Annotated in this window: 56 protein-coding genes (2 of these 56 cut by a window edge); 6 read left to right on the top strand and 50 right to left on the bottom strand. The window is 51.8% G+C overall.

Features of this window, described 5'->3' with window-relative positions:
* The 5 genes from ppc to cysM form a co-directional block, all read right to left on the bottom strand.
* Positions 1–826, bottom strand: partial view of a phosphoenolpyruvate carboxylase gene (ppc, locus tag CR46_RS0110175; RefSeq protein WP_030072512.1) — the 5' portion only. It extends 1,823 nt beyond the left edge of the window; 826 of the gene's 2,649 nt are visible here — the first part of the coding sequence; it begins with the start codon at positions 824–826; its stop codon lies off the left edge, out of view.
* Positions 827–866: 40 nt separating this feature from the next.
* A complete protein-coding gene (gene mazG / locus CR46_RS0110170; protein WP_030072510.1) occupies positions 867–1,712 on the bottom strand; it encodes a nucleoside triphosphate pyrophosphohydrolase in 846 nt (281 codons plus the stop codon).
* Positions 1,712–3,988, bottom strand: a complete 2,277-nt coding sequence (gene relA, locus CR46_RS0110165; protein WP_030072508.1) for a GTP diphosphokinase — start codon at positions 3,986–3,988, stop codon at positions 1,712–1,714. Before relA ends, mazG begins: the two co-directional genes overlap by 1 nt.
* Before the next feature lie 70 nt (positions 3,989–4,058).
* Positions 4,059–5,525: a 23S rRNA (uracil(1939)-C(5))-methyltransferase RlmD gene (gene rlmD, locus CR46_RS0110160; protein WP_030072506.1), complete on the bottom strand. Its 1,467-nt coding sequence runs from the start codon at positions 5,523–5,525 to the stop codon at positions 4,059–4,061.
* On the bottom strand, positions 5,526–6,422 hold the full coding sequence (gene cysM, locus CR46_RS0110155) for a cysteine synthase CysM (protein ID WP_030072505.1): 897 nt from the start codon (positions 6,420–6,422) through the stop codon (positions 5,526–5,528). It lies immediately after the preceding gene.
* 91 nt (positions 6,423–6,513) lie between these two features.
* Here cysM and CR46_RS0110150 point away from each other — a divergent pair, with 91 nt between their 5' ends.
* Positions 6,514–9,216, top strand: coding sequence for an ATP-binding protein (locus tag CR46_RS0110150; protein ID WP_030072504.1), 2,703 nt, complete (start codon positions 6,514–6,516; stop codon positions 9,214–9,216).
* Positions 9,217–9,223: 7 nt separating this feature from the next.
* On the opposite strand, the gene acpS is transcribed toward CR46_RS0110150, so the two are convergent.
* The 12 genes from acpS to rpoE form a co-directional block, all read right to left on the bottom strand.
* On the bottom strand, positions 9,224–9,601 hold the full coding sequence (gene acpS / locus CR46_RS0110145; protein ID WP_030072502.1) for a holo-ACP synthase: 378 nt from the start codon (positions 9,599–9,601) through the stop codon (positions 9,224–9,226).
* 1 nt (position 9,602) lies between these two features.
* Entirely contained in the window at positions 9,603–10,409 is an 807-nt protein-coding gene (pdxJ, locus tag CR46_RS0110140; RefSeq protein ID WP_030072500.1) for a pyridoxine 5'-phosphate synthase, read from the bottom strand.
* A gap of 35 nt (positions 10,410–10,444) precedes the next feature.
* Positions 10,445–11,137 (bottom strand): DNA repair protein RecO, encoded by a 693-nt coding sequence (gene recO / locus CR46_RS0110135; RefSeq protein ID WP_030072498.1) that lies wholly within the window; start codon positions 11,135–11,137, stop codon positions 10,445–10,447.
* A gap of 8 nt (positions 11,138–11,145) precedes the next feature.
* A complete protein-coding gene (gene era, locus CR46_RS0110130; protein WP_030072495.1) occupies positions 11,146–12,045 on the bottom strand; it encodes a GTPase Era in 900 nt (299 codons plus the stop codon).
* Positions 12,042–12,734, bottom strand: a complete 693-nt coding sequence (rnc, locus tag CR46_RS0110125; protein ID WP_030072493.1) for a ribonuclease III — start codon at positions 12,732–12,734, stop codon at positions 12,042–12,044. The genes era and rnc overlap by 4 nt, the downstream gene beginning before the upstream one ends.
* 61 nt (positions 12,735–12,795) lie before the next feature.
* On the bottom strand, positions 12,796–13,599 hold the full coding sequence (gene lepB / locus CR46_RS0110120; RefSeq protein ID WP_030072491.1) for a signal peptidase I: 804 nt from the start codon (positions 13,597–13,599) through the stop codon (positions 12,796–12,798).
* A gap of 15 nt (positions 13,600–13,614) precedes the next feature.
* Complete coding sequence (gene lepA / locus CR46_RS0110115) at positions 13,615–15,432, bottom strand: translation elongation factor 4 (protein WP_030072489.1); 1,818 nt, start codon at positions 15,430–15,432, stop codon at positions 13,615–13,617.
* A gap of 191 nt (positions 15,433–15,623) precedes the next feature.
* Positions 15,624–17,042 (bottom strand): DegQ family serine endoprotease, encoded by a 1,419-nt coding sequence (locus CR46_RS0110110; protein WP_030072486.1) that lies wholly within the window; start codon positions 17,040–17,042, stop codon positions 15,624–15,626.
* A gap of 78 nt (positions 17,043–17,120) precedes the next feature.
* Positions 17,121–17,567, bottom strand: a complete 447-nt coding sequence (locus CR46_RS0110105; protein ID WP_030072485.1) for a SoxR reducing system RseC family protein — start codon at positions 17,565–17,567, stop codon at positions 17,121–17,123.
* Positions 17,568–17,581: 14 nt separating this feature from the next.
* Entirely contained in the window at positions 17,582–18,484 is a 903-nt protein-coding gene (locus tag CR46_RS0110100) for a MucB/RseB C-terminal domain-containing protein (RefSeq protein WP_232222369.1), read from the bottom strand.
* A gap of 124 nt (positions 18,485–18,608) precedes the next feature.
* A complete protein-coding gene (locus tag CR46_RS0110095; protein WP_030072481.1) occupies positions 18,609–19,349 on the bottom strand; it encodes a sigma-E factor negative regulatory protein in 741 nt (246 codons plus the stop codon).
* Between the two features lie 447 nt (positions 19,350–19,796).
* Positions 19,797–20,396 carry an RNA polymerase sigma factor RpoE gene (gene rpoE / locus CR46_RS0110090; protein WP_030072479.1) on the bottom strand — a complete coding sequence of 200 codons (600 nt, stop codon included), beginning with the start codon at positions 20,394–20,396 and terminating at the stop codon, positions 19,797–19,799.
* A 390-nt stretch (positions 20,397–20,786) separates the two neighbouring features.
* Between rpoE and CR46_RS0110085 the strand changes: the two genes are divergently transcribed.
* On the top strand, positions 20,787–21,863 hold the full coding sequence (locus tag CR46_RS0110085; RefSeq protein ID WP_030072478.1) for a 3-deoxy-7-phosphoheptulonate synthase: 1,077 nt from the start codon (positions 20,787–20,789) through the stop codon (positions 21,861–21,863).
* Between the two features lie 123 nt (positions 21,864–21,986).
* Here CR46_RS0110085 and dinG read toward each other — a convergent pair whose 3' ends face one another.
* Together dinG and rhlB are read right to left on the bottom strand one after the other, a co-directional pair.
* Positions 21,987–24,113, bottom strand: coding sequence for an ATP-dependent DNA helicase DinG (gene dinG / locus CR46_RS0110080; RefSeq protein WP_030072477.1), 2,127 nt, complete (start codon positions 24,111–24,113; stop codon positions 21,987–21,989).
* A 5-nt stretch (positions 24,114–24,118) separates the two neighbouring features.
* Positions 24,119–25,393, bottom strand: coding sequence for an ATP-dependent RNA helicase RhlB (gene rhlB / locus CR46_RS0110075; RefSeq protein ID WP_030072476.1), 1,275 nt, complete (start codon positions 25,391–25,393; stop codon positions 24,119–24,121).
* 145 nt (positions 25,394–25,538) lie between these two features.
* Between rhlB and CR46_RS0110070 the strand changes: the two genes are divergently transcribed.
* On the top strand, positions 25,539–25,787 hold the full coding sequence (locus CR46_RS0110070) for a hypothetical protein (protein WP_030072474.1): 249 nt from the start codon (positions 25,539–25,541) through the stop codon (positions 25,785–25,787).
* Positions 25,787–26,620 carry an exodeoxyribonuclease III gene (xthA, locus tag CR46_RS0110065; RefSeq protein ID WP_030072472.1) on the top strand — a complete coding sequence of 278 codons (834 nt, stop codon included), beginning with the start codon at positions 25,787–25,789 and terminating at the stop codon, positions 26,618–26,620. Before CR46_RS0110070 ends, xthA begins: the two co-directional genes overlap by 1 nt.
* 64 nt (positions 26,621–26,684) lie before the next feature.
* Here the strand turns inward: xthA and CR46_RS0110060 are convergent, their stop codons facing one another.
* The 13 genes from CR46_RS0110060 to CR46_RS0110000 all read right to left on the bottom strand — a co-directional run bounded on the left by CR46_RS0110060 (position 26,685) and on the right by CR46_RS0110000 (position 38,722).
* Positions 26,685–27,785 carry a tetratricopeptide repeat protein gene (locus CR46_RS0110060; protein ID WP_030072470.1) on the bottom strand — a complete coding sequence of 367 codons (1,101 nt, stop codon included), beginning with the start codon at positions 27,783–27,785 and terminating at the stop codon, positions 26,685–26,687.
* Between the two features lie 82 nt (positions 27,786–27,867).
* Entirely contained in the window at positions 27,868–28,635 is a 768-nt protein-coding gene (locus tag CR46_RS0110055; protein WP_030072468.1) for a TonB family protein, read from the bottom strand.
* Complete coding sequence (locus CR46_RS0110050) at positions 28,632–29,039, bottom strand: ExbD/TolR family protein (RefSeq protein WP_030072466.1); 408 nt, start codon at positions 29,037–29,039, stop codon at positions 28,632–28,634. The genes CR46_RS0110055 and CR46_RS0110050 overlap by 4 nt, the downstream gene beginning before the upstream one ends.
* Positions 29,032–29,574, bottom strand: a complete 543-nt coding sequence (locus tag CR46_RS0110045; RefSeq protein WP_030072464.1) for a MotA/TolQ/ExbB proton channel family protein — start codon at positions 29,572–29,574, stop codon at positions 29,032–29,034. Before CR46_RS0110045 ends, CR46_RS0110050 begins: the two co-directional genes overlap by 8 nt.
* A 1-nt stretch (position 29,575) precedes the next feature.
* Complete coding sequence (locus tag CR46_RS0110040) at positions 29,576–30,946, bottom strand: MotA/TolQ/ExbB proton channel family protein (protein WP_030072462.1); 1,371 nt, start codon at positions 30,944–30,946, stop codon at positions 29,576–29,578.
* A complete protein-coding gene (locus tag CR46_RS0110035) occupies positions 30,943–31,725 on the bottom strand; it encodes a DUF3450 domain-containing protein (RefSeq protein ID WP_030072460.1) in 783 nt (260 codons plus the stop codon). Before CR46_RS0110035 ends, CR46_RS0110040 begins: the two co-directional genes overlap by 4 nt.
* Positions 31,726–31,971: 246 nt before the next feature.
* Positions 31,972–32,943 (bottom strand): class 1b ribonucleoside-diphosphate reductase subunit beta, encoded by a 972-nt coding sequence (gene nrdF, locus CR46_RS0110030; RefSeq protein ID WP_030072458.1) that lies wholly within the window; start codon positions 32,941–32,943, stop codon positions 31,972–31,974.
* A gap of 42 nt (positions 32,944–32,985) precedes the next feature.
* The gene (gene nrdE / locus CR46_RS0110025; protein WP_232222380.1) at positions 32,986–35,091 is read right to left on the bottom strand and encodes a class 1b ribonucleoside-diphosphate reductase subunit alpha; all 2,106 of its coding nucleotides are present in this window, start codon (positions 35,089–35,091) and stop codon (positions 32,986–32,988) included.
* A gap of 104 nt (positions 35,092–35,195) precedes the next feature.
* Positions 35,196–35,645 carry a class Ib ribonucleoside-diphosphate reductase assembly flavoprotein NrdI gene (gene nrdI, locus CR46_RS0110020; RefSeq protein ID WP_051690158.1) on the bottom strand — a complete coding sequence of 150 codons (450 nt, stop codon included), beginning with the start codon at positions 35,643–35,645 and terminating at the stop codon, positions 35,196–35,198.
* 9 nt (positions 35,646–35,654) lie between these two features.
* Positions 35,655–35,876: a glutaredoxin-like protein NrdH gene (gene nrdH, locus CR46_RS0110015; RefSeq protein ID WP_030072446.1), complete on the bottom strand. Its 222-nt coding sequence runs from the start codon at positions 35,874–35,876 to the stop codon at positions 35,655–35,657.
* Positions 35,877–36,187: 311 nt separating this feature from the next.
* A complete protein-coding gene (locus tag CR46_RS0110010) occupies positions 36,188–36,799 on the bottom strand; it encodes a superoxide dismutase (protein ID WP_030072444.1) in 612 nt (203 codons plus the stop codon).
* 232 nt (positions 36,800–37,031) lie between these two features.
* Positions 37,032–37,958 carry an electron transfer flavoprotein subunit alpha/FixB family protein gene (locus CR46_RS0110005; RefSeq protein ID WP_030072443.1) on the bottom strand — a complete coding sequence of 309 codons (927 nt, stop codon included), beginning with the start codon at positions 37,956–37,958 and terminating at the stop codon, positions 37,032–37,034.
* Between the two features lie 14 nt (positions 37,959–37,972).
* Positions 37,973–38,722 carry an electron transfer flavoprotein subunit beta/FixA family protein gene (locus CR46_RS0110000; RefSeq protein ID WP_030072442.1) on the bottom strand — a complete coding sequence of 250 codons (750 nt, stop codon included), beginning with the start codon at positions 38,720–38,722 and terminating at the stop codon, positions 37,973–37,975.
* 413 nt (positions 38,723–39,135) lie between these two features.
* Here CR46_RS0110000 and CR46_RS0109995 point away from each other — a divergent pair, with 413 nt between their 5' ends.
* Complete coding sequence (locus CR46_RS0109995) at positions 39,136–40,800, top strand: electron transfer flavoprotein-ubiquinone oxidoreductase (RefSeq protein ID WP_030072441.1); 1,665 nt, start codon at positions 39,136–39,138, stop codon at positions 40,798–40,800.
* Between the two features lie 34 nt (positions 40,801–40,834).
* Here the strand turns inward: CR46_RS0109995 and CR46_RS0109990 are convergent, their stop codons facing one another.
* The 15 genes from CR46_RS0109990 to CR46_RS0109920 all read right to left on the bottom strand — a co-directional run bounded on the left by CR46_RS0109990 (position 40,835) and on the right by CR46_RS0109920 (position 54,081).
* On the bottom strand, positions 40,835–43,042 hold the full coding sequence (locus tag CR46_RS0109990) for an ATP-dependent helicase (protein ID WP_030072440.1): 2,208 nt from the start codon (positions 43,040–43,042) through the stop codon (positions 40,835–40,837).
* The gene (locus CR46_RS0109985; RefSeq protein WP_030072439.1) at positions 43,039–43,605 is read right to left on the bottom strand and encodes a DUF1285 domain-containing protein; all 567 of its coding nucleotides are present in this window, start codon (positions 43,603–43,605) and stop codon (positions 43,039–43,041) included. Before CR46_RS0109985 ends, CR46_RS0109990 begins: the two co-directional genes overlap by 4 nt.
* A 33-nt stretch (positions 43,606–43,638) precedes the next feature.
* A complete protein-coding gene (locus CR46_RS0109980; protein WP_030072437.1) occupies positions 43,639–44,472 on the bottom strand; it encodes a TatD family hydrolase in 834 nt (277 codons plus the stop codon).
* Positions 44,473–44,607: 135 nt separating this feature from the next.
* Positions 44,608–44,943 carry a PilZ domain-containing protein gene (locus tag CR46_RS0109975; protein WP_030072435.1) on the bottom strand — a complete coding sequence of 112 codons (336 nt, stop codon included), beginning with the start codon at positions 44,941–44,943 and terminating at the stop codon, positions 44,608–44,610.
* Between the two features lie 67 nt (positions 44,944–45,010).
* Positions 45,011–45,994, bottom strand: coding sequence for a DNA polymerase III subunit delta' (locus CR46_RS0109970; protein WP_030072433.1), 984 nt, complete (start codon positions 45,992–45,994; stop codon positions 45,011–45,013).
* The gene (gene tmk, locus CR46_RS0109965; protein ID WP_030072431.1) at positions 45,985–46,638 is read right to left on the bottom strand and encodes a dTMP kinase; all 654 of its coding nucleotides are present in this window, start codon (positions 46,636–46,638) and stop codon (positions 45,985–45,987) included. The genes CR46_RS0109970 and tmk overlap by 10 nt, the downstream gene beginning before the upstream one ends.
* Positions 46,639–46,701: 63 nt before the next feature.
* Complete coding sequence (gene mltG / locus CR46_RS0109960; protein ID WP_030072429.1) at positions 46,702–47,709, bottom strand: endolytic transglycosylase MltG; 1,008 nt, start codon at positions 47,707–47,709, stop codon at positions 46,702–46,704.
* Positions 47,710–47,739: 30 nt separating this feature from the next.
* Positions 47,740–48,546, bottom strand: a complete 807-nt coding sequence (gene pabC / locus CR46_RS0109955) for an aminodeoxychorismate lyase (protein ID WP_030072427.1) — start codon at positions 48,544–48,546, stop codon at positions 47,740–47,742.
* 6 nt (positions 48,547–48,552) lie between these two features.
* The gene (gene fabF, locus CR46_RS0109950) at positions 48,553–49,791 is read right to left on the bottom strand and encodes a beta-ketoacyl-ACP synthase II (RefSeq protein WP_030072425.1); all 1,239 of its coding nucleotides are present in this window, start codon (positions 49,789–49,791) and stop codon (positions 48,553–48,555) included.
* A 193-nt stretch (positions 49,792–49,984) separates the two neighbouring features.
* Positions 49,985–50,218 carry an acyl carrier protein gene (gene acpP, locus CR46_RS0109945; protein ID WP_008956801.1) on the bottom strand — a complete coding sequence of 78 codons (234 nt, stop codon included), beginning with the start codon at positions 50,216–50,218 and terminating at the stop codon, positions 49,985–49,987.
* A gap of 124 nt (positions 50,219–50,342) precedes the next feature.
* Positions 50,343–51,086, bottom strand: coding sequence for a 3-oxoacyl-ACP reductase FabG (gene fabG / locus CR46_RS0109940; protein WP_030072417.1), 744 nt, complete (start codon positions 51,084–51,086; stop codon positions 50,343–50,345).
* 66 nt (positions 51,087–51,152) lie between these two features.
* Complete coding sequence (gene fabD, locus CR46_RS0109935) at positions 51,153–52,112, bottom strand: ACP S-malonyltransferase (protein WP_030072415.1); 960 nt, start codon at positions 52,110–52,112, stop codon at positions 51,153–51,155.
* A 151-nt stretch (positions 52,113–52,263) separates the two neighbouring features.
* Positions 52,264–53,283, bottom strand: coding sequence for a phosphate acyltransferase PlsX (gene plsX, locus CR46_RS0109930; protein WP_030072413.1), 1,020 nt, complete (start codon positions 53,281–53,283; stop codon positions 52,264–52,266).
* Between the two features lie 42 nt (positions 53,284–53,325).
* Positions 53,326–53,496, bottom strand: coding sequence for a 50S ribosomal protein L32 (rpmF, locus tag CR46_RS0109925; protein WP_009099300.1), 171 nt, complete (start codon positions 53,494–53,496; stop codon positions 53,326–53,328).
* Positions 53,497–53,532: 36 nt separating this feature from the next.
* Positions 53,533–54,081, bottom strand: coding sequence for a YceD family protein (locus CR46_RS0109920; RefSeq protein ID WP_030072409.1), 549 nt, complete (start codon positions 54,079–54,081; stop codon positions 53,533–53,535).
* 162 nt (positions 54,082–54,243) lie between these two features.
* On the opposite strand from CR46_RS0109920, the gene CR46_RS0109915 reads away from it, so the two are divergent.
* Entirely contained in the window at positions 54,244–54,846 is a 603-nt protein-coding gene (locus CR46_RS0109915) for a Maf family protein (protein ID WP_030072407.1), read from the top strand.
* A gap of 26 nt (positions 54,847–54,872) precedes the next feature.
* Here the strand turns inward: CR46_RS0109915 and sppA are convergent, their stop codons facing one another.
* The 3 genes from sppA to CR46_RS0109900 form a co-directional block, all read right to left on the bottom strand.
* Positions 54,873–56,024, bottom strand: coding sequence for a signal peptide peptidase SppA (gene sppA / locus CR46_RS0109910; protein ID WP_030072405.1), 1,152 nt, complete (start codon positions 56,022–56,024; stop codon positions 54,873–54,875).
* Between the two features lie 102 nt (positions 56,025–56,126).
* On the bottom strand, positions 56,127–56,777 hold the full coding sequence (locus tag CR46_RS0109905) for an HAD family hydrolase (RefSeq protein ID WP_030072403.1): 651 nt from the start codon (positions 56,775–56,777) through the stop codon (positions 56,127–56,129).
* A 10-nt stretch (positions 56,778–56,787) separates the two neighbouring features.
* Positions 56,788–57,671: the 3' portion of an RluA family pseudouridine synthase gene (locus CR46_RS0109900; RefSeq protein ID WP_009722038.1), read on the bottom strand. 58 nt of this gene lie beyond the right edge of the window; only the last 884 of its 942 coding nucleotides appear in the window; its start codon lies off the right edge, out of view; its stop codon occupies positions 56,788–56,790.

Raw genomic sequence — 57,671 nt, 5'->3', positions numbered from 1 at the left:
ATCGGCCCAACAACAGCACCTCTCGCGTTACCCGCGCGGTGACATTTGGATTGCCATCTCGGTCACCGCCCATCCAGGAGGCGTAGCGAATGGGCGCGGCATCCAACGGCAAACGTTCGCCGGCAGTATCGAGTAATAAATTATCCAAATCGCGATGGAAGTCTGGCACTGCCTGCCATAAGGAGTTTTCGATAACCGCAAAGCCCCATTTGGCCTCATCCACGGGGGTTGGCCGTTCATGACGAATCTCATCGGTATGCCACGCCTGACTGATCAACTCTTCCAAGCGGCCCTGGGCACGAGTGCCACGCTCTGGGTAGTCTTCAGAGCTTTCAATGGCGGTTAGGCATTCGTCGATAGCGTCGTATTTTTGAATCAACGTGCGGCGAATAACTTCTGTAGGGTGGGCAGTCAGCACTAGCTCAACGCGCATACTGGCCAGGGTTTCTACTAATTTACGGGGTGAATTACCCGCCTGCTGTGCACGGCTTAGCAGCTCACCAAGTACGGGCTGGGAGCCAGGCTTGTAGTCTTCCACCCGGCGAAAGCGCGCCCGGTAGTGCTGCTCAGCAATATTGGCAAGGTTCAAAAACTGGTTAAACGCACGCGTCACTGGCAGCAGATCGCGTTCAGGCAACTGACGTAGATACTCTATAAGCTCACGCTGCTGCAGTGAATCGCCCTGGCGTCCCCGCTTGGCATGGGCACGAATCGTTTCAATTTTATCAACAAATGACTGGCCTAAATCATCGGCAATCGTACGGCCCAGGCTATCACCGAGAATACGCACGTTATCACGTAGCGATTCGTGTAGGTCGTGACTCATTGGCATGGCCTCCTTACGGGGTCGCATTAGTTGTTAAAAGTCAGTTGTTAAGGGGTAAGCGTTTTTCTTGTGCTTTAGCGGCTTGCCAATGGGTTTCCATTTCATCAAGCGAGGCGTCGGCTAGCGGACGCGCAGCGGCGGCAAGCTCGCGCTCTACGTAGCGAAAGCGGCGCTCAAATTTTGTATTTGTGGTACGCAAGCATTGCTCAGGATCAGCGCCCAAGGTGCGAGCTAAATTGGTCACTGCAAACAACAGGTCGCCAACTTCTTCTTGAGCGTGCTGTTGGTTGCCCTCGGCTAGGGCTTCTTCAACTTCAGCCAGCTCTTCACGTATTTTGTCCAACACACCGCTGGCATCCGGCCAGTCGAACCCGACCCTAGCGGCGCGCTTTGAAAGCTTAGCAGCACGACTAAGCGCAGGCAGCGTCCGTGGAACATCGTCAAGTACAGAGGGTGCGCTCTGCGGTGCACGCTCGGCACGCTCATCGGCTTTAAGCGCTTCCCAGCGTGAATTGACCTGCTGGGTTTGTACGTACTCGGCACTCACTCCAGGTGGGCGCCGTGACGCTAGCGTGCCATCAGGAAATACATGCGGATGACGTCGCAACATCTTTGCGGTCAATGTATCGACGATGTCGTGAAAGTCGAAGCGCTGCTCTTCGGCACCAAACTGGGCGTAGTAAACCACTTGAAACAGCAGGTCACCCAGTTCGCCGGGCAATTCATCAAAAGCGCGCCGCTCGATAGCGTCAGCAACTTCGTAAGCCTCTTCAAGCGTATGGGGCACGATGCTGTCCCAATCTTGCTTAATATCCCAAGGACACCCCTGGTCCGCATTACGAAGTACCGACATCAATGTCAGCAGATCCTCTACGCTATAACGCATCAGGCGCCTCCTTTACGGACATTTTTCTCTGGGTCTGCATTGCGCAAACGACGCACTTCGGTGACATTGGGCAACTGCTGGATACGGGAAAACAAACGGCCTAACGCTTCTAGACCATCGACTTCCAGAGTGATGCGTAAACGAGCGATCCCCTCGTCGGTATCGGTCAGTGTGTTCACTGCTAATACATTAACCTTCTCGTTGCCTAGTAGCCCGGTCACGTCACGCAGCAGGCCAGAGCGATCCCAGGCTTGAATTTCAATAGTGACGGGGTAACGGGTCTGGGCGCGCTCGCCCCACTCAACTTCGATAATGCGTTGGGGCTCTTCCATACGCAATTGAAGGATGTTGCTGCAATCCTGGCGATGTACAGTGACGCCGCGACCTTGGGTAATAAAGCCAACAATCGGTTCGCCTGGCACTGGCCGACAGCAATTCGCCATGCTGGTTTTTAAGTTACCAACACCTAGCACAGTGATATCACTTTGGGTCGCTTTACTTGTCTGGCGGCGCGGCTTCGCCAGCAACCGATCTAATTGCTCTTGATCGTCCGTTTCACCAAACAACTGCTGGGCTTGATGAAGTACTTGGCCGATGCGCAGGTCGCCTGCCCCAAGCGCCGCATACATATCGTCGGCGTTTTGGTAGTTAACTGCACCGGCAAGCTTAGTAAGGTCAAGCCCTTCAACATCTAAACGGCGCATTTCACGCTCGAACAGCGACCGCCCTTCCTCTAAATTTTGGTCTCGCGCTTGGTACTTAAACCATGCCTGAATTTTGGCCCGCGCGCGCGAGGTGCGCACATAGCCCAAACTGGGGTTTAACCAGTCGCGGCTGGGGCCGCCTTTGGTGGCCGTTAAAATCTCGACTTGCTGGCCAGTTTTTAGCTTATATGTCAGCGGTACTATCCGGCCATTGATCTTTGCGCCACGGCAGCGGTGACCAATTTCAGTGTGCACGCGGTAAGCGAAATCAATAGGCGTGGCAATACGCGGCAGGTCTATGACATGACCATCAGGGGTGAAGACATAGATGCGGTCTGGCGCTACATCGCTAGAGAGCCCTTCTCGCAGATCGCCAAAACCACCCACTTCATCTTGCCACTCAAGCACTTGGCGTAACCAGGCAATTTTCTCTTCATAACTGCGGCTTTTAGCATTGGTATCGTGGCCTTTATATCGCCAGTGCGCGCATACGCCTAACTCTGCTTCGTCGTGCATAGCAAAGGTGCGAATCTGGATTTCCAGCACCTTATTTTCTGGTCCCATCACTGCAGTATGCAGCGACTGATAACCATTTTTCTTCGGGTTGGCGATATAGTCATCAAATTCATTGGGAACATGGTGCCAACGGGAGTGAACGATCCCTAACACCGTGTAGCAATCGGCCACATCAGGAACCAGAATGCGCACCGCACGCACGTCGTGCACCTGGGAAAAATCAATCCGTTTACGCTTCATTTTGCGCCAGATTGAGTAAATATGCTTGGCTCGCCCATCTACATCGTAATGATGAATATTTTGGGCTTCCATCAAGCTCTTGATGGTTTCTACCACGTCATGAATATAGCGATCACGGTCTAAGCGCTTTTCAGCCAGCAGCTTAGCAATCGCTTTGTACTCTTCTTCATGCAAATAGCGGAACGACAGGTCTTCAAGTTCCCACTTGATTTGGCCTATCCCTAGTCGATGAGCAAGCGGCGCATAAATATCGGCAACTTCACGTGCTACCTGCAGACACTTTTCACGGGGGGCGTCTTTCACTTGGCGCAAAGCACAGGTGCGTTCTGCAATTTTAATCAGCGCAACACGCACATCCCCCACCATATTAACCAGCATTTTGCGTAGATTTTCCTGCTGGTTATGCTGTCCCATACTATGGTTAGGCGCTAGCGGGTAGCTAATAGCTGCCATTTGCAAAACGCCGTCAATCAGCTTCGCAACTTCTTCACCAAAACGTTTGGTAACGGCATCTAGACTTAGCAGCCCCTCGCGAACAGCACGGTACAATACGGCAGCTTCAAGGGTTGTTTGATCAAGTTTAAGCTCGGCCAGTATGTCGGCCATTTCCAGTCCCATGCGAAAACTTGATCCTGGTGAGAGCCACACGCGATGGGTCTGCGGTGCCTCTCGCTCTAACTGTTCGGCAAGTTCACACGCCTGCAATAATCGCTCAGGCTCGCGTAAGCGCACATCCTCTTGAAGGCGCGCTAACCACTGCTGTATGTCCACTTTTCCGCTTTCAGTAAGCGGCTGGTCTTCACGCACTTTCACCATGACAATGATTCATCCTTTCAGGGTGACGGCTATCCATGTTCCGTCACCGAGGCTTGATGCAATAGGCAGGCTAGCCCTCGTATTCGAATAGCATCAGCGTTTCCAGATGCGCAGTGTGTAGAAACATATCTGCCACTGCGACTTGCTTGACGCGATAACCTGCATGCACAAGATGTGCCGCATCACGAGCAAGCGTTGCCGGGTCACAAGAAATATAGGCCACCCGCGGTATGTTGTAACGGCCAATTACTTGGCAAACTGCTTCTGCACCACTGCGGGGAGGGTCAAGCACAATCGCATCAACGTGTTGATGCTCGCTTAACAGCATTTGCACTGTGCTAGCGTCACTTAAGTCTGCTTGCCGCGCATGTACTTCCAGTTGATTAGCGTCAGCATTGGCAGTTATCCGTTCCACCATCGCTGGGTTGCCTTCTATGGCCGCCACTTGTGCGCCAGCGGCTGCTAAAGGGAGGCTAAAATTTCCAACCCCAGCAAAAAGATCCACTAGCTGTTGTCCTGGCGCTGGTTTCAACCATGCTAACACCTGAGCGACCATTTTTTGGTTAACCTCTGCATTAACCTGTAAAAAATCACCAGGGAAAAAACGTAACGTTAATTGTTTTGATGCCTCTTCATTTGAAGAAGGAGGATCGTTTATTAACGATTTCACGCGTTGAATACCGAGCTCTTCAAGGTTAAGCACATCTTGCAGAGCGGGCCCTGTGTTATTACGCGCACCATTCCAGTGCAAAACAGGCGTTTCCCGCCCTAACCAGGTGCCTAGCGAGATCTGTTGCTGCTCCGCAAAACGCTGCCAGCGAGCCATATCCTGGTCATGGGCTTTTAACTGACGCACCAGTACTACCGTCGCTTCATTGGTTGCCAGCAATTCAACATGGCCAACGAGACGAGGAGCCTCTAGTGTTGCCAATAGCTGCCGTAGAGGAAGCATTAATTCATTCAGTGCGGGTACCAGCACGTAGCATTGTTCAATATCAACCAATCGGTGGCTATTGGGTGCTCGAAACCCAAGGAGAACATTCCCCTGACCATCAACTCTAACCCCAAGACGGGCACGACGTCGGTAGTGCTCGCTACTACCATCTAACGCGGCAATGGAACCTAGCGTAAGGCCCTGGCGTGCCATTAACTCAGTCACCACATCGCGCTTATGCTGGCGTTGTGCAGCAAGATTTAAATGCTGTAAGTCACAGCCTCCACAGTGGCCAAAGTAAACACAAGGAGGCTCGACCCGCTGCTCTGACGTCGTAAGGCGCGCCTTAATATGCGCTTCGTCATACCGCTTGCGGGTCACGTGTACCGCCACATCAACGTGCTCACCGGGTAACGCTTGATCAATAAAGACTGTTTTACCGGCAGTAGTATGCGCTACACCACGGCCATCATGGGCTAGACGCTCCACCACTAGCGTGGTCGAGTCGCCCTCTTTTTGCTCAGCTTTACTGCTTGGCTTGCGTACTAGCCCCGAGTGTCCTGACGCGGGCCGAGATGGCCGCCGCTTACCCAACATGGCCATTTATAACTCCGGGGCAAATAAGCCTGTAGAAAGGTAGCGATCACCTCGGTCACAAACAATAAAGACAATGACCGCATTTTCGGTTTGTTCCGCGATCCTCAGCGCTCCAGCTAAGCCACCACCTGAGGAGACACCTGCAAAAATACCTTCTTCACGAGCCAAGCGGCGCATGTGGGCTTCTGCTTCTTGCTGGCCAATATCAAGAGTAATATCAACCCTCGGTGCTTCAAAAATCGATGGTAGGTACTCTTTCGGCCAACGACGAATCCCAGGTATGCTTGCGCCGTCCGCAGGCTGTAGACCAACAATTTGGATCGCTGGGTTTTGCTCTTTCAGATACCGGGAAACACCCATAATCGTGCCGGTTGTGCCCATTGAGCTAACAAAATGCGTCACTTCACCGCCTGTTTGCTGCCATACTTCGGGGCCTGTTGTACGATAGTGCGCTAGCGGGTTATCTGGGTTGGCAAATTGGTTTAGCGGCTTACCCTCGCCTCTTGCAATCATTGCTTCGGCAATATCTCGCGCCTCTTCCATTCCACCCTCTTTGCTAGCTGAAATCAGGGTAGCACCGTAAGCGGCCATCGCCTGTTTACGCTCTTCCGAAGCGTTTTCAGGCATGATTAACGTCATTTTATAGCCTTTAATAGCCGCAGCCATGGCTAACGCTATACCCGTATTACCTGAAGTTGCCTCCACCAGCGTATCGCCCGGAACGATATCACCCCGTGCTTCTGCTTCACTTAACATAGACAGTGCCGGACGGTCTTTAACTGAACCCGCGGGATTATTACCCTCTAGCTTGGCAAGCAAGGTATTGTTGCGACCGGCAGTTATGCGCTTTAAGCGAACCAGCGGTGTATTGCCAACCACATCTTCGAGCGTGGGATAATTCATCGTACATTCCTTATCAGCACTATTATGCTGCATTATATCGGTGCTGCCGTAAGCTTGACAGGCAACCTCATTGAATCAACGAGCTTCTTTCATGTCTCTAAACACGCGTTTGCTATTTGCGTTACTCGGATTTCCGCTACTTGTTTATGCCATTATGGCGTTGTTATTAGTGGTGCAAAACGAGACAACCAGCCGCGATATGCTTAAAGAACGGTTAGTTAGCGCTGGCGAATTATTGGCACCAAGCCTTGGAAACGCGATGGCAGATGGCGATTTATCTCGTTTGGAAGTTATTGCTAGGCAGCTCCTAGAACACAAAGAGTTACGCGCAGTGACACTTTTTGATGAGCAGGGTAGCCGTTTATTAGTGCTTGGTCGTTCGATGCCTTTTCCTCCCCGCCTAAATGCTCCCAATACCACTACGCTGACTATCGATGACGCCATTTGGCGATTACAGGTCCCCTTGCGCACCTTCCCCGACCAGCAATTTGAACTCGCTAATACCGGCTGGCTTGAAGCTGAATTAGATATTCGCACCCTTACGCTAGAAAGATACAAGCTTATTGCCAGCCTTAGCTTAGGTGGCATGCTACTTGGCCTACTACTTTTTTTAGCTGCATTCGCCATTAGCCGATACGCCACACGTCCCATTGAAGAAGCAAATCAAGCACTTTATCGCCTATCGAGGGGAGATTATCGGCTTTTTATTGCTGCTGCACGGCCCGCAGAGTTTCGGCAACTCGCAGAACATATCAATAGCTTAGCAAAGCATTTCCAACAGGCTCAGCATGATTTGCAGAGCCAAATCGAGCAAGCAACATCTGAATTACAGGAGTCCATGGAGACAATCGAGGAGCAAAATATCAAACTCGACCTTGCTCACCGAAGTGCTCTTCGCGCGAACGCAGTAAAGTCCGAATTTCTGGCCAATATGAGTCATGAAATTCGCACCCCTTTAAACGGCATTATCGGATTTTGTCGCTTATTAGGTCGCTCCCCTCTCGACGCTCGACAAAAAGAGTGGTTGGAGCATGTGCATCGTGCCTGCAATAACCTACTAATGCTTGTTAATGATGTGCTGGACTTCTCTAAACTTGAAGCAGATAGGCTCACACTGGAAGAGGTCGACATCGATATTATATCGCTAGTGGACGAAGTGATCGGCCTTCATGCGCCAGAAGCACAACGCAAGCGGCTACATTTAGTAGCGATGGTATATGAGGATGTACCACCCATATTATGCGGGGACCCGCTACGCATTCACCAAGTCCTTAGCAATTTAATCAGCAATGCCTTGAAGTTTACCTCTAAGGGAGACGTCATCATTCGCGTCATGCTGGATAGCCAAGAAGGCCAGCATCTGGTGTTACGTATTAGCGTAAGCGATACAGGGATTGGTTTGAGTGAAGAGCAACAAAAGCAGCTATTTAGTGCCTTCACTCAGGCAGAACCTAGCCATTCTAGACATTTCGGTGGTAGCGGCCTGGGACTCACTATTTGTAGGCAACTTATTCAACGCATGGGTGGGGAAATTTCGGTTAACAGTGCGCTGAAAGAAGGCACGACTTTTTCATTCACTTTGCCATTACTGGCAAGTTTAGCAAGTGAACGGCCGCCAGAACTTTCCCTCGATGGCGCGATTATTCGCATGCATGAACCCCATCTACCTACTCGCAATGTAGTAGAACACCTATTGAAACGCTGGGAAGCAACTGTCATTCCGTTTAATAAACCAGGTAATGAAAAGTTGCTTATTTTAGGCCTTGAGCAAGATGATTTTATTAGTGAAAAAAAAGCCTATTGGCAAAAAATAATTTCTCAAGCGCCCTGCCCTACTCTGATACTTGCAAATACTACTAGCTTCGAACTACCTCTCTGGGAGCTTCCCAATGGGGGTGATATGTTATGTAAACCATTTACTCGAGCACAGCTTGCTGCCACGTTTAAACAGCTAATAGAACCCATTAAAACTGCGTCTTCTTCCGTCAATACTCAATCGGAAAAAGCACTTCCTTCTCCAACATTCACGATTTTAATTGTTGACGATAACGCGCCTAACCGTGAACTATTAAAAGCCATGCTCGAAAATGAGCACATCAACATTGTGTTAGCCGCTAGCGGTCAGGAAGCACTGGACTATGCACGCCAGTATGAAGCCGACATGGTACTGATGGATATTCGCATGCCTGATATGGACGGTGTTCAAACCACTCAGGCATTACGGCGCATTAATAATAGCTGGGCACGCTGCCCCATTATTGCAGTGACTGCCCATGTACTCAGCGCTGAACGCCAACAGTGGCTCTCAGAGGGTTTAGACGATGTACTCGTAAAACCTATCAATGAAGCTCAATTACAGCAGCAATTACTGCGCTTTTTAGGGATTGCACTGCCTACTGACGCGCTTGATGAAACACCTAATGCAGTCTCCACTACTCCTTATTCACCGCTTTCATTACCTGCGATTGACCTTGAACTAGGCGCCAGACTAGCCGGTGGAAAAACTGAGTTTGCGAAAGAGCAGTTGAAGCGGCTAATCGATAGCTTAGATGAATACGAGCAAGCAATACGCGGCGCATTTGCAAAAAACAACCTTACAGCACTGCTTGACCATGTGCATTCGCTCAATGGCATCTGTCGTTACTGTGGCGCACCTGAACTAGCCTTAACGGTTGAGACACTGGAAACACGTTTGCGTACCGGGGGATTGGATCAAGCTGAGAATTTACTTGATGAGTTATATACCGCCATCAAGCGCCTACAGGAGCAGCGGAGCACGTTATATGAGCGCTAAACGAACGTTAGCGCTCAAGCACTACAAATGCCACCGCGTACTCGGCTTCATCACTGAGCGTTATATGGGCAGCAGAGGCACCGCTGGCTTGAAAAAGACGAAGCGCCTCGCCGTTTAATTGTAGGCTTGGTTTACCCAGAGGATCATTGAGAATCTGAATATCACTCCATTGCATACCACTTCTTAAACCAAGCCCAAGCGCTTTAACATACGCTTCTTTTGCTGCAAATCGCTTTGCCAAATAGCTAATAGGCTGACCTTTCATCTGCCAAACAGCCTGCTCTTCAGGTCCTAAGATTCGCTGGGCAAAGCGTGGACCATGACGCTTTACTGCCTTAGTAAAGCGTTCGACACGGGCGATATCCGACCCAATTCCAACAATCATCTTAGTGGCTGCAACAGCCATTGTGTTCGTGCTCGTGCTCGTGAGCATCTAAGGCCGCCATTAACCCGGCTTCCTGACCAGCAATGATCAAACGCTTCATCTCTTGAACAGCTTCCTTCAACCCAACAAAAAGCGAACGAGCAATAATGGCGTGACCAATATTGAGCTCATTAACACCTGGCAGCGCTGCAATCGCTTCAACATTGTGGTAGTGCAAGCCATGACCGGCATTAACCACTAATCCTGCAGAAACAGCATGAATGGCTGCCGTACTCAAGCGTTCATATTCAGCAGTTGCTGCCTCGCTACCAGGCTTTGCTTCTGCATAAGCTCCTGTATGCAGTTCAATCGTTGGTGCCCCAGCACGAATGGCCGCATCAATTTGCGCTTCTTCAGGATCGATAAATAGCGATACATCACAGCCGATTGCACTTAAACGTCGGCAAGCATCAGCAATAAGATCAAAACCACCGACAACGTCTAAGCCTCCTTCCGTAGTTAGCTCTTCACGCTTTTCTGGCACTAAACACACGTGCGCCGGGCGTACTTCCTCAGCCAACGCTAGCATCTCTTCAGTAACGGCCATCTCTAAATTCATGCGCGTGTTGAGCACTTCTGCTAGCAGCCGAACGTCTCTGGGCTGAATATGACGGCGATCTTCACGCAGGTGAACAGTAATACCATCAGCGCCCGCTTCTTCTGCTAACAGTGCCGCTTGAACGGGATCGGGATAGCGAGTACCACGCGCTTGGCGTAGCGTCGCAATATGATCGATATTAACGCCTAATAAAATCCGAGGAGGATGCATCGCGTGTCTCCAATAAGTGATATTGAGATGCCCGCTTAACGCTGTCGGCGGCGGGCCAAGTCGAGCATTAATTCTCGAGAGCGTAAAACAGTCGTTCCTAAATGGGGTGCAAGCGCTGCCCGCATTACCGCTTTCAATGCACTTGCTAAACCAGCGGGCTGCCAATCACCTTGATCTATATAACTTAATGAGCGGCCTTCTATGCCCTGCTCTGAAGGCACAAAAGCACGGCTTGCTGCATCAAACCGATAACGCATCTGAGGATCAAGTGCACCGCCATCGCAGGTGCAGAAGCGTGGCGTTGCTTCTAGCGTTTCGAGCAGCGCCCACTCGAAACGTCGCAGTGCCAAGGCCCGGCTCGCTGGCGTGGGCAGCGCTTCTAGCAGCGCGCCATAAAATGCAAAAACCTCTGGCGCAGCTAGCTCCAAAGGCAGTAAACGTGTCGCTATTTCATTGGCATATAAGCCGCAGAGCAACCCTTCTCCAGCAAGCAAAGCAGTATGTCCACGCGATTCCATCAGCATTAATCGCTTGAGCTCACGCTCCCCCCGCCACGACACAAACAAAGGAGTGAACGGTTGCAGCCGCTGGCGGGATTTAGAGCCTGGCCGTTGCCCACCGTGGGCAACGGCGCGTACACGACCATGATTAAGGGTTAATAAATCCACCAGCGCACTGGTTTCACGGTATGGCCTGCGGTGCAGTAAAAACGCTGGCTCTGCCGACATCGAAGCACTCAATCGAGATCGTAACCCAAACTTTTCAAAGCCCGCTCGTCATCTGACCAGCCGCGTTTCACTTTCACCCATAAATTTAGCATGACTTTGGTACCCAAGGCGCGCTCCATGTCTAGGCGTGCTTCACGACCAATGCTTTTAATACGATCCCCATTCTCACCAATTAAGATAACCTTTTGGCCCTGGCGTTCAACAAGAATCAAGGCACTGATATGGGTTACACGCTCAGTTTCGCGAAACTCTTCGATTTCTACGGTCATTTGATACGGCAGCTCATCACCCAGCTGGCGCATGACTTTTTCTCGCACTAGCTCGGCCGCCATAAAGCGCAAACTCTTGTCAGTCACTTGATCTTCTGGAAAAAAGTGAACGCTCTCTGGCAAGTATTTGGCAACTTCCTGTTCTAACGTTTCTACCTGAGTGCCATGCTTTGCAGAAATGGGCACTACTGCAGCAAATTCACGACGCGCGCCTACTTCCGCTAGCCAAGGTAACAAATCACCTTTTTCGTTTAAGCGATCTACTTTATTGACTGCTAAAATTACCGGCGCTTTAACATGCTCAAGCCGTTTTAAAACGGCTTGGTCTTCATCCGTCCAGCGGGTACGGTCGATGATGAACACCACACAGTCAACATCACGCAATGCCTGGGTTGCTGCTTGGTTCATAAAGCGATTAATTGCTTTATTACGATCTTTTGACATGATATGCATGCCAGGCGTATCAACGTAGATGAACTGCGTTTCTTCGACCGTTTTAATACCCATCACCTGATGCCGCGTGGTTTGGGGCCGACGCGAAGTGATGGATATCTTTTGCCCCAGAATCCGATTCATGAGGGTTGATTTGCCTACGTTGGGCCGTCCAACGATGGCCACGAAGCCGCAGGTTTGACTCATGACTTGTCTCCAGGTGTTTTTTCAAGATGGGATAGCGCTTCTTCAGCCGCTTGCTGCTCAGCATGGCGGCGGCTGGGACCTTTACCCGTAGTATGCTCGGTTAGCAAATCAATGTAGCACTCCACGGTAAAGGTCTGGGCATGTGCTTCCCCCTTTACAGAGACTACTTCATAGCGTGGCAATGCCGCCTGGCGCGATTGCAAAAATTCTTGTAGGCGTGTTTTGGGATCTTTCTGAGTATCTTGTAGCGAAATATTCTCAAGTCGTTCGGCGTACCATGCCAACACGCGTTGACGAACAACATCCATCCCCGCGTCTAAATAGATAGCACCAATCACAGCCTCTACTGCGTCCGCTAGAATAGATTCACGGCGATGACCACCGCTCTTCATTTCTCCCGAGCCCAGCCGCAAGCATTCACCAAATTCCATTTCCCGCGCTAGCTCAGCCAGCGTTTGGCCTTTTACCAAACGCGCCCTCAGTCGCGACAACTGACCTTCTCTAGCTTGCGGAAAGCGTTGGAAAAGCGCCTCAGCAATTACAAAATTGACGATAGAGTCACCCAGAAATTCCAGGCGCTCATTGTTACGACCACCGTAGCTACGGTGGGTCATAGCCAGCTCCATCAGCATAGGATCACCGAAGGTGTGGCCGATTCGTCGGCAAAAAGCGGTTAGGGAATTACTCACAGTGCTCCTACGTCGTTGACGTTAACTAATATGACAGCATTAACAATTTGCAAACTATATTTCATTCAATACGCCGCACGCTTGTAAAACTGGGCAAACCACCGTCCCAATGCATCCAAACAGCAAACGCTCTTCCAACAATATTATCTTCAGGAACAAACCCCCAATAACGGCTATCGTTAGAGTGGTCACGGTTATCGCCCATAGTGAAATAGTGCCCATCTGGAACAACCACTTCACGCATCTGGGGGCCGGGATCTCGGGGGTTATTGTAGATATAGTGACTAACGCTACCTAGTTGCTCTTCTAATAATAACTGCTGCGGTGAAAGCTCGGGGCCTTCTTCTACCAATGTTTTTGTAATTGGCTCACCGTTAACATACAGCTGTTTCCCTTCATAACGAATCCTGTCCCCAGGTAGGCCCACCACCCGCTTAATAAAGTTAACTGCTGGCTCTTCTGGAAAACGGAAGACCATTACATCGCCTCGTTCTGGATCATCTACTTCCAGGAAGCGATGATGCACCACAGGCAGACGCAACCCGTAGGCAAATTTATTCACTAGGATAAAATCGCCCACTTCAAGCGTTGGTTTCATTGATCCTGATGGAATCTGAAACGGTTCAACAATAAAGCTACGTACAACCAACACTACTAGCAAAACTGGGAAAAATGAGCGCGAATAATCAATTGGCCACGGCTCTTTTAACAGTTTCTCGCGGGTGGGTGCATCTAAGCCTTCCGTGGTCGCTGCTTCAGCAGTCGCTAATCGCTCACGGCGCTTAGGCCTCAGCCAAAGCACATCCAGTAAATAAATAGCCCCAGACAGCGCAACGGCAATTACCAGTAATAGTGAAAAATCCATGTGGGGTAAGTATCCCTAGTCGTTTACCTTGAGCACAGCAAGGAAGGCATCCTGGGGAATTTCAACACGCCCCACCTGTTTCATCCGTTTCTTACCGGCCTTCTGTTTTTCCAGTAGTTTCTTTTTACGGCTGACATCGCCGCCGTAACATTTTGCCGTCACGTTTTTACGCAGTGCTTTGACCGTTGAGCGCGCAACCACTTGGCCCCCAATAGCCGCTTGAATAGCCACGTCAAACATTTGCCGAGGAATCAGTTCTTTCATTTTTTCCACTAGCAAACGGCCACGGTTATGCGCATGATCGCGGTGGATAATGACGGCCAACGCATCAACTTTATCGCCGTTAATCAACACGTCCAGACGAACCAACTTAGCGGCTTCAAAACGCTCGAAGTTATACTCCAGTGATGCATAACCACGCGAAATTGACTTCAAGCGATCAAAGAAGTCCATGACAACTTCTGACATAGGCAATTCATAGGTTAACTGGATCTGATTACCAAGAAATTGCATGTCTAGTTGGGTACCACGTCGCTGTTCACACTCAGCAATCACGTTACCAACATACTCTTGCGGGACCAGGATGCTGGCACGCACGATGGGTTCTCGCATCTCGTCAACATCGGCCATATCAGGCAGTTTTGATGGATTCGATACGTACTGAATATCGCCATTCTTCATGGCAAGTTCATACACAACCGTTGGCGCTGTGGTGAGTAGATCAAGATCATATTCACGCTCTAAGCGCTCTTGGATGATCTCCATGTGCAGCGTGCCTAGGAAACCAACGCGGAAACCAAATCCAAGCGCATCGGAGTTTTCCGGCTCATACTCAAGGGAAGCATCATTGAGCGCGAGCTTTTCAAGTGCATCACGGAAGTCTTCGTAATCATCGGCACTTACAGGGAACATGCCCGCATACACCTGAGGCTTCACCTTTTGGAAGCCAGGTAAGCGAGGCACATCGGGCGTTTTAGTGTGGGTGATGGTATCGCCCACCGGTGCACCGTGGATTTCTTTGATGCCAGCGACAATAAAACCTACTTCACCCGCACGCAGAATATTGGTCTCTTTACGCAGCGGGGTAAAAATCCCTACCTCGGTGGCTCCCCAATCACGCCCTGTGGACTTGATGCGGATTTTGTCGCCTTTGCGCAATGTTCCGTCAAACAATCGCACTAGCGAGACAACACCTAGATAATTATCAAACCAGGAATCGATAATCAACGCCTGAAGCGGTGCATCAGGATCACCCTTGGGAGGCGGAATATCCCGCACGAGTCTCTCTAATAAAGCGTCGATACCAATGCCGCTTTTTGCTGACACTTGGCAAGCATCGGTAGCGTCTAGCCCGATAATTTCCTCGACTTCTTGCGCAACCCGGTCAGGGTCAGCCTGGGGCAAATCAATTTTATTAAGAACTGGCAATACTTCCAGGCCCTGCTCAATCGCGGTATAGCAATTAGCAACCGACTGGGCCTCTACCCCTTGAGCCGCATCGACAACCAAAAGCGCCCCTTCACAAGCGTATAGAGAGCGTGACACCTCGTAAGAGAAATCCACGTGCCCAGGCGTATCGATGAAATTGAGTTGATAAACTTCACCGTCTGCCGCCGTGTAATCCAACGTAACGGACTGCGCTTTGATAGTGATACCACGCTCGCGCTCAATATCCATGGAATCGAGCACTTGCTCCTTAAGCTCTCGCTCGGTCAGACCGCCACAGGTCTGAATCAAACGATCTGATAGGGTCGATTTACCATGATCGATGTGGGCGATTATCGAGAAATTACGTATATGCTTGAGCTTTCCGCTGGAAACGTCTTGAGACATCGAGTGTGTTCTGCCTTATGGGTATGCAAGGTGCTGTTGGCGGTATTAAACCAGCATGTACGGGCAATAAAGGTTGCCGCACCACCACTTTGCCAATGTTCGTCAAAAAGATAAGCGCTATTGTAGCGATATGCGAGAGATAGGAACAGCAGTCCGGCGAGAACCGCCGGACTGGAGAGACAATCAGCGGGTTACTTTAGACGTAATGCCACAAATAGCGAGCGACCATCTCGGTACAAACGCAAGGGTATAGCGCGATCATCTGGCAAATCTTCAACAATTCTCACCAGCTCATCTGCTGAAGAAACGCTGCGGTGATCAATGCTGACCAATATATCGCCTACACGTAGACCCGCTTGTGCAGCAACACTGTCGGGGTCTACTTGGCGTACCTCGACACCACCACTAATGTTCAGGCGCTCGCGCAGTGCTTCGTCAATTTCTACCACGGCCACGCCTAGGCGAACCTGATTATTACTGCTCGAACTATCGCTATGATCAGCTTCTGAATCAGGCCAGCTGCCCAGTTCAACCGTTTCGGTTACCTCTTCTCCATCACGCATCAGCGTTAATTCAACATCACTGCCTGGAGCAACGCGACCAATCAAGCGCGGTAACGTACTGGAACGATCAACCTCTTCTCCGTTCACTTCGATAATCACATCACCTGCCTGAAGACCACCTTGCGCCGCGGGGCCCTCCGGGTCTAGATCAGCGATCAGCGCGCCAATCGCCTCCTCCATGCCAAACGACTCGGCTAGATCACGAGACACCGGCTGAATCATTACGCCCAACCATCCACGATTAACATGCCCGTCTTCACGTAGCTGGTCAGCTACATCCATTGCTACATTAATGGGAATAGCAAAAGAGAGCCCCATAAAGCCGCCGCTACGCGTCAGTATTTGTGAGTTAATGCCGACAACTTCCCCCTCTAGGTTAAATAAGGGACCACCAGAATTACCTGGATTAATGGCAACGTCGGTTTGAATAAATGGCACATAGACATCACGAGGCAATGTGCGGTTAATAGCACTCACAATTCCTGCTGATACAGAGTGATCGAAACCAAAAGGCGATCCTATGGCAGCCACCCACTCACCGACTTTTAATTCATCAGAGTCGCCGAGATTAAGCACTGGCAAATTATTGGCATCAACTTTCAGTAGCGCTACATCTGTCTGCGTATCGCTACCCACTAGTTCTGCAGTTAGTTCTCGGCGATCATTTAACCGCACAAGAATTTCATCAGCATCTTGAACCACATGAGCATTTGTTAGCACATAGCCATCGGCACTAATAACAAAGCCAGAGCCAAGTGACTGACGTTCTTCGCTACGCCCTGGCCCCCGGCTAGGGGGTGGAGAGGGAAAGCTGTCACCAAAAAAGTGCCGGAAAATTTCGGGGATATCTTGGCCACCAAAACCTTGGATAGATGGCCCAGAGCCACGTTGAATCGTCCTACTGGTAGAGATATTGACCACACCAGGGGCTGCATCTTCAACCAACTTGGTAAAGTCAGGAAGGGTTTGCGCGTGGGCATTTTGCCCCACAGCCAAAAGTGCCATAAAGCACAGCCAAAGTACGGAAGGAAGAACCAAGCGCTTCATGCAACAGCTCCTAATCAAGCAAGTACTGACCACGTACTAAACGTAAGGAAGTGCAACTCTCAGCGAGTTACAGGAGTATCAACTGACCAAGCGTGGACGGAAGCGTTCCACTCGCCCACGCAGAAGGTATTTTAGGATGACCATAGAAACGATTAACGTACTAAAAAATAGCAGCGCGCAAAACCAATCACTCACTCCCCTACCCGCCGCAGCCCCAGAGATGATAATAGAAAACAAAAGGGGCAACGCATAAACAAGCAGAGCCAGCACGCTGACGTCACTTTTCTCGACAGTGAACGAAACTAAGCTACCTAGTGGATAACGGTTTGCATAGTGTGAGGGCAAACCACCTGGATCAATAACAGTGTGCGGCTGACGACGAGCTAACAGCCCCGCGCCACAACCACGCCCTTCAGCACATCTCTGACAAGCAACATTGCTCGACACATCAACCACGAGCCCTGTTGTCGAGTGAGCAATGACAGTGCCTGAACGTACAATAGCTTTGCAATTTGTAGTGTTCACAACGAGATACCCAATTACTCAAATTGCACTGACTGAACAATTCGTTGCAGCAACTCAGCAGGTAGCTCACCGATGCCGATTAATTGCCAGGTCTGGTCTCCAGCATCTATCAATGACACAGCAGCGGTAGACACACCTATGCGGTGAACACCCTCTTGCAACATTGATTGACTAACGGGCGATACAAACACACTCACGGCCGCTAAGCCATCGCTGTACACACGCTGATTACTTTGCAGCCCCGGCTCTACAGGTTGCTCAACAAACCCTTCTGGCAGCCAAGTTGCCTGCCAAGACTGGTCAAGCATGCGTGAATCTTTAACGCGAAGCACTTCACGACCAATATCCCCCCTAACATCCCCTTTATACGCTGAGGGAGAGTGAAGCTGGGTGATCTGGAAAGTTTCGAGTACCCGACCTTGAGCATCACTAAGTACGTGCTTAAGCAATAACCCTGTCGCTTGATCGACCCACCAAGCGTGATGGTACCGCTGGCTATCACTTGGTGAAAAGCGAAGTTCTACGGCGTCTCTCTCGGCTACCCGTGTTTGATCTTTAAGCTCAATGTCATAGTGCTCAGCAACATGATCTGCCCATGCTTCTGGAGAGAGCGGATCGGCATCGCTGGAGGGAAACCACGCCAAATGACCCGCGATAGATCGGCGTTCGACGCTCACCGAGGGACCATCCAGATGCTGAACAACTTGTTGACGAACGCCATCTCGGATGCGGTGGGAGAGTGCCAACGTTCTTACCCCGATAGCATCTATAGACACCGCCCGCGCTTGAAACTCAAAGCAGTGCCCTGCATATACGCTGGCTACAAGCCATTCTTGGGCAGTGTTAGAAGTGAACTGGTCAAGTGCGTCTACACAAGAAAGCGATGGATAGCTATCAGCTTTCAGCTGGAGAGGCATTAAGCTGGCACCCAATACGCATAGGCTGACCACGAGCTTGCCTCTCCAGCATGGATATTTTCCAATCACGTTACCAGCCACGTAGGCCCTCGCTTAGTGAAAAAAAGGTAGGCCAATGTGCCTGTCAACGTTGCCCTAAAGGTTCTGTTACTGACGAAGAGCGCATTAATGGCATCCAGCTATCACCGCTCCCACCTGCCGCACCTTGCGCATGCTGTTCAAGATATGATTTGAGCAAACGGATCTGGTCAGCATCAATGGCCATTGTCTGTTGAGACATATCTCCTTGAGGCGCAGTCGGTGTAGAGAAGCCAGCATCGCTAACATTCATAAAACCGCTTTGGCCAGATTGACCACTAATCCGAAATGGCGTTTGTTCAAACATCGGCATTTCGGACGATGTCATTGAGGCCGGCTGAGGAGCTGATAAATTAACAGGCTGAACCTGCAAGCCACCACCTGACTGCGCTGCAATGCTATCGTCGGCACCCTGTGAACTACCTGGCGACGTATTGCCGTTGCTAAAAAACTGCACGCCGGTTATTACCATGAGCGAGACAGCCGCCGCTACCCCTGCACCACGAGCAAAAGAAAGCCCACCGGAACGAGCAGGAGTAACCACAGTGTCGTTTTCAAGGACCGGTGCCGGCTCATCACGCAATCGATCCATGATGCCAGCCGAAAGATCAATGCTTACATCTACGTTTCGTTCACGCTGCATCATGCTGCGCGCCAAATGATAGCGCCGCCACGTCTCTGCTGCATCAGAATCATCAGGCAGAGACTTCAACACTCGGCGCAATTCAAGCTCGTCACTCTCGCTATCCATCAACGCTGAAAGCGACTCCCGTGTGTTATGACTCATACTTCACACCCTCACACTGTGTTAAAAGAAGCGCTGCGATGACACTGCTAACGAGTGTTTATCAACCCAGCAACTCCACAGGCCAAGACCTTGTTTCAAATCGCCAATTTTTAAACGCTTAATAATCAATAGCTTTAACTATTCGCTACCGAAACTTCCTCACTAAGCGTGGCACGTTCACTTGGCGCTTAATCGACCTAACTAAGATCGTCAGATTCTATGACGCTTCGCTTTCCAGACAGTTCACAAAAAATGTAAAAACGTAATCAAATGTGAATGTGAAGCAATGTTTTGCCACTAGCACCCGTTGCTCATCCAGCAGCTCCTCATCTGGGAGCTGCTTTCCTTAGGGTTTAAAACAGCGCTTAAGGGTTCAAAACAGAGCTTAAAAACACGATTTAAAAACAGCACTATCTATTAACAGGCTTGCCACCATGCTTCAGACCCTTACTCTTCGCGGCTGTTCCGTGCCGTTGTTACTAATGGACGTATATGCTCATCAACTGCTTCACGGGCGCGGAAAATGCGCGAGCGCACTGTCCCCACAGGGCACTGCATTACCTGGGCAATATCTTCATAAGCCAAGCCGTCTAGTTCACGCAGCGTAATCGCGGTACGTAGGTCATCCGGCAGGTTCTCAATGGCTTCGTAAACGGCAGCTTCTAATTGATCACGGGCAATCGATGCCTCTGGCGACTCAGCGTCAGCCAGCCGCCCACTCTGGTCTACCAGTTCAGCATCAACGATATCAAGGTCGCTCCCTGGAGGCCGACGGCCCCGTGACACTAAATGGTTTTTAGCCGTATTGATCGCAATGCGGTACATCCAGGTATAAAAAGCGCTTTCAGCGCGAAATTTACCAAGCGCTCGGTACGCTTTAATAAACGCTTCTTGCGCTACATCTTGTACTTCAGAGTGGTCGTGAACATAACGGCCAATCAACCCAATAATTTTGTGCTGATATTTTTTTACCAGTAGATCGAAAGCACGTGTATCACCTTTTTGGGCACGCTCAACCAACTGCTGGTCTGTTTCACGGGTGCCCATTCACACCCCCCTCCCGCTCGTGCGACGCACGCCGAGCGCTATCTCTCTTCGCCCTTTCATGTGGGCCTTCACAGCAAGCAGCATAGTGTCCCTTGGGCATTGGTTAATCTTAATAATGACAGATGGTAGAAAATGATTCGTCTACCACATTGAGTGTTAAAAATGTCCAATGGTACTTAGTGTTACGCGTTCTTAGCGAGGCATCAAGCGCTTACACTCTCTGCTTCCCTTTTTTACTCTCAACTGGAACCTTAGATTGATCCAAAGGTCCTTAGAATCTTGACCATGACACTTTTCGATTAGAACAAGTTCCGCAACAATTGATTTTTACCCGCCTGACACGCCATAGTAGAGCCACTTTTAGTCCATAGCGCACGCACAGGTAGCATGATGTCAGATCAGCAGGTTAGTAACCTTAACGTCCTTGCACAGGATGTTCTTACCACCCCCGCAGCCCTCAAGCAGACCATTCCGTTAACGGAAACTGCAGAACGCTCTGTTATAGAGGGCCGTCGTACCATTCAAAACATCCTCGATGGCAAAGATCACCGGCTTCTCGTTGTCGTTGGCCCATGCTCTATCCATGATGTGGATGCCGCACTGGACTACGCACGACGTCTACGTAAATTAGCAGATCAAGTAAATGACAGCCTTTTTATTGTCATGCGCGTTTATTTCGAAAAACCCCGTACTACCGTCGGTTGGAAAGGGCTGATTAACGACCCGCATCTTAACGACTCTTTCGAAATTGATGAAGGCCTGCATATCGCGCGCAAGTTACTGGTGGACCTAGCTGAAATTGGCCTACCGCTTGCAACGGAAGCGCTAGACCCGATTTCACCGCAGTATATGCAAGACTGCATCAGTTGGTCAGCGATTGGTGCACGCACTACAGAATCGCAAACCCACCGGGAAATGGCCTCTGGACTCTCTTGCCCGGTAGGTTTCAAAAATGGTACCGACGGCAGCCTAGACGTTGCCATTAACGCCCTACAGTCTGTTGCTAGCCCTCACAATTTCCTGGGCATCAACAACGAAGGTCAAGTCGCTATTATTCGTACCCGAGGTAACGCTTATGGCCACGTCGTCCTTCGCGGCGGCAATGGCAAACCCAATTATGACAGCGTCAGCGTTGCCCTAGCAGAAAAAGAGCTGAAAAAAGCCGACCTTTCCGCCAACATTATGATCGATTGCTCGCACGCCAATTCTAATAAAGATGCTGGCCTACAGCCGCTGGTGCTCGAAAATGTCACCAATCAAATATTGGAAGGCAACACCTCCATTATCGGTCTGATGGTTGAGTCAAACATTGGCTGGGGCAATCAGAAAGTGCCTGCCGATCTTAGTCAGCTAACATACGGCGTTTCTATCACTGATGCCTGTATCGACTGGGACACAACGGTCGATACCTTTACCCGCATGAACGAGAAACTTGCTCCGGTGCTCGCCAAGCGCATCGCCCAGTAAGAACACGGCTAGCAAGCAAGCGACCCCGCAAGGCTATTAGCCTTAGCAGGGCGTTTGTTTGCTAGATGATATGACGACATTTTGTTACTACATGATTTCTTGTTACTACATGACTTCTTGTTACTACATGATTTCTCGCTTGAACGGCGGCAATGCATCTAACAACGCCTGACCATACCGACGCGTAATGACCCGACGATCTAGCAACGTAATGACACCTCTGTCGCTCTCCTTGCGTATCAAACGCCCACAGGCTTGTACTAGCTTGATTGACGCATCCGGAACGCTAATCCGCATAAACGGGTTTCCGCCCTGGCTTTCAATCCACTCAGCTAGCGTAGCTCCCACTGGATCATCCGGCACCGCAAATGGCAGCCGTGTAATCACCACATGGGTGAGATAGTCGCCAGGCAAGTCGATACCTTCAGCAAAACTGGCCAGGCCAAAAATAATACTCCCTTTGTTATCATCAACTGCCGCACGATGGCGCTCAAGCAATTCGCGCTTGGGAAGCGCATCCTGCGCCAACACCCGCTCCTTAGCTGACGCAGGTAAGGCTTTTTCCACCGCTCGCAGCTGCGCCCGAGAAGAAAACAGCACCAGCACCGCTTCGTCAGCTCCCAACTGGGTCACGAAATTAACGATGGCGCTTTCATGGGCATCGCGATCACTAGGATCAGTTGCCTCTCTAGGCACACGCAAAATAGCATTGGCGTAATCAAAGGGACTCGGCAACGCCTGATAGCGATAGCGGTTTGCTAACCCAGCGCGCTCCTGAATACGTTCAAACCGCCCTAATGCAGTCAGCGTCGCCGATGTTACTACCGCACCATGGCAGCGCCCCCACAAATGTTTTGCAAGCGTATGTGCCGCGGATACCGGACTTGCCGAAAACTCTATTTCTGGCTCCCCCGCCACACGACTAAGGGTAATCCAGCGAGCGCTCGGCGGCGCATTGGCAGCATCTAGTTCGCTGAATGCTTGCCAAAGTGCATGGGCTTCCAGCGAACGCCCATGAAGCAGTGCAATCAGCGGCAACCATGCCTCAGCTTGCTCTCTATCCAAGCCAGTTTGCTTATCCGGGTCGAGGCTTTCGCGCAGGATGTCACTAATGCTTTCCAGACTGCGTGACAGCGTGGCAAACATGACTAACAGCTGCTGGGCTTGTTCGCGAAGTGCTTCAGGCACTTGGCCTTTCTCAAAACGCAGCTGATGGTTGGCCTCTTCATCCGACAGGCCGTTTTCTCGCCCGGCCAGCTGGTGGCCCATACTAAATACATCGCCCAAAGCAGGCTCTAAGCTATGCAGCAGCTCAGGCAATCCAGCGAGCAAGCGCGCAATTGTCGGTTGAACCGCTAACCCCTGATGCAGATCCGTCAAACTGCTCTTCAGAGTTTTAAGCCAACGCAAACAACCGTGTACCGCAAAGCGGTGAGCAAAATGAGAGAGCGCCTTATCAGGCAGATGATGGCCTTCATCAAAAATGAAAATGCAGTCGGCAGGGTCCGGTAAAATAGCACCGCCACCCAGCGCCAGGTCAGCAAGCACCAGATCATGGTTAGCGACGATAACATCGGCATTTTCCAGCTCACGGCGGGAACGAAAAAAGGCGCAAGCACCAAAATGACCACAGCGACGGCCTGTGCATTGACGATGATCCACCGTTAGCTGCCGCCAATGGCCATCGTCGATCGACGCCGACCATGTATCGCGATCGCCTTCCCATTCGCCTTTACCGTAAGCCTCCGCCATATCGGTGGCTAATAGCGAAAAGTCACTGCTGTGGGATTGAAGTGACTGCTCAAATAGCGACAGCGTCGGGTTTGGCTCAACGCCTTCTAACGCCTGGTCAAGACGTGCAACACACACGTACCTGCCACGCCCTTTTGCCAAGGCATAACGAAAAGCAATACCGCTATGACTGGCAAGCGAAGGCAAATCTTGATTAAGCACCTGCTCCTGCAGTGCCACCGTGGCAGTGGAAACAATCAGTCGCTTTCCCTGCGCTTTGGCTATTGGCAAGGCAGCGATCAGGTACGCCAGCGTTTTACCTGTTCCGGTTCCCGCCTCCAGCACGCACACATGATTATCGTTTGTGCGCTTGCCTTCGCCGTCCTGCTCAATGCCACCTAGCGTACGAGCAATTTCTGCGATCATCAGACGCTGGCCGTAGCGTGGCGTCAGCTCAAGCCTCTCCACCACGCGACGATAGGCGTCTTGAATATCGCTTTTCAGCGCATTATCGAGCATGCGCGTTACAGCATGCCTTCCGGCGGATGTTCGCAGGGCAGTTTACCGTTAATGTAGCGCTCAATTTCTGGTAGCGAGAAGGCATCTTCTTCACCAACAAAACTAATTGAAACGCCCTTAGCACCTGCACGCCCAGTCCGCCCAATGCGGTGAACGTAATCTTCAGGATCTTCCGGTAAGGTGTAGTTAATCACGTGGCTGACATCTTCAATATGAATGCCACGACCGGCTACATCGGTTGCCACCAGCACTTGGATTTCTCCCTCACGGAAGCTTTCCAAGGTTTTGATGCGCTGATTTTGCGGTACATCGCCAGATAGCATAGCGACGCTCACGCCTGCTTTTTTCAGCAAATCATCAAGCTTGCGCACAAGGTCACGACGATTACCAAACACCATCACACGCTCGAAGCTTTCCTGCGTTAGCAGGTTAATCAGCAACCGCTGTTTATCCTCATCCGACACAAGATAAACGCGCTGATCGATATCGGCCTGATTTTCAACAGTGACTTCGATCTCTACGTGGGCAGGATCAAGCGTCCACTGGCTTGCCAGGTTCAAGATATCGTCAGTAAAGGTTGCCGAGAACAGGAACGTTTGACGCTCCTCTTTCTTAGGCGTGTAGCGAATAATGCGCTTCACATCGGGAATAAAACCCATAGAAAGCATGCGATCCGCTTCATCCAATACCAATACTTCAACTTCAGAGAGATCAATATCACGCTTCTGATGAAAATCCAGCAGGCGCCCTGGTGTTGCCACCAAAATATCAATCTTCTTGCCTAGGCTCTCGCGCTGCTTTTGGTAATCCATGCCGCCAACAACACTCGCCACATTAAGCTGTGTAAAGCGGGCAAGCGCTTTAGCATCTTTTTCAATTTGCAGCGCCAGCTCCCGAGTAGGCGCAATAATCAACGCACGGGGTGCCCCTGGCTTTTGGCCATCCGGGGTTGGCTCTTCCAGAAAATAAGCCATTACTGAAATCAAAAAAGCAGCGGTTTTTCCGGTGCCTGTCTGCGCCTTGCCGACAATATCGCCACCCAGCAAGGTGTGACGCAGAGCCTCTGACTGTATAGGCGTGCAGTATTCAAATCCTTGGGCATGAATAGCGCGCATTAAAGGCAGCGGCAAATCAAAGTCATGAAAGCGCCACTTGCCGGCAACGGCGGGCACCTGAAACTGACGAAGATCCCAGTTCGATTGACGACGACGCGGTTTCCGACGGCGACGTTTAGGCTTGCGGTTCTGGGCCGATGCTGTGGTCTGTTCCGACTCGCTCATAGGCTGTGTATCTGTCCATTGCTGTGGATGTTAGGCATCACGAAGTGCGCATTGTACCAGGGCTTGGCGATAAGAGCGCGTCCTGCTGTCGAAGGAGTGCGCTTGCCTGTTAGAATGAAGCATAAATTAACCCAAGGAGCGCGACATGACGCGTAAGAAAAAAACCCGTTCACTCGCGGATAAGGTCACTATCCGTACTGGTCGCCGCAAAGATTACAAAAAGTGGCGCCATGATAATCCTGATCAGGTGGCCCCCTCACGCCGCTTTGTGGCTAAAAAGCAGCAACAACGCAAGCTTCAAGCAGTGCGTAAACTAGCACGCCAGCAAGATGGACAACATATTGCTATCCATCCGGACAAAGAAGGAGACAAGCCTTCTGGGGATCGTTCGTAATGCGTTTGGTTTCATTTAATATCAATGGCATTCGGGCACGGCTTCATCAGCTTCAAGCGCTGATCGACACGCAGCAGCCAGATGTTATTGGCCTGCAGGAAACCAAAGTGCAAGACAGCGAGTTTCCTCTGGCTGACGTTGAAGCCATGGGCTACCACGTTTTTTACTACGGTCAAAAAGGCCATTACGGGGTTGCCTTAATGTGTCGGCAAAAACCCCAAGAGGTATTTTATGGCTTCCCTGATGATGAGGAAAATGCCCAGCGCCGGATGATTGGCGTGCGGTTACTAGCCGAAAATGGCGAAACAGTCACCGTGTGGAATGGCTACTTCCCCCAGGGTGAAAATGTTGAACACCCAACTAAATTCCCTCATAAAGCGCGCTTTTATCAGCAGTTGGCAAGTCTGCTACAAAACCAGCACCATCCTGAAGAACAGCTGGCGATCATGGGGGATTTCAACATATCGCCAGAAGATCAGGATATTGGCATTGGTGAGCCAAGCCGCAAACGCTGGCTACGCGAGGGCAAAACCAGCTTTCAGCCCATCGAGCGAGAATGGCTTGACGGCATAAAAGCGTGGGGCCTGAGCGACAGCTATCGGCTGTGTCACCCAGATAACAGTGAATGGTTCAGCTGGTTTGACTATCGTTCAAAGGGTTTTGACCGCGAGCCAAAACGCGGCCTGCGCATTGACTATATTTTGGTGTCTAAACCGCTTGCCGACTGCGTCACCGGTGCAGGCATTGATTATGAATTGCGCGGTATGGAGCGGCCTTCCGATCACGCTCCCACCTGGAGTGATTTTGCGCTGACGCTTTCCCAGACAGGCTAAGCACAAACACGCCAAACACACGTACGCCCCTTACGTCACTCTAGGGGCGTCTACTGTGGGCTTTTCACTTTTCAAAATTCGACAACCACTGCCCAGCCTGATCATCGCCAAGGTTCGCCGCTTTGATAAGGGCTTCCTCGGCCTGGCCATCTTGCCCCCAGCGGTAAGCAAGCTGCCCGTACTGCCGCCAGTCTTCAGCTTTTTGCGTGCTTTCAGCAAGCGCTCTCGAAGCACTTAACGCCTTCTCAACATGCCTAGCCTGTTGCCACGCCCCCGCTAACAGCCGTAACGTTTCCTCATCACGAGCCACTACGCCTTCTTCAATAGCCGCATCCAGGTGCTCGCCTGCTCTGGCTGGCGTTCCCCCCGCTAGGTGCAGCCGAATTAACGTTAAGCGATCTTCAGCCGACGTAAATTTACCTAGCTGCCAGGCCATCTCCCACACGCCAGCCGCCACGCCAGCCTGGCCCATCTGCTGGGCAAGCCCTGCCGCCTGACGCCAAGCATCAGGCTCACTCTGGGCAGTTAAGCCATCCACTAGCCAACCGAGAGTTTGCTCGTTTTGCTCCGTGTTGCGTATTACTACGGTGGTTAGTGTTTGCTGGGTGTCCGTCAATCCACCTTTTTGCAGGAGCGGCGAGAGCCATTCAATTGCCTCATCCCAGCGCTCTTCCTCTGCTAATAAGCGAATCAGCCGCCATGCTGATTCGTCATAGTGTGGACTGCCTTGAGATTGCGTTAGCCACTGCTCATACAACGTAATGGCCTCAGGGCGCTGGTTACCTGCGCGACGAAGCGATGCTTCATCACGCAGCCAGCGTAGAATTTGACTGTTAGGCACGCTCGGGCGCTGCTGGGCGCTGGCTAACTCATCAGCAGCGGCAAGGTGATCACCTTGTCGCACCAACGCACTCGCGGCGAGCTGGTGATAGAGCGCACTCGCCCATTGGTCGGCGCGATTACCACTGGCAAGACGCGACGACTGGGAGCGTGCATGGCTGATAATACGATTAAGGACATCGTCATCAACCTCGCCACTGGGTTGCTCAGCTAATTGACTTTGAAGCCCGTTAAGATCGCGAACAATGTCACCCGGCAGCGGTTCGTTCGCGTGCGCCACAACGCTTAGCGCGCTTAATACGACGATTACCACCCAACGCTGCATACTTTTTCCTCAACTGGCATTTTCAACAGGCTGTCTCTACTGGCCACCTCTACTGGCTATCGTAACTAGCCAACTTAACGGGCTATCTCAGCTGAAATTCTATGCGCTGAGTAGCACGACGAAGCTGCTGACCAGGCTCAAACTGCCAGCGTGCAATCGCTTCACGGGCAGCGTCTTCAAACACTCGTCTTGGCTGCGCCCGCGTGACGCGAATCGTGCTGTTATCGACGCTGCCATCTCGACGAATAACAAACTCCACCTCAACAAAGCCCTCCATGCCACGCCGCTGGGCACGTGGTGGATAAGAAGGATTCACACGACTAGTTGGGGTGACCTGCCCGACACTTACGGGCTCATTCGATGGCGCAGGCTCTGGCTCTGAGGGCGCAGCCTGACTCTGTGCTGTTGAAGGCGCAGGAGAGGGCGCTGCCGTTTCTGCAGGCTGTGGTGCAGGGTCAGGTTGCGGCGCTGGTCTTGGAGACGGCTTCGGCGCGGGCTGCGGAGCTGGCTCGGGCGTAATTTCGGTCAGCTCTGGTAGCTCACTCTCTAACTCAACCGGTTCCACTGGCTCGTCAGGAAGCTCTACTTCAGGTAACGCAATCGCACTTTCAGCCACTGGCGCTGGTGCCGGCATGGGCATTGGCGGCGGCGCTGGGGCCGCTTCAGAAGGCGCAGGCGGCGGTGCTTCTTGCTCTGGCGCCACCTCTGGAGCTTCTACCATGGTCATCGACATGGCCATGATAGGCGTTTCTGGGGAGCGCTCTGGGGGTGTTACCAGTAGCGCTAACATCCAAAATAAACCAACGGCTAAGCCAATACCGCCCAGTAGCGAGAGGAAATGGCGAATCATGGCGCACTCCGGCTCGCTGCCACGGCGATCTGGTCAACACCTGCCTGTTTGAGGCGATCCATCACTTCAATCAACAGTCCCGTGGTGGATTCTCGATCCGCCTGAATAACCACAGAGCCATCACCACTCAACATACCGGCAACCTGCTGACCAATACGATGAACATCAACTGGCTTACCATCGACCCAAACCGCCCCTTCTGGTGTCACGGCAATTAGTACCTGTGCGTCTGGACGCGGGCTTGCCGCTGCCGCTTCTGGGCGATCAATCTCCACACCACTCTCTTTAATGAAGCTGGTCGTTACAATAAAGAAGATCAGCATGATAAAGACAACATCAAGCATTGGCGTCAGATTCACTTCATTGCTATCAGCCGTGGTGTCTATGGAACGGCGTCTACGCATCATTCTCCTCCAAGGCACGGGCTAAACGGTCGTGTAACCGCTGATCTTCGCGACGAATTACGTGCTCTAAACGACTAATAAACAACAATCCCACCACTGCAATCGCCATGCCGGTTAGCGTGGGCAGCGTGGCACGAGCTACACCGTCGGCCATTGCCCGCGCCTGATGGGTATCACTCAGTGACAGGCTATCGAATACGGTAATCATGCCGGTAACGGTACCCAGCAAGCCTAACAGTGGGCATAGCGCCACCAGCAATTTGATCCACGGCAACGGGCGGCGTAGCTTAGCAACCAACGCCTCTGTCCATACATCGCGTAACGTACGCGCACTCCAGCTACGGTGATCACTGCGTGCTGCCCAACGCCGAATCAGTTGGCGACGAGCACGCCGCCAGCTAAAGCGGTAATACCACCAGCGCTCAATAGCCATCCCAAATACCAGCACGGCAACAAAGGCTAGCACCACTAAAACGGCACCACCGGCATCAAGCAGCCGCTCAACGGGCTCAAGCCAAAGAGGTAACGTGGGCATATTAGGTCACCGCTTGCGCATTAGCCGTCGACTGCGCTTCGAGATGGTCAGCCAAAGTGGCGCTTGCTTCGCCTTCGATTACCTGAGTAATCAAACGGCTGCGGCTCGCCAAGGCTGTCTGAGCAAACAGCAGCGGCACAGCTGTTACAAGCCCCAGCACCGTTGTTACCAGTGCCTGACTGATCCCCCCCGCCATCAACTGTGGATCACCAGTGCCAAACACAGTAATCGCCTGAAAGGTGACAATCATACCGGTCACGGTACCTAGAAGACCCAGCAAAGGCGCAATGGCAGCCAGCAGCTTTACAATCGGCTGGCCACGCTCAATTCGTGGCAGTTCCGCTAACACCGCCTCATCTAGCCGTGCCTCTAAGGCCTCCGGTGCTTGGTGTTTATCCAACTCTTTAAAACGGGCCAGCACACGCCCCAGCGGGTTGTTGGCATTTGGCTGATCCAGCGCCTTACGCTGACGACGCACTCGCGCACTAACGACTACGAGGTAGAGGTATTGAGCCAATGCCACCAATAGGCCAAATCCACCTAGCGCCACCACCACGTAACCGACATAGCCACCCTGCTGGAAGCGTTCCCAGAGGTTTGGCTGTTGAGCAAGGGCTTGCAGCACACTCCCCTGAGTAGGGTCAATGGCAAACACACGGCTTTCACCTTGGTGATAGGACGCCAGTACATCGCTGATGTCTGCGGGAGTCCGCGGCACTTCGGCCAAGCTACTATCGTCCTGACCTTTTCTAAGCAGCGCTGTGTCAGTAAACGCGGCAAAATCACCCAAGCGCACGACGCTTCTTGTTTCAATTTCGCCACTGGCATCAGCCACCGGCAATTCAAGACGCTCAGCACGCCCAGTGTTTAGCGTAAGTGTTGCCAAGCTATCCACAGTGGTTTCGATCTGCTGGCGCTCCAGCACCTCGACCTCGTTGAGGCGCGGCGGTAATGCATCAACAGTTAGTGTTAACCAGCTGTCGCCACCTAGCTCGTTGCGCACCTCTTCGCTGTGTCGCGCCAGATCCGCCAGCAGCGAGGTAAGCGCTTCACCCTGCTCTTCTTGGCGCGCGGTCAACGCTTGAGCCTGCTGCGCTTGTTCCTGCTGTTGCGCGGCTAATGCTACCTGCTGCTGTTCTGCTGCTTGATGCTCAGCCCGCGCCTCGTCTAGCGCAGCTTCTAATGCTTGCTGATCCTTCAGAAATGTTTGTAACCGAGCTTGATCACGCGCTTCGGCGGCTTCGCGAGCTTCACGTAATGAGCTAACGCCGTCAGTTTGCGCCATCAACACACTGCTGCTCAGAAGGCTTGCTAGTAGCGCTAAGCAGATAACGCTTCTGTGCGCACTTCGCTTTAGTGTCGACAAACTCATTGTTGGCCCCCTGTATGCTCGTCAGCAGTAATCGACAGCGGTAAACGCAGTAATTCTGGCGTGCGCTGATCGTCAGCAATACGCAGACCGTTACGCACCTGACGTCGAGCCCGCTCATCAAGCGGCTGCCACTCACCGCTGGCTTTATCCCACACCCCCCCTTCTCGACCGTCAGGCGTTAGGTAATAAAAGCCGATTCGGCCAATGCGCAAATATTCCACTTCACGTGGATTTCCTGCTGCTAATTGTAAACGACCACGCCAGCTATCTACTTCACGGCCATATGCAAGCTCGGCACGCCACACTTCCAACAAATTAGCAATACGTGCCGCGCTTTCTAAAGACTGCTGTTCAGTAGGCCGAACACGCGCCAAACGCTCGTCTTTCAGAAACGGCAGGTCAGATTCGATCCAGCTAATTAGCTGTTCCGTCATATCCTGCTCAACCGCAGGCAGTGAGGCACGCGTATCGCTTAATGTATCGAGTGCTTCACCAAGGCGCAGCTGGCGTTCGGCCTCACTGGCTAAACGGCCGCTTAAAGCAGCATTAGACGCTTTCATCTGGCGGGTTTCCCGCTCTAGGCGGCGCAGCTCTTCAATTGCTGAACGCGTGGCGTCATCAGCCTCATCGATTTGCTGCTGAAGTGCGGATTGCGCTTGCTGGGCCTCGACACTCTGAGCCGCTTGATCCATTGTCTCATCGCTTGCCATTAGCGTACCGCTGACCAGCAAACCGGCAAGCCAGCCTCCATGCAAGGCGAAGAAAGGCCTTTTCAGCACGTGATATCTCCGTTACTTATTAGCACGCTAACGTTAACCGCGTACTAAAACTCATTAGGTATAAGAACGATTTGCGTTTCGTTTAAGCAGTGCATAGCCTAACACTAATAGAATAAATGACAATATTTATCATTAGCATTTGATGGTGTTTCGATCCAGACCGCTACACCACCATAAAAAAGGGCGCCGAGTGGCGCCCTGAAGTAAAAATATCGGGAAAAAGTTTCTAAGCAGCCAATAATTAACTTAAAACGCCCAGTCGTCGTCTTCAGTGGCAACGGCTTTGCCGATGACGTAGGAAGAACCAGAACCGGAGAAGAAGTCGTGATTTTCATCCGCACTTGGGGAAAGTGCCGCCATAATGGTTGGATCGACGTCGGTAACGCTGCTCGGGAACAACGGCTCGAAGCCCAGGTTCATCAGCGCTTTGTTGGCGTTATAGTGAAGGAATTTCTTCACGTCTTCCGTCAAGCCCACTTCATCATAAAGCGATTCGGTGTAGCGCACTTCGTTGTCGTAAAGCTCTAGCAGCAGTTCGTAGGCGTAGTCTTTCACTTCTTGCTGGCGCTCGGGCGTTGCTTCCGCCAGCGCCTGCTGGAATTTGTAGCCTACATAGTAGCCGTGTACTGCCTCATCACGAATGATCAAACGAATCAGATCGGCGGTATTGGTCAACTTGGCATGGCTTGACCAGTACATGGGCAGGTAGAACCCTGAGTAGAACAAAAATGACTCAAGGAAAACGCTGGCTACCTTTCGCATCAAGGGATCATCAGCACGGTAGCGCTTGAGGATCAGCTCAGACTTCATCTGCAGCGTCGGGTTCTCTTCGCTCCAGCGGAAGGCATCATCTACATCACGGGTAGTGCACAGTGTCGAGAAGATCGAGCTGTAGGAGCGCGCATGCACCGACTCCATAAAGGCGATATTGGTATAAACCGCCTCTTCATGGGGTGTGCGCGCGTCATCCATTAATACTGGCGCACCCACGCTGCTCTGGATCGTATCGAGCAGCGTCAGGCCTGTGAACACACGAATCGTCAGCTGTTTTTCCTGCTGGGTCAGCGTATTCCACGACTGGATATCGTTGGAGAGTGGCACTTTTTCCGGCAGCCAGAAGTTACTGGTCAGCCGGTTCCACACTTCTAGGTCTTTATCGTCCTGAAGGCGGTTCCAGTTGATCGCATTAACCCGCGATAAGCGTTGCATAATGGTCATCAGAGTTCTCTCACAAACAAATCTTATGGAAGCAATACACGATTACAACGAGCAGGAGACGCAGCCCTCTACTTCCGTGCCTTCTAGCGCGCTTTGGCGCAAACGGATGTAGTAAAGCGTCTTGATACCCTTACGCCACGCGTAAATTTGCGCTTTGTTGATATCCCGCGTGGAGGCGGTATCCGGGAAAAACAGCGTCAACGAAAGCCCCTGATCAACGTGCTTAGATGCCTCTGCATAAGTATCAATAATTTTTTCAGGACCAATTTCGTAAGCATCCTGGAAATAATCGAAGTTCGCCTCGTTCAAGAATGGCGCGGGGTAGTAAACACGCCCGAGCTTGCCTTCTTTGCGAATCTCAATTTTCGCAGCCACCGGATGAATACTCGAGGTGGAGTGGTTAATGTACGAAATAGAGCCTGTCGGCGGCACCGCCTGCAGGTTACGGTTATATAGCCCGTGGGCCATTACCGACGCCTTCAGAGCCTGCCACGCTTCTTGGGTAGGCAGCGCGATACCACTACGCTCGAACAAATGACGTACTTTCTCGGTACGCGGCAGCCACGCTTGATCAGTGTACTTATCAAAGAACGTGCCCGATGCATAGGTGGAGTCTTCAAACCCAGCAAAGGCTTCACCATGCTCAATGGCTAGCTGGTTAGAGGCACGAATGGCATGGAACGCAACGCAATAGAAGTAGAGGTTGGTGAAGTCCAAGCCCTCTTCTGACCCGTAATAAATGTGTTCGCGAGCTAAGAAACCATGCAGGTTCATTTGCCCAAGGCCAATGGCTCGAGACTTGGCGTTACCTTCAGCGATGGACGGCACGCTGCGCAGGTTGCTCATCTCAGAAACCGCGGTTAAACCACGAATGGCAATCTCAACGCTGGTGCCGATATCGCCTGAGTCCATCACCTTGGCAATGTTCATGGAGCCAAGGTTGCAGGAGATATCCTGACCGATCTGACGATAGCCAAGATCATCGTCGTATTCGGTAGGCGTATTCACCTGAAGAATCTCAGAGCACAGGTTGCTCATATTGATACGCCCGGCAATCGGGTTGGCACGATTAACCGTATCTTCAAACATAATGTACGGGTAGCCCGATTCGAACTGCAGTTCGGCCAGAGTCTGGAAGAACGCACGCGCATTGATTTTATGCTTACGGATACGCGCATCAGCGACCATTTCATGGTACTTCTCGGTCACACTGATATCGCCAAACGGCACGCCATACACCCGCTCTACATCGTAAGGAGAGAACAGGTACATGTCGTCGTTGCGTTTAGCAAGTTCAAACGTGATGTCAGGAATCGTCACGCCCAGCGATAGCGTTTTAATGCGAATTTTTTCATCGGCATTTTCGCGCTTAGTATCGAGAAAGCGCAGAATATCCGGGTGGTGAGCGTTCAGATAGACCGCACCGGCACCCTGGCGCGCGCCCAGCTGGTTAGCGTAAGAGAAAGCATCTTCCAACAGCTTCATAATCGGGATAATGCCCGACGACTGATTCTCGATACGCTTAATCGGTGCGCCTGACTCACGAATATTCGTCAGCAAGAAAGCAACGCCACCGCCGCGTTTAGAGAGCTGGAGCGCCGAATTAATTGAGCGGCCAATTGACTCCATATTGTCTTCGATACGCAGCAAGAAACACGACACCAGTTCGCCGCGCTGACGCTTACCACAGTTTAAGAAGGTCGGCGTAGCCGGCTGAAAACGGCCGCTAATAATTTCATCAACCAGTGACTTGGCCAATGCTTCATCACCACGCGCCAGCGCTAACGCTACCATGCAAACGCGGTCTTCAAAGCGCTCCAGGTAGCGCCGCCCGTCGAACGTCTTAAGCGTGTAGCTGGTGTAGTACTTGAACGCGCCGAGGAAACTCGGGAAACGAAATTTATAGGCGTACGCCTGCTCAAACAGCCCTTTAATAAAGGCAAAGCTGTACTGAGCAAGCATTTCTGGCTCGTAATACTGCTCTTCCACCAAGTAATCGAGTTTTTCTTCTAACGAGTGGAAAAACACCGTGTTTTGGTTAACGTGCTGCAAGAAATATTGACGGGCGGCTTCGCGGTCTTTATCAAGCTGCAATTCACCGTTGGCACCATATAGATTCAACATCGCGTTCAGCGCATGGTAATCCAGGGTACGCGCCTCGGATGCCGCTGCAGTAGGCCGCTTTGTTTCTGTCGAGTTTTTTGTAGCAACATTTTTAGTCGCCTCGTTTTCAGAGACTTCAGGGTGAGAGGCTACATTGTTAGAGACTGAGCTTGACGTTTCCAAAACTCTTCTACTCCTTTGCGGACCTTGGCGACATCGTCGTCAGTGCCAAACAGTTCAAATCGATAAAGCAGCGGCACTTGGCACTTTTGAGCGATGATTCGCCCCGCCAACCCGTACGCTTCACCAAAATTCGTATTCCCAGCGGCAATGACACCCCTCAGAAGGTGCCGATTGTGCTCATCGTTTAAAAATCGGATCACCTGCCTCGGCACTGCCCCTTCGGCATAGCCGCCACCATAGGTAGGTGTCACTAATATGTAGGGCTGCTCTACGCGTGGCGTTGGTTCTTCACGGTTTAGCGGCAGCCGCTGGGCGCTTAAGCCAAGCTTTTGTATAAAACGGTGGGTATTGCCTGACTTAGTGGAAAAATAAACCAGCGAACCAGCACGCTCAGCTTCCACATTAGCGGTTTGCATAGCGGTCTTTTACGCCAGTGCTTGAATGCGATCAGGGCGGAAGCCGGACCAATGATCTTCACCTACGACGACGACCGGTAACTGACGGTAACCCAGTGCTTCCACTTCCTCCTGAGCACCGCTTTTAGCAGTAATATCGATAACGGTATATTCTAGACCCTGCTTATCCAGCGCACGATAAGTAGCAGTGCACTGAACACAAGCGGGCTTGCTATAAATTTGGATATCCATGGCTATTTTTCCTTTTCATAGCGGCGTTTTTCGGGTAGAGCACATCTTGTGCTCGCTCTCTCTGGAAGACACAACGCATACTATATATAGACCATGAGAAAATCAATTCAAGCATATATGGTATTTTTCATCCACAGGTTATTGACAGCTCGTACCCAATATCATACCCAACAACAGCTTAATCACCTGCACAACCGGCTTATTGATCAACGGCTCCTAAACCTTTCCAGCAACAAAAAACCGCCTCCAAATGGAAGCGGTTTTTTCACAAGGCGCCAAGTCACTTGGCGCCTGTTATTAGCGATGCAAGCTTAAGCAGTAGCCGCCTGGTAACGACGCTCAACATCTTCCCAGTTGATGACGTTGAAGAAGGCTTCTACGTAATCAGGGCGTTTGTTTTGGAACTTCAGGTAGTAAGCGTGCTCCCAAACATCCAAACCCAGCACCGGCGTATTGCCGTGCATTAGCGGGCTGTCTTGGTTCAGGGTATTTTCTACGACCAATTTGTTGTCAGGCGTCACGGAGAGCCATGCCCAACCGCTACCAAAACGACCCAACGCTGCTTTCTTGAACGCTTCTTTGAATGCATCAAGGCCGCCTAGCTCTGCATCAATGGCGCTTGCCACATCGCCCTGGGGCTGACCACCACCGTTGGGTGACATCATTTGCCAGAACATAGAGTGGTTGGCATGGCCGCCACCGTTATTAATAACGGCTTGACGCTTCTCTTCAGGTACACGGTCAAGATTAGCAACCAGCTCTTCTACCGGCACGTCTTCAAGACCCGTGCCCTCAAGCGCAGCATTCAGGTTAGTAACATATGTATTGTGGTGACGAGAGTGGTGAATTTCCATCGTCATCGCATCAATGTGTGGCTCGAGCGCGTCGTAGGCATACGGTAATTCTGGAAGTGTATGTGCCATGCTAACTTCTCCTTAAGTGGCTTTTGTTACGTTCACTTAGTTAAGTGTGGTCTTTCCCCACCTTTTTCAACCACCCCGGCCATTTTTATTACCGTGAGCAGCAAATAAGGATACATCGGTACGCTATATACCCCAGTACCTTAGTCAACTATTGGCAGTTTATCGAATTCATCGCCAATAAAAAAGCCGACTTCTGGCGAAGTCGGCTTTTAGCTAGTTTAGATTCAGTGGCTTATAGCTTACTTTCAAGCTCTGGCAGAATCTCGAAAAGATCACCTACCAAGCCGTAATCGGCCACTTGGAAGATCGGCGCTTCTTCGTCTTTGTTGATGGCAACAATGACTTTCGAGTCCTTCATGCCTGCCAAATGCTGAATCGCGCCGGAAATACCCACCGCAATATACAGCTCAGGCGCAACGATCTTACCGGTTTGACCAACCTGCATATCGTTGGGTACAAAACCAGCGTCAACGGCCGCTCGTGATGCGCCAATGGCAGCACCCAGCTTGTCGGCAATGCCGTCCAACAGTTTGAAGTTTTCGCCATTGCCCATGCCGCGCCCGCCAGATACCACCACTTTGGCTCCACCAAGCTCTGGGCGGTCGGACTGCGCCAGCTCTTGCTTAACAAAGCTCGACTGACTGTTTTCAACCACCACCTCTACTGCTTCTACAGCAGCGCTGCCCGAGCTCTCGACCGCATCAAATGCGGTAGTACGCACGGTCATAACTTTCAGAGCGTCATCGCTTTTTACCGTGGCGATGGCATTGCCCGCATAAATAGGGCGCAGGAAAGTATCCGCGCTCTCAACGCCAATGACGTCGGAAAGCTGGCTAACATCTTTTAACGCTGCCAAGCGGGGCAGTACGTTTTTACCCGTTGTAGAGGCGCTCGCCAAAACATGGCTGTAGTCGCCAGCCAGCTCTACCAGCAGCGCGCCCATGGGCTCAGCCAGCTGATGGGCGTAAACAGCGTTATCGGCAACGCGAACTTTACTGACGCCTTCAAGCTTGGCGGCCGCTTCGGCGGCCGCTTGAACGCCTTCACCAGCTACCAACACGTCAATATCACCACCAATCGCTTTGGCCGCCGCAACCACATGGGCGGTTGCGCCCGCCAACTGACCTTCATGAAGGTCGGCAAGTACCAGAATGCTCATGAGATCAGCTCCTATTAAAGCACTTTGGCTTCGTTTTTCAGTTTGTCGATCAATTCATCTACCGAGGCAACTTTGACACCGCCTTTGCGTTCAGCCGGCGACTCTACCTTGAGCAGACTAACCTTAGAGGCCACCTCAACACCGTAATCAGCGGGGGTTTTGACATCCAGCGGCTTCTTCTTAGCCTTCATAATGTCTGGCAACTTAGCGTAGCGCGGTTCGTTCAAACGCAGATCGGTGGTAACGATTGCCGGCAGGGAAAGCGCCACGGTTTGCAAGCCACCGTCGATTTCCCGGGTGACGTTAACTTTGTCACCATCCACGGCCACTTCAGACGCAAAGGTACCTTGGGGAAGGTTAGTTAGCGCGGCTAGCATCTGCCCCGTTTGGTTGTTATCGGTATCGATCGCCTGCTTACCGAGAATCACTAAACCGGGCTGCTCTTCGTCAACGACTTTAGCAAGCAGTTTGGCTACCGCAAGCGACTCAACCCGCTCGTCGGTTTCAATATGAATAGCGCGGTCTGCACCCAGCGCTAAAGAAGTACGTAGCTGCTCTTGAGCCGCTTTAGGGCCAACCGTCACGGCCACAACTTCGGTCGCTACACCCTTCTCTTTAAGACGTACCGCTTCTTCTACGGCAATTTCGCAGAAGGGGTTCATCGCCATTTTGACGTTGGTAAGATCAACGTCAGAGTTGTCCGCTTTCACGCGGATTTTGACGTTATAGTCGATGACGCGTTTAACCGCGACGAGTACTTTCATAGATTCCTCGCTTGGCTTGTGATGAAAGCCGTTAGCTTGTCACTGCATCGTACCAACTGATGCCGCTTAAAATAGGGGGCGACGCAACTCTAAAACGACGCCTTCAAAAATTCATGCAAGCGTTTGATAGGTCTGTAAATGAAAAACCCTATCAATTTGCCACAACCTAGTGACTGACAACAACACCCTTTAACTACGGCCTTGGTCGTAGCTTCCCCCTATATTGCGCGGATAAATGGTGCTTTTGCCATCGTAGGGGTGACCTGACAAGGGTATTATGCCTATCATGGAGCATAACCAGAAGCAAACGACCGTTTTAAATTAAGGCCATCTGTTTATAAGCTAGTTCCCACCCGGTAAGCATGAACTAGTCTTTGCAAAAGATGGCACTTATAAGCGTAAGGAGAAACCAGGTGGAAAATGTTGAACGCGACGTCATGGACTTCGATGTAGTCATTGTCGGGGCAGGCCCCTCTGGTCTAGCTGCTGCTTGTCGCTTGATGCAACAGGCAACCCAAGCGGAACAAGAGCTAACGGTTTGTGTGGTCGAAAAAGGCTCCGAAGTCGGTGCCCATATTCTTTCCGGTGCTGTGTTTGAGCCCCGCGCACTGACTGAGCTGTTTCCCGACTGGGAAGAGCGCGGCGCACCGCTCAATACGCCTGCCGTTCGTGACGATGTTTATCTGTTAAAAGATGCCCAAAAAGCGCAGAAAATTCCCAATGCGCTGGTGCCCAAAAGCATGCATAACACCGGCGGCGACCTGACCCGCTATGTGATTAGTGCGGGCAACCTGTGCCGCTGGCTGGCTGAGCAGGCAGAAGCCCTGGGGGTGGAAATCTTCCCTGGCTTTGCAGCCCAGGAAGTAATTATTGAAGATGACGCAGTGCGCGGCATCCTGATTGGCGACATGGGCGTTGGCGCAGACGGCACCCCCAAAGATGGTCACATGCCAGGCATGGAGCTGCGCGCCAAATACACGCTGTTTGCCGAAGGCGCCCGTGGTCACCTGGGCAAACGGCTAATCAAAGAGTTCTCGCTAGATGCTGGCCGCGACCCGCAGCACTACGGAATTGGCTTAAAAGAGCTATGGGATGTGCCCGCTAACAAGCATGAACCAGGGCTTGTACTGCACGGCTCGGGCTGGCCGCTTGAAAAAGACACTCACGGCGGTTGGTTCCTTTATCACGCGGAGAATCAGCAGATCGTCGTTGGCCTCATTATGGATCTTGGTTATAAGAATCCCTGGCTGTCACCTTTTGATGAATTCCAGCGCATGAAGCATCACCCGGTGCTTAGCCAGTATTTAGAAGGCGGCAAACGGGTTGCTTATGGTGCACGCGCAATTGTTAAAGGTGGCTTTAACTGCCTACCGAAAATGACCTTCCCTGGTGGCCTGCTGATTGGCTGCGATGCGGGCACGCTGAACTTTGCCAAAATCAAGGGCCTGCATACCGCGATGAAGTCCGGCATGGTAGCAGCTGAGAGCGTCTTTGAGGCCATTAAGAGTGGTGATGAAGGCGCTCAGGAGCTTGCCAGCTTCACTGAGAAGTGGGAAAACAGTTGGGCATATGAAGAGCTGAAAGAGAGCGCAAGCTTTGGCCCTGCGATTCACAAATATGGCACGGTGGGTGGTGGTGCTTATAACTTCGCCAATCAACTACTGGGTAATAAGCTACCCAATGTTCACGACACCACCACCGATCACGGCGCGCTAAAACCTGCGGCCGAGTTCGAAAAAATCAATTATCCGAAGCCCGATGGCAAGCTGTCGTTTGATAAGTCGACCTCTGTCTTCTTGTCTAACACCAACCATGAAGAGGACCAGCCTTGCCACCTGCGCTTAGCAGACCCAGAGCTACCGATTCGTGACAATCTGCCAGTCTATGCAGAACCAGCTCAGCGCTACTGCCCTGCAGGCGTTTATGAAGTGGTTGAGGATGACCAAGGCAAGCCGCGCTTCCAGATCAACTTCCAGAACTGCGTACACTGTAAAACCTGCGATATTAAAGACCCAGCACAAAACATTACCTGGGTGGCGCCAGAAGGCGGCGGCGGTCCTAACTATCCCAATATGTAAGCAGTACCGCTAAATAGCCATACTGCGCGGCCAGTTACGCTGGCTGCGCTGGTGGCTCTAAGCGTTCAATGGGTGCGCGCCGAGCAATCAACCTGCGCCGCCCGGCCTGTGCAAACCTCACATCGATGACCGGATCGGAGGGGTTACCTTCCACTGAAGCCACCTCCCCTTCTCCAAACACAGCATGTAACAAGCGCTGGCCAGGGTAAAAGTGTGCATCAGCCTGATAAGTTGCCGCTGCCTCATTGACCCGCGGCGCTTCAAGTTCAATATCTGTGCGCCCTAACCGTTCAAGATAGCGCTTCATTAAACTTGGTGATGTGACCTGTACAGCTGTTGCTGGGGGTTCTTGACGCGCCAGACATGAGGCCATACGCAAACTGTCCTGCCAGGCGCTTTCGGCAATAAAGCGGCTAGGCCGATGAGCCCCGCCATCATGCAATACCAGCAACTGCTCTTGGGCACGAGTGATCGCCACGTAAAACAACCGCCGTTCTTCTTCTAGCCGCTCGTCGTTAATCGGGTTGTCACGACTGTAATGCGGAAAGTCCTCTTCATTCACGCCAGCAACGGCGACAAGCGGCCATTCTAGACCTTTGGCTCCGTGAACCGTGCTAATCAGCACACCGCCAGCTTGGTTTTCTACTGGACGCTCGAGCAGTTCGATAAACGCATCAGGGTCTTTTACGCTATCGGCCTGCTCAATCAGCACATCCAATAGACGAACGTCTTCTTCACCTTTGTCACGCCTTGCGGCTGCACGTTTTAGGGTTTTTTCCGCGTCAATCGTCTCCACCACATGGCTCAGTAATTTTGCAGGTGGCCAAGCGCTCAGCTTGGGTAGCTCGCATAGCAGTGCCCAGCGTTTTTTAAGTGTCCGCCGCTGCAGTGGCTTTAAAGTGGTGAGTACCGGCTCGTGGCGCTCAGGCCAACGCTGGGTGCTGGCTAATTGATACGCCAACCGCTGAAGCCCCTCGCGGGCGACAAATGGGGTTGGCTGCGATAGAAGCAGCATCAGTTGCTCGGGATCGCGCAATAGCTCTGGGCGGCGAGACAGTTTCAAATAGCCTGCTAATGCCTGCACTAGTGGGAGCCGGAAAACAAAACGATCTTCTCGCTGAAGACGAAACGGAATACCCGCCTGTAACAGCGCCAGCTGAAAAGGCACCGAAAGCGCCCAACTGCGAACCAGCAAGCTGGCATCGCTCAGTGCGCGCCCCTTAGCTTGCCAATCAACTAAAGCATCAAGTAGCAGACGGCTGCCTTGGCCAACAGAGATATGGGTTTCAGGATTATTGGAATCCGCTAAACAGAGCTGATCCGGCCGACGCTGGTTAGCCATGATGGCATGATTAGCGGTTAGCGCCAGCGCGTGGCCATGGCGAAACGTAATGGAAAGCGGATAGTCTGTAGCGCTGCCAAACATCGCCGTAAAGTTTTCCAACATGGTGTCAGGGCGTGCGCCCCGCCATTCGTAGATGCACTGATTAGCATCGCCAACCGCCATCACATTGGCACTGGTGCCCGCTAGCACCCCCAGTAAGCGCTGCTGTGCGGTATTAATATCCTGATATTCGTCAATAATCACATGATCAAGAAAACCTTCTACACGACTACGTAATGCTTGGTCGGCTTCAAGCACCTGCAAAGGACGATAGAGCAAATCGGCGTAGGTCATGACGCCTTCAGCGTGCAACAGCCGCTCGGCCTCATCAAACGCTCTGGGAAAGTAGTCCGTATCCGGCTCGTAATTCAACCGTTTGTAGAGCGTATCGGCAGACAGCATTTCTGCTTTTACCAACCCGCAGAAATGCGCAAGCGCTTCCAGCCGATCACCTTCCAATGCGGCATCGCGACGCTCAACGGCATCGTGAAGGACATTCAGGCTGGCTTGGCGTAAAAGGCGCTCTAACTGCCAGTCAGCAGATAGTAAACGTCTTGGCGCAAGCGCGCCCCATCGACACAGGCTCTGGGTCAATCGGTGGCCAAGGGAGTGAAAGGTGCGCACATCGGGCAACGGCTGGCCTTTGGGCGCCATACTCACCAAGCGGCGCTGAAAATCGTCCCTAGCTGAGCGGTTGAACATCAGCACCAACATCCGTTTCGGAGCGACACCAGACGCCAGCAAGTGAAGCACTCTCGCGGCCATCGTCGTAGTTTTACCTGCCCCCGCGACAGCAGCTACGCGGGCATGCCCCTCTTGATGATGGACAACGGCTTGCTGTTCAGCGGTTAACTTCACGTCTCCTCGCCTGGCATTACACCATTGGCATTAAACTGACCTAAGACATACCAAGATCCTGCGCTGTAGAGACGGCATTGGCATTCGCCATCGTCTGCTTCGCTCAGCGTGGCCTGCTCTACTAACCGGTAATAGACATTGCGGTGCAAACGCGCAGCTAGCCCAAAACGCACAGCGCACTCAGGTGCAAGGTCACCCTCTGGCGTTTTGGAGAGACGGAGTGGATGCTCTTCATCCACACGAACAACGTCATCGAATTGGGTTGTCAGCCACCAGGCATCGTCGTGAAAGTCTGCTTCTACCGCTACGAATGGGCAATCAACCACGGTGACACGCCAGCGCTCAACCGGCGTTACCAAACAATACCCATCAGTATCGCGTCGTAATAAACTTGCTAGCAACCGTGGTATGGCTAGGCGCACAAACGGCTTTCCTTCATGCAGCCATGTGCCATCAGCCTGGATAACGATATCAATATCGCCACTCAGGGCTGGCTGCCACTGCTCAACGGGGGGAATCGTCGCAGAGCCGTCAAATTGCTGCATAAGCCGATCAATATTCATCGCTTACCTCCCAGGTTGTGCGCTCAGTAGCACTTATACCACTAAACCAGACTGTGCCAGCGCTTCCTTTACGTGATCAGGAGCATCGGGCACCGCCGCGCGGAATAGGTGATAAAAGTTGGCGGTGGTTTGCATCGCCACTTCATCAACGCTGATACCCCGCTCCTTAGCGATACACTCTGCTACCTCAACCACCCAGGCAGGTTCGTTGGGTTTTCCACGATGGGGAACAGGCGCCAAATAAGGGCTATCGGTTTCAATCAGCAGTCGATCAAGCGGCAGTTTGCTTGCCAACTCTCTAAGCGAGGCAGCATTACGGAAGGTAATAATACCCGATAACGAAATATAGAACCCAAGGCGCACGGCTTCACGAGCCATGTCTAAATCTTCGGTAAAGCAGTGTAATACGCCGCCTACGTCGGGATTAGTGTGCTCGCGCAGCAGTGCTAATGTGTCCTCTTTCGCCTCACGGGTATGAATAATTACCGGCAGTTCAAGCTCAGTAGCCGCCATTAAGTGACGCTTAAATCGCTCGTGCTGGACCGCCACAGGTACACTGTCCTGGTAGTGATAATCTAGACCTGTTTCACCGATGGCGACTGCACCGTACTGCTCAGCCGCCTCAACAATGTCACTTACGCTAGGCTCTTTTGGAGCTTGATGAAGCGGATGCAATCCAGCAGAAATCACCACGTCGTGGTGCTCACGGGCAATTGCCGCCAACCCTGGCATCTCTTCAAGCGTCACCGCAATAGCCAAGAACTGGTTCACATTGGCAGCACGAGCAGCCGCCAGCGTTGCGGCAATATCGCCACCGTGGGTTTGTTCTGATAAACGGTCTAAATGGCAGTGGGAATCGACAAACATGCAGCTCTCTTAAATTCTTGTAAATGGGTAAAGGGGCAGGTCTTGTACACTGTAACTGCGGTACTAGCTCGGTACTTGCTAACTTAATGCTTGCTAACTTGGTTTTGTTAACTTGGTTTTGTTAACTCAGTTCTATCAAAGCGTAAAAGAGGGAGGTGCTTTATCTAACTGACCGGCCAGCAATGTTTCAATACGATCACGGACTGAGTAATCCTGCTGACTAAAATGCAATCCGATCCCTGGCATTCGCCGTCCACTCACGCCTTCGGGAGATACCCAAACAACATGACCAGTAATCGAGAGGCGCTCACTCTCCCCTGGCAGCGTCAGCAACAAGTAGACCTGTTGGCCAAGACTATAGGGCGCTTTGGTCGGTACAAAAATGCCACCTCTATCCAGAAAAGGCATATACGCGGAAAGCAACGTCGGTATATCTGGTATTGTCAAAGAAAGTGCTTTTTGAACCGTCATAACAGCCTCGTTGGCAACAACTCTATTGGCAACAACCCTATGTACAACAACCCTATGTACAAAAACCTTAAGAACGCAGTAACGCTGACCAGCGTACCAGCCACGCTTCTAGCACTAGCTGAGGGTTTGGGTTAGCGCCCACGGCGAATAGGCGGCGCTGTTCTCGTGCATAATCCAGCAATCGGAACCAATCCTGAACCCGCCCATTTTTCATCGCTTGACGGTATAACGACTCTAAATCAGGGTTATGTAGTACTGAGGTTTCCCCGGATAAGCCCAATCTAATCAAGTCTTCAAGCCAAGCAATACCGTACCACAAGATGGCATCAATAGCCTGGCGGTCTAGCCTGGCAGCTTCTGAAACAGGCTCAGCGCCACGCACTAACTGCTCGAAACTATCATGAATTTGATGGCGAAGAGCGCGCTCTTCCGGCGTTGCCAATTCCACAGCAAGCAGCGGCAAACCACCCGACACTCGCCACCAAAAATGTGCTTCGTCGCTACCAAGTTGCTCAGTCAACCAGCCTCGGCAATCATTAAAGGGAACACTGGCTAACGGCCACTGTTGGCAGCGGGAGCGAATCGTAGGTAGCGTGCGCGAAGGGACGTCTGACAGCAAAATAAACAGCGTTTTGTCACCAGGTTCTTCAAGACTTTTGAGCAATGCGTTTGCCGCTGCAATGTTCATTGCTTCTGCGGGAGAAATAACAATCACACGGTAGCCCCCTTGCTGCGCGGTTTGCGAAACAAAGCGGTTTACTTCACGTATGGGGTCAATCCGAATCTGGCGCTTACCCTCTTCTGGAGAAATGCGCATCAAGTTGGGGTGGTAGCCTGAAGCCAACATGGCACAGCTATGACAATGACCACAGGCTAGCTCGCCAGGCTGTGCGCATAACGTTCGAGCAATCAACGCTTCCGCCAACTGCTGTTTGCCAACTCCATGTGCGCCGCTGATTAACAGTGCGTGCGGCAATCGCCCTTCATTGATGAGACGAATCAACTGCTGCCACGTGGACTGGTGCCAGGGCAACACGCCCGTTATTGCCATAACGCCACTCGCTCTTCTAGCGCTTGAGCTAGCGACGCCTGTACGTGATCAAGCGCTCGCCCCGCATCAATAATTGCAAAGCGCTGGGGGGCAGCGGCAGCACGCTCGAGGTAAGCCCGTCGCACAGCTTCGAAAAAGGCTATTTGCTCTTGCTCAAAGCGGTCACGCTGAGTTTGCTGGTCTCTTAAACGCCCTTCAAGACGCTCTTTCGCAGCCTCAGGTGACATGTCTAACAACAGGGTTAGATCCGGGGAGAGGCCCTTTTGCACGAACTGCTCCAGCTGAGCAATCCGAACTGTCTCAATTCCGCGGCCGCCACCTTGGTAGGCAAAGGTCGCATCGGTAAAACGATCACAAATCACCCAGGCACCGCGTTCAAGCGCCGGCACTATTTTTTGCGCTAGATGCTGGGCGCGCGCGGCAAACATTAATAGCAACTCGGCATCACTGTGCAAGGGTTCATCGAAAGAGGGATCAAGCAGCAATCCTCGAATCGCTTCAGCGCGCGGCGTCCCTCCGGGCTCACGGGTTCGCACAACCTCTATCCCGCGTTCTTGTAGCCATGTCTCTACAAACGCTACGTTAGTAGATTTTCCGACTCCCTCACCACCCTCAAGGGTGATGAAGCGTCCGCGCTTGCTCATTGAAGCCCCTTACTGAGTAAATTCGAAAAAAACACATCACACCTAAACCATGACTTAAGCTAATTAGCGATTGCGAATATAGCGATTAACCGCATTATTGTGTTCACGTAATGTACGTGAAAAATGGTGGGTACCGTCGCCGCGCGAGACGAAGTAAAGCGTTTCTCCGGGTAGCGGATTCACAGCCGCTTCAAGGGAGGCCCGCCCAGGTAAGGCAATCGGCGTTGGCGGCATGCCATCAATCACATAGGTGTTATAGGGTGTCGCCTCACGTAAATCCGCACGGGTGATTCGCCCTTCATAGCGTTCGCCCATGCCATAAATGACAGTGGGATCTGTTTGCAAACGCATTCCCTGTTCCATGCGACGTTTAAAAACACCTGCAATCTCCCGGCGCTCTTCCGGCGCTCCCGTTTCACGCTCAATGAGCGATGCCATAATGAGCGCTTCGTAAGGCGTATCAATCGTCAAATCATCATTACGAGCGGCCCAGACTTCTTCTAGAATCCGCTCCATGCGAGACAGTGCCTGACGCAAAATATCAACATCACTCATACCCAGGTGATAGCGATACGTGTCGGGGAAAAACCAGCCTTCAGGAAAAGTATCTTCACGTCCTAGCAACGACATAATTTCGTCGTCACCTAACTCTGCCGTTCGATTCTCAAGTTTTGGCGCATTGTCTAGCAGCTCGCGCATTTGGCGGAAGGTCCATCCTTCGGGAATCGTCAATGGATAAGTGACAACGTTATTGCTCCCCAAGAGGGCAATCAGCTCAAGACCGCTCATCCCTGGGGTTAGCTGATACTCACCCACCCGTAAGCGTGGTACCCGCTCAGGCTCGACACGCGCTAATAATTGAAACGCCCAGGCATCTTCAATAAAGCCCTGGCTTTCCAGCTCTCGAACGACCTGATTGAACCCAGCACCTGCAGGAACCTGATAAAGCGCGGGTTCTTCAAGAGAGATCGGTGCTGATAAGCGGTGCTGCCAGTAAGCATAGCCGCCCACAACTGCTGCGAACCCACCCACGACCACGACACCGATGGCAGCTAAAAACCGTTTCACCATGACACCTCAATAATGTTGATAAAATTCTGCCTAACGGGAGGTCGGCGAATAGCCAAGTAATTTATGGCCTACTACTTGCAGCCTATCGTGACCTGCAGGATTCCAGGACTGCAAAACCACGCCTGTTTCACTTAACAGCTTATTCACTGGCCACACACCTTGTACCGAGTTAGCTACCCATAGACGATCAACTTGATGGATAGCGGTCAGCGCAATAGCAGCTTCCTGTACCACGCCATGATCCAATAAAGCGGCTCGCAGGGTGCCCGCCACGCCACATTGCGATAATGGAGGAGTGAAAAGCGCTCCCGCTTGCTGCCAAAAGACATTCATACTGGTGGCTTCCACTAGCCACCCATCAGCATCTCCAAGCAAACCTTCGGCGATGGCTGGGTCATTCCACTCCTGACGCGCTAGCACATTTTCCAAGCGGTTTAGGTGCTTAATGCCAGCTAGTAACGGCTGGTGCCCCAAACGCAACTGGCAAATCCGTATATTAACCCCCTCATGCCAACGGTCAGCATTTACCACAAAAGGTGTTCTACGGCTAAGCAAGCGTGGTTGAGAGTTGTCTGGCGTCGCATACCCTCTACCACCACTCCCGCGGGTCAGGATTAGTTTGAGTATTTCAAGTTCGGCGTTAGGCGGAGATTGCCAAGTGGCGACCAACTGTTCCCTAGAGGGCAACGGAATATTCAAACGCTGACAGCCCAACAGTAAGCGCGCGTAATGATAATCCCATAACACAGGAACACCAGCGCGCAGCAGCACCGTCTCAAATACTCCGTCACCATATGCAAGCCCTCGGTCGTCAAACGGCACCTGGGGCATTGGCATTGCGAGTTATACCTTTTTAAACAGCAGTGAGCCGTTGGTGCCGCCAAATCCAAACGAGTTTGAGAGGGCTACATCAATAGTCATCTCTCTCGCGGTATGTGGTACATAATCAAGATTACAACCTTCCTGCGGGTTATCCAGGTTAATGGTAGGCGGTGCAATCTGGTCTCGAATAGCCAAAATACTAAACACCGCTTCAACCGCGCCTGCAGCACCTAATAGATGACCAATCATCGATTTGGTAGAACTCACTGCAACCTGCTGAGCTGCGCTGCCAAGCACTTTTTCAATCGCCCGACTTTCTGCTAAGTCACCCGCTGCAGTAGACGTGCCATGTGCATTAATATAATGCACATCCGCCGGATCCATACGCGCGTCTTTAATGGCATTGCTCATGGAAAGTGCAGCACCACGCCCGTCTTCCGGCGGCGCCGTCATATGGTAGGCATCATCGCTCATCCCAAAGCCGGCAAGCTCTGCATAGATGTTGGCACCACGGGCTTTCGCATGCTCATACTCTTCCAAAACAAGCACACCCGCACCGTCTGACAATACGAAGCCATCACGATCAGTATCCCATGGGCGACTCGCCGCCTGAGGGTCTTCATTGCGAGTAGAGAGCGCTCGTGCTGCCGAAAAGCCGCCCAATCCTAATGGGGTGGTAGCCATTTCTGCACCACCACAGATCATTACATCAGCATCGCCATAAGCAATCGTACGGGCGCTGTAGCCAATGTTATGGGTACCCGTTGTACACGCTGTAGTGATCGCGATGTTCGGACCTTTGAAGCCGTGCTGAATCGCCATGTTGCCGGAAATCATATTGATGATTGAACCGGGAACAAAAAACGGCGAAACGCGGCGTGCGCCACCCTTATTTAGTGCATTATGGTTATGCTCAATCATTGGCAAGCCGCCAATGCCTGAACCGATCGCCACCCCAATTCGTTCAGCATTCTCTTCGGTGCACTCAAGCCCCGAGTCTTGAACAGCTTGGGCTCCCGCCGCCATGCCATACTGGATGAACAAATCCATCTTGCGTGCGTCTTTAGGATTCAGGTAGGGGCTAATATCGAAATTTTTAACCGATCCCCCAAAACGCGTGTTGAAACCACTTGTGTCAAAGTGCTCAATCGGCGCTATGCCACTTTTACCGGCGACAATATTTGCCCACGACTCATTAACACTGTTGCCCACTGGGGTCACCAGGCCTAACCCAGTTACCACTACCCTTCTTCGCGCCATCAGCTTTCCTCCAGGCATCCATGGTGACACGACCCATCTGGGTCATTTGCTGCAGAAATTTGGTGACTAGTATAACGGAGATTGAACGTTAACTTCATTGTGATAACAAAGCAAAAAAGCCGCCCCTACTCAGGACGGCTTTTTATACGGGTGGGTAAGCACCCCACCCTGGCTCATTGCTTCAACTTAGCCCTTACTGATGGGCATTCACGTAGTCGATAGCTTCTTGAACCGTAGTGATTTTTTCGGCTTCTTCATCAGGAATTTCAGTATCAAATTCCTCTTCAAGTGCCATCACCAGTTCAACGGTGTCAAGAGAATCAGCACCCAGGTCTTCAGTAAAAGAAGAGCTGTTCTGGATGTCTTCTTCTTTAACGTTCAGGCGCTCTGCCACAACTTTCTTCACGCGCTCTTCAATAGTACTCATCAACGTACTCCAGTCGTTCACATTAGCCGTTTTTGATAACCAGCCATTTGGAAACCGCAAGCCAAAAGCTGCGGGGTAGTTTATAGACGCCCTTAAGCTGACGCAACCGCCAAACCTAAGGCCATCAACGCATATTCATGCCGCCGTTAACGTGCAGCGTTTCACCAGTGATATAACCTGCAGCGTCACTTGTCAAAAAACCAACAGCAGCCGCAATTTCCTCAGGCCCACCTAGACGCGAAAGAGGAATTTGCTTAAGCAGCATTTCATGCTGCGCTTCAGGCAACGCTTCAGTCATGTCCGTTGCAATAAACCCAGGTGCTACTGCGTTAACCGTGATGGCACGTGAAGCAACCTCGCGCGCCAACGCACGACTAAAGCCTTCCATCCCCGCTTTAGCGGCAGCGTAATTAGTTTGGCCTAGGTTGCCCATCGTTGCCACTACTGAACTTATCGACACGATACGCCCAAAGCGTGCTTTTGTCATACCACGCAAACACGCCTTGCTAACGCGATAAACCGATTTGAGGTTGGTATCCATTACGGAGTCCCACTCATCTTCTTTCATGCGCATTAGCAAATTATCGCGGGTAATACCGGCATTATTTACCAAAATGGTTGGGGCACCAAAACGCTCACCTATGGTTTTGAGCACCTGGTCGATACTTTGCTGATCAGTCACATTCAGGCAAATACCTGCGCCTTCAATGCCCTTTTCTTTTAGATCGGCATCAATTTTTTCAGCGCCCGATTCGCTAGTGGCTGTACCCACCACGATACGCCCTTGACGCCCAAGCTCATGGGCAATGGCTCGCCCAATACCTCTACTAGCACCAGTGACTAGTGCAACTCTTCGTTCTTGAGTCATAACGTTCTTCCTTCAACCTAACTAAGCAAGGGTAGCGGAAAATAGCGACTTAACACGCACCATTTTTCACGCACCACCCGCCGATGCATCACGTGCTAACTCAAGGGCTGAATCCAAGCTATCAGGATCATTTACCGCCAACCCTTTGGCACTACGTATAATGCGCTTGTTCAAGCCAGTAAGCACTTTGCCAGGCCCGCACTCAATAAACACATTAGCACCTTGTTCGACCATCGCTTCAACGCAAGATGACCAACGGACAGGCTGATAAAGCTGTTCGATTAGGCGCGTACGCAATGTCTCAATATCAGCATGGGCTTGCGCATCGACGTTTTGAATCACCGCATAACGAGGCGCGCGTAATTCAATAGCCTGCATAGCAGCGGCAAGACGCTCGGCGGCAGGCCGCATCAGCGCACAGTGTGAGGGTACTGACACCGGTAGAGGAAGCGCTCGCTTGGCTCCGGCTTCTTGACAAGCCACAATAGCTCTATCAACAGCATTTTTGCTGCCTGCAATAACCACCTGACCAGGCGAATTATAGTTAACAGCAGACACTACTTCATTTTGTGCCGCTCGGGCACAAGCCGCTTCTACGGCGCTGTCATCCAGACCAAGAATCGCTGCCATGCCACCCACTCCTGCAGGCACAGCTTCCTGCATGGCTTCACCACGCAGGCGAACAAGGCGTACACCTTCAGCGAAACCCATCACTCCAGCGCAGACCATAGCACTATATTCACCAAGACTATGACCTGCCATAACGCCTGGGCGGGGTCCTTCCAGCTCTTGCCAAATACGCCAAATAGCAACGCTGGAGGCAAGTAGTGCCGGCTGAGTGCATGCCGTGGCATTCAACGCTTCTTCTGGACCTTCCTGGACGACTTTCCACAAATCGTAGCCCAGAGCGTCTGAGGCTTCCTCAAATGTAGTTCCCACCACACTATAGCGCTCGGCTAGCTCTCGCAGCATTCCAAGCTGCTGAGAGCCTTGCCCGGGAAAAATGAGGGCAAGGGGTTGAGACATGTCGTTCACCTTTGCTCTTGTAGGCATTTGCTCATCTGAGCGATAAGCGGGTTATTGGAACCACTACTAGAATGATGATTGGCGCATCCTGCCACCACCAATAGCCCGCAAAAAATATATAACGTCTTATTATCTACTGCGTTGACAACGCTCAAGAACGCGACCAGCGTGCTGCAATTCGTACCGGCAAATCATGCTCCACTTCTTGCAATGCACGCTGAATAGCGTAGTAAAAGCCATCCGCCTGGGTACTGCCGTGACTCTTCACCACAATACCCTGTAGCCCTAAGAGGCTGGCCCCATTATAGCGTACCGGGTCTAGCTCCCGCTTAAGCCTCTTCAGTGCAGGCCTGGCCAGTATACTTGCCAAACGTCCACTCAGGCGTGACTCAAACGCCATTTGTACACGCTCCACCAACATACGAGTCAGCCCTTCACTGGCTTTTAACGTGACATTACCAACGAAGCCATCGCACACAACGACATCAAGATCACCTTGAAAAATATCCCCACCCTCGGCGTAGCCCAGGTAGTCAAAGCTTAAATTGGCAGCACTTTCACGCAGCAAACGATCCGCCTCGCGTACATTAGCACTACCTTTTGTAGCTTCTGAACCCACATTCAGCAAGGCAACGCGGGGTCGCTTGACACGATCCATACACTGAGCCATAGCGGCACCCATCATGGCAAAGTCAAATAGCCTAGATGCAGGCGAATCTACATTTGCTCCTAAATCAAGCAAATAACAGCGACGTCCACCGCGCGCAGGGATGGCAGTACTTATTGCGGGTCTTGAGATGCCAGGCAACATACCAAGCTCACGCCTCGCTAAAGCGACCAAGGCTCCGGTATTTCCCGCACTTACTCCTGCCACCGCTTCACCTGAAGATAGGCTGCGCAGCATACACGCCATACTAGTAGCGCCTCCGCGTCGCATTGCCCAAGCAGCCGTTGCTGACTGGGACACGCTTTCTGAAGCATCAGCTACCACCAAACGTGACGTTGCCGCAGCCAAAGGCTGCGGCAAACGCGAAAGTTCAGCATTAATCTGCTGACGCGGACCAAACAAAGTTAACGCTAGGTCGGGGCGTTCAATTACTGCCCTGGCGGAGCCTTCGATAATGGCACGGGGGCCTTGGTCACCCCCCATTACATCAATCGCTAGGCGCACACAGCACCCACCCTGTTTTGCCGCTCATAAAGGTGCTAAGGCTTAAACCTCAACCACTTTACGACCACGGTAGAAACCGTCTGGAGAAACATGGTGACGCAGGTGAGTAGTACCGGTTTCTTTGTCCTGGGACAGAGTCGGTGCGCTCAGCGCATCGTGGCTACGACGCATGCCGCGCTTGGAACGAGTTTTACGGTTCTGTTGAACTGCCATGGGTGTTTACTCCAAGGTAATTAAGGTAAGTGATGCTTACTTTTTGCCTTTCAAAGCGCCACTGCTTTTCAAAGCACTAAGCACTGCGAAAGGGTTCTTGGCCGGAGCGGACTCATCCGCTGTGCCTTCGGTCTTGCTGACCAGCTGCTCCGCCGAGACATGGCATTCGGTCTCATCGTGATAGACCACCTGCGGCAAGCTGAGGATAAGCTCATCCTCTATTACCGTCAGCAAGTCCAGCTGTTCATTTTCCACCAGCACCGGCTCATGACTGGCAGGCAGCTCGGCAGCCAAAGCTTCGTCTGCAATCATTCCTAATAAGAAATCACTGGAAACGTCTTGGCTTAGCGGCACCAGACAGCGACGACAAGGCAGCGCCAGAGTCGCTTGTAAGTGGCCATGAATTTCGCGACGGCCTTGGGCATCAACGCCAAACTCGAGCACGACATGACAGTCGCCGGTTTGGTCACCTGCTTCTTCAGCTAGGCGTGGCAGCTTATTCAGCGCCACAATGCCTTCTAATCGTTCGCGGCGGGCTGCAAGCTTATAAGGCTCGACCCGGCTGGGGATTTGTGAGGTCAACATAGGCGCGCAATGATAGGCACTCGCCCCTCCGCTGTCAAAGCTGTCGGTGCAATTCTTATGAGATTATCTCCCACAACCACGTAAATAGGCAGGTTGCTACGCTTTCGTTACACTCGTATAAACGGCAAATAACGCCTCAACAGGCTAATTAAGGAGACAACCGTGCCTCAAACGGACAATGCCACACTTGTTCTCGCTTCTAGCTCACGCTTCCGCCAAGCATTACTGGATAGGTTACTCGTGCCCTATCAGTGTTGCTCACCGGACATTGATGAAACGCCCTATTCTAATGAAACGCCCAGCGCACTAGTACACCGTTTGGCACTTAGCAAGGCCAACGCCGTCGCTGAGCGCTTCCCCAACCACTGCATCATTGGTTCTGATCAAGTAGCCCTGTTTGAAGGCGACATTCTCGGCAAACCTCATACCGAAGAGCGCGCACGGGAGAACCTAACGCGCTTTTCTGGCCAGAAAGTGACTTTCCTAACAGGCTTGGCGTTAGTTGACACTCGCCACCAGCGGCATCACGTCCATATCGAGCCATTTGAGGTGTTTTTTCGCTCACTAAGCCAGCAAGAAATTGCGCGGTATGTTGCCCTTGAGCAGCCGCTGGACAGCTCAGGCAGCTTCCGCATGGAAGGGTTGGGCATCAGTTTGTTTGAAAAGCTCGAGGGTCGAGACCCAAACGCACTGATTGGACTCCCTCTCATAGCCCTGTGCGACATGCTTCGCCAAGCAGGTATGAACCCGCTCGGCGACACCTAGCGTATAGCTCTTTTACGCGCCAAGCATTACTGGGCCTGAAAGCGCAAAGGAGCATGCGTATGCTGTAGCCCAAGCACCTCAGCGGCGGTTTGGGTAAAGCGGCGCGTCAATCGCTCGAAGGGGTCTAAGCTAGGCGTATAGTTTTCCCACTCAGCATCGCCTACTTGATCACGGGCCACTTGTTCGAGACTGGCTAGCTCATCTACCAGCCCCAGTGCTAACGCCTGCTCTCCACTCCAGATAAGCCCTGAGAAAACCTCAGGGCTATCGCTCAAACGCTCACCACGCCCTGCCTTCACATCGTCTATAAATTGCTCATGGGTTTGAGTCAGAACGCTTTGCCAGAAGTCAGCCACGTCGTCGTCAAGCGGCTGAAAAGGATCCAAGAAAGCTTTATTTTCACCGGCAGTCATTACGCGACGCTCTATACCAATCTGGTTAATCGCCTCTTGGAAGCCAAAGCCAGAATAAATAACGCCGATAGAGCCAACTAGACTAGCTCGTGACGCCACGATGCTATCGGCAGCGGAAGCAATGTAGTAAGCGCCACTCGCACCAATATCCTCTATCACAGCAATAATAGGCTTATCGCCCTGATCACGCAGACGCATAATTTCTGCATAGATACGCTGCGATTGAACAGGGCTTCCACCGGGGCTATCAATATGCAACACAACAGCCGTCGCACCACTTGATGACCATGCACGATTCAACCCTTTAATAATGCGCTCCGCATTTGCTGGCGCATCACTGGTGATCACACCATGCACTTCAACTAACGCCAAATGGCGCTGCGTAGGCAAGGAGGCAGTCGGTTCAGCCAAAAATACGCGGTATAACATTGTTGTTAGCGATATAAGTACAATCGCCAGCAACATCAAACGAAAGAACAGTTTCCAACGCCGGGTTCTGCGCTGCTCTGTTAAAACACCACCAACCCAGCGGTCCATCATTTCCATTTGTGTTAAACGCTGCCGCTCACGGAGCGTTTCAGCATCATCATTTTTTTCACCCGAGCAATGCGCTCCCGAACCTTCAGCACCTGACAGCGGACGCTGCTTGGCTTGCTGGGAAACGTCTGGCCCTTGCGTCCAGCGGTCACTCACTTGATCTGATGAAGGCACTTTATCGGACTGGGAGCGGTCATCAGAGCTGCCGCGATGCTGCTCATCACTCATAAACAATTCCTAGTATTAACTGGGGCATAGCGCTAATAATCGTCGCTCTTCAACACAATCTAAAAGCTCTGCGTAACCTGAAGGCTGGGCAGGGTACTTCAACTAGTCATACAACCAATCGAACAGGCTTTCTACGTCATCCGCCACCCACACAGGCTGACTGACTGCCAACCGCGCGGGAGTATGCACGCCGTAAGTAACGCCCACACGATCCATATTAATAGACCTAGCCATTTCAAGGTCATACTCGGTATCGCCCACCATTACAGCGCGCTCGACGGGCACCTTCAGCTCGTCAAGCAGCTCAAGAATCATCTGAGGGTGGGGCTTCGAACGCGTTTCATCTGCCGTTCGACTGGCATGAAACCAGCCGCCACTCTTTGTTTCGGAGAAAATTCGGTCTAGACCACGGCGACTTTTCCCTGTCGCCACCGCCAGACGCTGATGAGAACGTTCACGCAGCCGGGCAATCTGCTCTTCTACGCCATCAAAAAAAGGCATGGGCGTCGAGTCACCATCTACGAAATGATAGGCATAGCGCTGGCGCAAGCGCTCGGCCTGAGCCGCTTCAATACCAGGACATAATTTAGCTATCGCCTCAGGCAGGCCCAAACCAATAATATCTTCAATAGCATTGACGTTTAACTCACCCCACTCAGCATCAAGAGAAGCGGCCTGCATGCAGGCAACAATTTTTGGCACAGAGTTCATCAGTGTGCCATCCCAATCAAAGATAATTAGCTCATAGCGCATGTTGTTTCCTTTATTTCCGAGCGCGTTTTAACGCTTCTTCCAATGCCTCAGGCAGCGGTGCTTTCACCGTAACGGGACGGCCATTGCCAGGTTCAGGAAACGTTAATGCACGGGCATGAAGAAACAGCCGCCCCAAGCCAAGGCGCTGCGCCATGTGATTACTTTCGCGGGTTCCATATTTATCATCACCCAATAGTGCATGCCCCGCGTGAGCTGCATGGACACGAATCTGATGGGTGCGGCCTGTCACAGGCTCTGCCTCTATCAGCGTGACTTTTTCAAAGGTTTCCACTACCGAAAAGTGAGTCCGCGACACCTTGCCATTAGGATCTACTCGCACCCGCCGCTCACCATTACCCGCATCAAAGCGATCTAAGCGAGCACTCACATAGGTTTTCCGTGCAGGCCAGCGTCCGCTAACCAACGCTAAGTAGCGCTTGTCCATAGCGTGCTTTTTCAGCGATTCGTTGAGTGTGACTAACGCATCACGAGATTTTGCCAACAGCAAACACCCCGATGTATCACGATCTAAGCGGTGAACAAGCTCTAAAAAAGTCAGGTCATCGCGCACTTGGCGCAGTGCTTCGATTAAGCCAATTTTTACGCCACTTCCCCCATGGACAGCTAAACCAGACGGCTTATTAATCACCATCCAATCCGGCCCCTCCATAATTACACTGCCAATTAACAAATCACGTAAATTGTCACTAACCTCTTTAACGGCTTCTCTCGGCGCTAAACGTAGTGGCGGCACACGCACCAAATCGCCAGCTTGAAGTCGATAATCCACTTTGACGCGTTTCTTATTAACCCTTACCTCGCCTTTACGCACAATGCGATAAATCAATGCACGAGGAGCACCTTTTAAACGCGTCATTAAAAAATTGTCGATCC

This window comes from Vreelandella neptunia (genome assembly GCF_000712975.1).
In the GTDB taxonomy this organism is placed as follows: Bacteria; Pseudomonadota; Gammaproteobacteria; order Pseudomonadales; family Halomonadaceae; genus Vreelandella; species Vreelandella qaidamensis.
The sequence above is the reverse complement of the archived record's forward strand: the minus strand, read 5'-3'. Positions and strand labels throughout refer to the sequence as shown.

Coding starts and splice junctions, on each gene's coding strand:
- mazG (WP_030072510.1), bottom strand. CDS start 1,712: ATGCGTTATAGCGTAGAGGATCTGCTGACATTGATGTCGGTACTTCGT.
- relA (WP_030072508.1), bottom strand. CDS start 3,988: ATGGTGAAAGTGCGTGAAGACCAGCCGCTTACTGAAAGCGGAAAAGTG.
- rlmD (WP_030072506.1), bottom strand. CDS start 5,525: ATGGCCATGTTGGGTAAGCGGCGGCCATCTCGGCCCGCGTCAGGACAC.
- cysM (WP_030072505.1), bottom strand. CDS start 6,422: ATGAATTATCCCACGCTCGAAGATGTGGTTGGCAATACACCGCTGGTT.
- CR46_RS0110150 (WP_030072504.1), top strand. CDS start 6,514: ATGTCTCTAAACACGCGTTTGCTATTTGCGTTACTCGGATTTCCGCTA.
- acpS (WP_030072502.1), bottom strand. CDS start 9,601: ATGATTGTTGGAATTGGGTCGGATATCGCCCGTGTCGAACGCTTTACT.
- pdxJ (WP_030072500.1), bottom strand. CDS start 10,409: ATGCATCCTCCTCGGATTTTATTAGGCGTTAATATCGATCATATTGCG.
- recO (WP_030072498.1), bottom strand. CDS start 11,137: ATGTCGGCAGAGCCAGCGTTTTTACTGCACCGCAGGCCATACCGTGAA.
- era (WP_030072495.1), bottom strand. CDS start 12,045: ATGAGTCAAACCTGCGGCTTCGTGGCCATCGTTGGACGGCCCAACGTA.
- lepB (WP_030072491.1), bottom strand. CDS start 13,599: ATGGATTTTTCACTATTACTGGTAATTGCCGTTGCGCTGTCTGGGGCT.
- lepA (WP_030072489.1), bottom strand. CDS start 15,432: ATGTCTCAAGACGTTTCCAGCGGAAAGCTCAAGCATATACGTAATTTC.
- CR46_RS0110110 (WP_030072486.1), bottom strand. CDS start 17,042: ATGAAGCGCTTGGTTCTTCCTTCCGTACTTTGGCTGTGCTTTATGGCA.
- CR46_RS0110100 (WP_232222369.1), bottom strand. CDS start 18,484: ATGCCTCTCCAGCTGAAAGCTGATAGCTATCCATCGCTTTCTTGTGTA.
- CR46_RS0110095 (WP_030072481.1), bottom strand. CDS start 19,349: ATGAGTCATAACACACGGGAGTCGCTTTCAGCGTTGATGGATAGCGAG.
- rpoE (WP_030072479.1), bottom strand. CDS start 20,396: ATGGGCACCCGTGAAACAGACCAGCAGTTGGTTGAGCGTGCCCAAAAA.
- CR46_RS0110085 (WP_030072478.1), top strand. CDS start 20,787: ATGTCAGATCAGCAGGTTAGTAACCTTAACGTCCTTGCACAGGATGTT.
- dinG (WP_030072477.1), bottom strand. CDS start 24,113: ATGCTCGATAATGCGCTGAAAAGCGATATTCAAGACGCCTATCGTCGC.
- rhlB (WP_030072476.1), bottom strand. CDS start 25,393: ATGAGCGAGTCGGAACAGACCACAGCATCGGCCCAGAACCGCAAGCCT.
- CR46_RS0110070 (WP_030072474.1), top strand. CDS start 25,539: ATGACGCGTAAGAAAAAAACCCGTTCACTCGCGGATAAGGTCACTATC.
- xthA (WP_030072472.1), top strand. CDS start 25,787: ATGCGTTTGGTTTCATTTAATATCAATGGCATTCGGGCACGGCTTCAT.
- CR46_RS0110060 (WP_030072470.1), bottom strand. CDS start 27,785: ATGCAGCGTTGGGTGGTAATCGTCGTATTAAGCGCGCTAAGCGTTGTG.
- CR46_RS0110055 (WP_030072468.1), bottom strand. CDS start 28,635: ATGATTCGCCATTTCCTCTCGCTACTGGGCGGTATTGGCTTAGCCGTT.
- CR46_RS0110050 (WP_030072466.1), bottom strand. CDS start 29,039: ATGCGTAGACGCCGTTCCATAGACACCACGGCTGATAGCAATGAAGTG.
- CR46_RS0110045 (WP_030072464.1), bottom strand. CDS start 29,574: ATGCCCACGTTACCTCTTTGGCTTGAGCCCGTTGAGCGGCTGCTTGAT.
- CR46_RS0110040 (WP_030072462.1), bottom strand. CDS start 30,946: ATGAGTTTGTCGACACTAAAGCGAAGTGCGCACAGAAGCGTTATCTGC.
- nrdF (WP_030072458.1), bottom strand. CDS start 32,943: ATGACCATTATGCAACGCTTATCGCGGGTTAATGCGATCAACTGGAAC.
- nrdI (WP_051690158.1), bottom strand. CDS start 35,645: ATGCAAACCGCTAATGTGGAAGCTGAGCGTGCTGGTTCGCTGGTTTAT.
- nrdH (WP_030072446.1), bottom strand. CDS start 35,876: ATGGATATCCAAATTTATAGCAAGCCCGCTTGTGTTCAGTGCACTGCT.
- CR46_RS0110010 (WP_030072444.1), bottom strand. CDS start 36,799: ATGGCACATACACTTCCAGAATTACCGTATGCCTACGACGCGCTCGAG.
- CR46_RS0110005 (WP_030072443.1), bottom strand. CDS start 37,958: ATGAGCATTCTGGTACTTGCCGACCTTCATGAAGGTCAGTTGGCGGGC.
- CR46_RS0110000 (WP_030072442.1), bottom strand. CDS start 38,722: ATGAAAGTACTCGTCGCGGTTAAACGCGTCATCGACTATAACGTCAAA.
- CR46_RS0109985 (WP_030072439.1), bottom strand. CDS start 43,605: ATGAATATTGATCGGCTTATGCAGCAATTTGACGGCTCTGCGACGATT.
- CR46_RS0109980 (WP_030072437.1), bottom strand. CDS start 44,472: ATGTTTGTCGATTCCCACTGCCATTTAGACCGTTTATCAGAACAAACC.
- CR46_RS0109975 (WP_030072435.1), bottom strand. CDS start 44,943: ATGACGGTTCAAAAAGCACTTTCTTTGACAATACCAGATATACCGACG.
- CR46_RS0109970 (WP_030072433.1), bottom strand. CDS start 45,994: ATGGCAATAACGGGCGTGTTGCCCTGGCACCAGTCCACGTGGCAGCAG.
- tmk (WP_030072431.1), bottom strand. CDS start 46,638: ATGAGCAAGCGCGGACGCTTCATCACCCTTGAGGGTGGTGAGGGAGTC.
- mltG (WP_030072429.1), bottom strand. CDS start 47,709: ATGGTGAAACGGTTTTTAGCTGCCATCGGTGTCGTGGTCGTGGGTGGG.
- pabC (WP_030072427.1), bottom strand. CDS start 48,546: ATGCCAATGCCCCAGGTGCCGTTTGACGACCGAGGGCTTGCATATGGT.
- fabF (WP_030072425.1), bottom strand. CDS start 49,791: ATGGCGCGAAGAAGGGTAGTGGTAACTGGGTTAGGCCTGGTGACCCCA.
- acpP (WP_008956801.1), bottom strand. CDS start 50,218: ATGAGTACTATTGAAGAGCGCGTGAAGAAAGTTGTGGCAGAGCGCCTG.
- fabG (WP_030072417.1), bottom strand. CDS start 51,086: ATGACTCAAGAACGAAGAGTTGCACTAGTCACTGGTGCTAGTAGAGGT.
- fabD (WP_030072415.1), bottom strand. CDS start 52,112: ATGTCTCAACCCCTTGCCCTCATTTTTCCCGGGCAAGGCTCTCAGCAG.
- rpmF (WP_009099300.1), bottom strand. CDS start 53,496: ATGGCAGTTCAACAGAACCGTAAAACTCGTTCCAAGCGCGGCATGCGT.
- CR46_RS0109920 (WP_030072409.1), bottom strand. CDS start 54,081: ATGTTGACCTCACAAATCCCCAGCCGGGTCGAGCCTTATAAGCTTGCA.
- sppA (WP_030072405.1), bottom strand. CDS start 56,024: ATGAGTGATGAGCAGCATCGCGGCAGCTCTGATGACCGCTCCCAGTCC.
- CR46_RS0109905 (WP_030072403.1), bottom strand. CDS start 56,777: ATGCGCTATGAGCTAATTATCTTTGATTGGGATGGCACACTGATGAAC.